This window comes from Pleionea sp. WD8-19, from assembly GCF_055326765.1.
Window position 1 is genome coordinate 230,067 of the sequence record NZ_JBUZOU010000006.1, and the last position, 57,671, is coordinate 287,737.

Below are 57,671 nucleotides of genomic sequence, written 5' to 3' on the forward strand. Positions count from 1 at the left end.
GCCATTGCGGTTGCCGAAGCAAATGCAAAACCCACATTGCGTCCCGCAAGCATGAAGTCATCAAGAGAGCGGTTCCTCCTGCCTAACCACCATCCAAAAAATACCCAGAACAATCCGAATATCACCAATACTGTTAATGCCCATTGAATGGGTATTACCTGGTAATCCATAACATCAGGACTCCGTGTGGTTTCGTTTGGTAAAGAAAATGAGAGTTGTGATTAAGAGTAAAAACAAAACCAGTCCAATAGTAAATAGGGCCAAGGCATCACCCAGATCGCGGTGCGCAACCGTAACTTGAGCTGAATTGCTGGAGAGTTTTTTTGTTCTATCAAGAAGACGGAAGTAATAGTCACCGTTGTCAAAGCCGCTAAGCGACAACTGATTAAGATCACTGACAAGATATTCCCGTTGTACGGGTTCAAATTGACGGTTTAATGACAATTGCAAAACATTTTTATGATTTGTGCTCAAATTATTAAAATGCAGGGTGAAGTAGCCTTCGTTCGACAACTGTGAAGCAGGTGAAAGCTCCAGCTCTGCGGCTGGAATTGGGCAAGTTGCGCTTAAAATGAGTATATATACGAGAAGTTTTGACGTTAATTGAGACTTCATTGAGTCTTGTCGATTGGTTTAAATAAACGGTTATCCTAATGAATAAATAGTTTGAGGTCAAATTATAGTTCTCTGAGATGAAATATTGAGGTCGAATTATTGTATAAATTACAGGAAGTTAGCTGCACATCTTGAGATTTTATTTAAGCGAATAATGATGCATTACCTTAAGTGTGTGTTAAGCGTTTTGCCCTTGTTTCGATTTTATTAAGCGTTGAGTTAAACAAGCAAAACACCCCTTTTTGCATTAAACTCCTCAAAACCGGTAAAAAGAAAAAATCGTAATTTAGGAAACTTAGAATGTTATTGGATATTTTGGGACTTATTCTCGCTTTTAGTACCGTTATGATGTTATTTGGATTAATCGTGACCATGATGGTTCATTTTATTCAGCATATTGGGAAATGGAGGTCGCAACTTATCGAGCAATCGTTAACCGGCCTAGCCGATCGATTGAGCAGTGAAGCTAAAAGACTAACGGATTATGTTGAACCATCAAATATTGGTGAGTTTGGTGAAAAGTTTCAGGCGCTCCTAAATCCGGTTTTTATTCACAACAAAAACTCTTATTGGTACAAAATATTTGGTGATTTTAAACACACCAATGTCTCGCAAAAACAACTTGCAAACAGCATCGATGATTTTTTCACCGAACAAAAAGACGATGTTAAAAAGCAGCTCAATCAATTGCTCGATCGTTACTTTACGCCGTTCGAAAATGAAATGACCATTCGTTTTGCAAGACGCACCCATTTTTGGTCGTTTGCGATCGCGACTGTCATCGTATTATTGTTTCAAATTAACAGCTTCGATTTATTGAAAAAAATCAATACAGACAAAGCGTATCAGCAGTCGTTAATTCAGTTTTCAGAGCAACTTCAAAAGTCCGGGAATGACTTTTGTCTGCAAGAAGACTTCTCTCGAGTGAAAGATAGGCAGCTAAAAGAATGGTCGGATTGCCAGCGTAAACTGCTAACCACCGCCGAGTCGTTTAACTTTAAAGTGTTACCTTACGGACTGCATTATTATGTTGTAGGAGAAGAAACCAAAAGTAATAACGCTTGGTCGTTTTGGTCGATGATCAGTGCTTGGATTGGGATGTTGATTTCGGCAATATTGATTTCTTTAGGTGGGCCTTTTTGGTTTAATCGCATTAAAGAACTGCTGGAGCTTAAAAAGCGGTTGAGCGGAAAGGGGAGCTCTGCAAATTAAAATTCATAGAGTTAATTAAATTTGAAAAGTTAATTGAGGGTTATTTCTCAAGAAATAATAAACAGATAATTGAGTTATTTGAAATCCGGCTGGTAAATTTAATGAACATCGCATTATATTGTATCAAATTGATAGTAGGGCTGTTAGCGTTATTAGGCGTGATTTTTATTTGGTATATTATTAGTCGTGATATGCACGGGAAGTGCGATAAAACGATGAAAGTTTCAATCGATTTTGAAGTGTTATCGAAATCATTAAAGCAGTATAAATCGGATACAGGCGTGTTTCCAACAATGGAACAAGGACTTGATATTCTCGTTAGAAACCAACCTCATCTTAGCTATCCAGATAATTACCCCGAAGATGGATACTTGATTAAGTCTTTAAAAGATCCTTTGGGTGAAGAATATACGTATTGGGTGTTGCCGAGCTCTGGTGATGAAGTATTGGTTTGTTCCCGTTTTGTTGAAGAGTTATTGGGTTTTATGCCTTGCCGAGTCATTACGGGTGACTAATCTTGATTTTAATTGGACGGACTGATTATTCATATTGAAGCGTTGAGTAGGTGCAAAATATCTCGCAAAGATGATGCGGTTTTATATATCACCTATCAGAATCAAAAAATCCACCAAAAGACTAAAAACTAATAAAAAGCCTTTTCTTCAATCCTTTCATTAATAATTCAAAACAATCACCAAAACTTTATCTATAATCATAAAGAATAAAATAGTGCCCAAAATTTGATCTATTAGGGCCATGTGATACTTTAAAAGTATGGCCTGTAAACTTTGCGGTTTCCAACCTGGAACAGTGAGTTAACGTTGTCGTATCCATCTTGGAAGCGAGTTTATAGAAACACGCAACTAGGAGAAAGAGAGATGAAATGCCTTTATTTTCTTTCACCAACGCTGGGTAGCTGCAAACAGGTGACCGATGACTTACACGATGTAGGTGTCGATGATTGGTATTTGCACGTCATCAGCAAAGATGAAGCCGGGCTTACGCAACAACACATTCACTCCAGCAATTACATCGAAACATTAGACTTAATGAGGTCGACCACAGCAGGTGGTTTAATTGGGTTTGGAATTTCTCTATTAATCGTCGCTTTTACCGCTTTCTTTGACACCTTTGGTACTAACCCGCCAACCGTTGTTTATCTGGTGATCATTGTTTTGACCACGCTGTTCGGGATTTGGGAAGGTGGGTTATACGGTGTTGATACTGAAAATAAAAAGCTAGAACCTTTTCATAAAGATATTGAAGCAGGTAAATACCTGATTTTGATCTACGCCGATAAGAATAAAACCGATGCCATTAAGAAAATGATGAAAGAGCGACACCCTGAGTCTGAGTTGGCCGGTGAAGATCGTCATTATATAAATCCGTTCTCAAAGGTGAATCGAATTCAACATCGGAAAAATGCATCGGCCTAGTCAGGTTTTTAAGCAGTACCATTAAGTTAAACGCTTTCATTAAGCAACAAGATTGTTGACAATAAAGGGATGCTTTTATCATGGCACTGGTCTATGTGTTATTTCTGCTAATACTGGTCACTGTTATTTTTCATTTGATCAGTCCATGGTGGTTTACACCCATTGCATCTAACTGGAGTACCATCGACGATACGGTTGACATCACTTTTTGGGTGACCGGCATTGTATTTGTTGCAGTCAACTTTTTCGTTGCATATTCGATTTATAAGTTTCGCTATAAAAAAGATCGTCGGGCTCAATATCAACCAGAAAACAAAAAGCTGGAATCTTGGTTAACCATTGTCACTACGTTAGGTGTTGCTGCGATGCTCGCACCAGGCTTATTTGTGTGGGCAAAATTCATAGAAGTTCCTGACAACGCAAGCGAATTTGAAGTGCTTGGCCAGCAGTGGCATTGGCGCTATCGATTTCCTGGAAAGGACGGTAAATTAGGCAAAGTGGAGGCTCAATTTATTGGACCGGATAATCCATTTGGTATTCATCCTAAAGACATTAATGGTCAAGATGACGTATTAATTTTCAGTAATGAACTTCACTTACCGATTAATCAACCTGTAAAGGCATTATTACGTTCTATCGATGTCTTACACAATTTCGCCGTACCGCAATTTCGAGTAAAAATGGATTTGGTTCCAGGAATGGTCACTTACGTTTGGTTCACACCAACGGAAATAGGCAGTTACGAAGTATTGTGTGAAGAGCTTTGCGGGTTGGCGCATCATACTATGCGCGGTAAAGTGATCGTTGAAGACGAAGAAAGCTTTAATAATTGGTTAGCATCTCAACCCACTTTGGCACAATTTCAATCAAAGGTAATAGGTGATCCCGAACGCGGTAAGGCTTTATATGCAGTGTGCGCTGCTTGTCATGGGGCTCAAGGTGAAGGCAATCGGGCGCTGAATGCACCGGGATTGTCTGGCTTTCATTCATCTTATTTACGTCGTCAAATTCATTACTTTAAAAATGGCGTTCGAGGCTCGAACGAAAATGATATTTATGGGCGACAAATGGCACCTATGGCTGCGGTAATTGCTAATGATGAAGCGTTAGAACATTTGTTGGCCTATATCAATACATTTCCAGATAATTTGTCTGAAAGTACTATCAAGGGAGATGTGGAACGCGGTAAACGTTTTTATCGCACTTGCGCAAGTTGCCATGGTAAACACGGCGAAGGTAATTTTGCGCTTAATGCTCCAATGTTAACTGGGCAAGCCGATTGGTATTTGAAACGACAAATCGAAAACTTTAAACAGGGTATTCGTGGCAGCCATAAGGACGACAAATACGGCACACAAATGATTTTGATGGCAAAAATATTAAAAGATGAGCAATCCGTTAATGACGTCGTTGCTTATATCAATGACTTAAACAGTGGTAAAAATCTAAAAGAAGAACAAAGTAAAGGGAGTGACTGAATGAACCATATTGCTATTGCCGATCAAACGCATGAATTACATGAACCAACGAGCTTCATAACGCGTTACATTTGGAGTCAGGACCATAAAGTCATAGCGGTTCAATATACAATTACGGCAATAGCAGTTGGGCTGGTTGCACTGGTACTTTCATTGCTAATGCGTTTACAACTGGGCTTTCCTGATAGCTTTTCTTTCATCGACCCTGAATCTTATTATCAATTCGTAACCATGCACGGAATGATTATGGTTATCTATTTGTTAACAGCATTGTTACTGGGTGGCTTTGGAAACTATCTCATTCCATTAATGGTGGGCGCGAGAGATATGGTTTTTCCCTACATGAATATGCTCAGCTATTGGGTGTATTTATTGTCGGTTTTGGTATTGCTCGCCAGCTTTTTTGTGTCAGGAGGGCCAACCGGTGCTGGTTGGACTTTGTATCCTCCACAGGCAATTTTGGAAGGCACACCGGGAGCGGATGGTGGCATTATTTTAATGTTGGTATCGTTAGCTATTTTTATTGTCGCTTTTACTATGGGGGGCCTAAATTACGTCACGACGGTATTACAAGCGCGAGCGCAAGGTATGACCTTAATGCGAATGCCGTTGTCGGTTTGGGGAATATTCATCGCAACCATTTTAGGACTTTTTGCTTTCCCAGCGTTATTTGTGAGCGCTGTCATGATGCTAATGGACAAATTACTCGGTACCAGCTTTTTTATGCCCGCTATTTTATCAATGGGTGAGCAATTAGACCATTCGGGTGGTAGTCCTATTTTATTTCAACATTTATTTTGGTTCTTTGGTCACCCCGAAGTCTATATTGTTGCATTACCCGCTTTTGGAATTGTATCCGACATATTAAGTACTCATGCCCGGAAAAACATTTTCGGGTATCGAATGATGGTTTGGGCCATTGTTATTATCGGCGGCCTGAGCTTCATTGTTTGGGCGCATCATATGTATGTCAGTGGAATGAATCCGTATTTTGGCTTTTTCTTTGCCACCACAACATTAATTATTGCGGTCCCAACCGCCATTAAAGTGTACAACTGGGTTTTAACGTTATGGCAAGGTAACATTCGATTAACGGTACCCATGCTTTTTGCAATCGGTTTTATATTTACGTTTACACACGGTGGACTCACTGGACTCTTCCTAGGAAATGTTGTCGTCGACTTACCGCTTTCCGATACTTACTTTGTTGTGGGGCACTTTCATATGGTGATGGGTGTTTCACCCATTATGGTAATTTTTGCGGCAGTGTATCACTGGTTTCCAAAAGTGACTGGAAGAATGTTAAACACTGCACTTGGTAAATTGCATTTTTGGGTAACTTTTTTAGGAACTTATGCGATTTATTTACCCATGCATTATCTAGGTTTTCTTGGCGTGCCACGTCGGTATTACGCAATGGGTGATACAGAGTTCATTCCTGAGTCGGCACAAGGACTGAATGCTGGCATTACGGTTTCAGCTATTATCGTTGGTTTTGCACAGTTGTTTTTTATTATTAACTTAATTTGGAGTTTACGAAAGGGCGAGAAGTCAGACGGCAATCCTTGGCAAGCCACTTCGCTAGAGTGGCAAACGCCACATAATCCACCGATACACGGAAATTGGGGACCTGAACTGCCTAAGGTTTATCGTTGGGCATACGATTACAGCGTACCAGGTGTAGAAACCGATTTTATTCCTCAAAATGTGCCAAACGATAAAGTAAAACGTATGGAAAAAGGTGCTGGATCATGACGCTGTTTAAAGCCCTCGGCGAAAAACCTTGGCTAACATCATTGAGCCCAGTGGACGAGACACCAAGCGATGTTTCTATGAAAATGAGCGCTGAACAGTTGGCGCTGCGTGTATTAATGGTCGTGATTACCATATTATTTTTCTTGTTTATCATTACCTTTATTTCAAGGACGCAACTGGGCGATTTTGAAGCCATGGCGGGCGAACCTTGGTTACCACTCGATAACCCACAGCTACTTTGGATAAATACGGGTATTCTAATGCTGAGTAGCATGAGTTTGCACTTGGCTATGCTCAGCAGCCGTAAGGTCAAAACGACGCAGACAATCGTGGGCATTGTATCGGGTGTTTTATTTTCACTGGTGTTTTTACTTGGGCAATATCAGGTTTGGCTCGATCTAATGACTCAAGGTTATTTTGTTTATTCCAATCCGGCGAATAGCTATTTTTATTTGTTCACAGCGGTGCATGGTTTTCATATTGTTGGCGGTTTAATTGCGATGTTTCTTGTGATTAAAAAACTATGGAAGAAGCAAGATGTTGTTTGCGTTATTCCCAGTTTACAACTCTGCACCCATTATTGGCATTTTCTGTTGTTAGTTTGGTTAGGTTTGTTTGCATTATTAACCAGCTCAGCAGAAACTTTTAATGTGATCGCAAAACTTTGTGGCTTTTGAGGCTGAATCATGAATTCTGACAATACCAGTCAAAGTGCTACTAAAACCGCTTCGCGGGGGTGGCAAAGTGTAAGTGACGACTGGGCCCAAGACAAACAAACCTTTGATATGCCTTGGGGTAAAATCATGATGTGGATATTTCTGTTAAGCGACACATTTGTTTTTAGTGTGTTTTTAACCGGATACATGAATGTGCGAATGTCGACAACGGAACCTTGGCCCAACACAAGCGAAGTGTTTGCTTTAACCATTGCAGGTGAGTCCATTCCACTCATTTTAATTGCAATTATGACCTTTGTATTAATTACGAGCAGCGGCACTATGGCAATGGGGGTGAATTACGCGTATCGAAAAAATAAACAACGAACGTTTCAATTTATGTTGGTTACGGCAATTTTAGGTGCCGTTTTTGTCGGTATGCAAGTATTTGAGTGGGCCAAATTGATTTCAGAAGGCTTTCGCCCTTGGGGCAATCCGGAAGGGGCTGCGCAATTTGGTTCCAGCTTTTTTATGATTACGGGTTTTCACGGTATGCATGTATCCATTGGTGTGATTTACCTGCTAATAGTAGCCAACCGCGTACGCAAAGGCTTATACGATGAAAAGGGTTTTGCCATTGTTGAGATTGCTGGTTTGTATTGGCACTTTGTCGATTTAGTTTGGGTGTTTATATTCGCACTGTTTTATCTTTGGTGAGGTGTTAGAAATGGCAACAAGTGACAAAATATCTGAACAAACTGTCAAAAGCGAATCGCATGGGCAACTGCATCCTATTTCCGTTTACTTAAAAATTTGGTTGCTATTATTCATTCTTTCAACCTTATCTTACATGGTTGATTACTTTCAGCTGGAAAGTTACTTGCGATGGTCGTTAATTTTGATTTTTATGATTTTAAAAGCTGGCTTAATTGTTGCAGTATTCATGCATTTAGTCTGGGAAAAGCTGGCGGTAATTTACACTATTCTGGTTCCTCCTTTGGCTATTTTAGTACTTATTGCCATTATGGCGGTAGAAGGAGGCTACGTTCATTTAGTCCGACAGATATTTTACTTTTTATAGGAAGCAGTCTGCCGCTTTTTAGAGCTGTATCGCGAACACGCTGCGGTTAATAAAACAAAAGAAAGTGGTGCTATTATGGGAATCTCTCAATCACAATCGGCTGCAGTTCGTCAACAATCTGTCTGGCTTGAATATTTTAATTTATGCAAACCAAAGGTGGTGTTGCTGCTTTTGATAACGGCGATGGTGGGTATGCATTTGGCTACGCCTGGCCTGGTAAAATTTCATGTTTTATTTTTTGCCACGCTCGGTATTGCATTTGGCGCTGCGTCCGCTGCGGTAGTCAATCATCTGGTCGATGAAAAAATTGACGCGCAAATGAACAGAACAAGATATCGGCCATTACAAAAAGGCACCGTGTCTCGAAGTCAGGCCATCGTTTTTGCCAGTATACTTGCGGCATTATCGATGTCGACGCTCTATTTTTTGATTAATCCATTAACCATGATCCTTACCCTAATTGGATTAGTGGGGTACGCATTTATTTATTCCATGTATTTGAAGCATGCGACGCCTCAAAATATTGTTATTGGCGGTATTTCTGGAGCATTACCACCTCTTTTGGGCTGGACCAGTGTTACCGGGAAAGTTGAAGTCGAAGCGCTTCTATTGGTTGCCATAATATTTATCTGGACACCCGCACATTTTTGGGCACTGGCGATTGACCGTTATAAAGATTATCAACAAGCCAAAGTACCCATGTTACCACTCACTCATGGCATCGAGTACACGAAAAGCTGCGTGGTGATTTATACCTACGCTGTTTTTATCAGTAGTCTGATGCCGTATCTCATTGGAATGAGCAGCTGGCTGTATCTCATCGGAGCCATTGGGCTTGGAGGTTGGTTTAACTATCATGCGATGCAGTTAAAATGGCGTTCCAAACCTTTGGCCGCGATTAAAACATTCCGTGTGTCTATTTTTTATTTGCTTTACCTTTTTACATTGCTGTTAATTGACCATTATTTATCCGTCTTTCAAATAATTTAACGATTGAATTTAAAGCATTGGTGCTGGTTAGTTTATGCGAAAAAAGTTAGTCATTAGTCTGTTTTTAGTTCTGCTGAGCGTAGGCGGTTTGATGACCTTTATGCTTCAAAGTCGGGTAGAGTTTGCACCTGTTATCCATGGTCATTTATTAATGGAAACGAAACCTATAGGTTCATTTTCACTGCTGAGTCACCATAATCAGCTCTTCACTAATAATGATTTACTCGGTAAATGGCACTTCGTTTCCTACGGTTATACGTATTGTCCCGATATCTGCCCAACGACGTTAGTGCAATTGAATCAAGCGGCTGAAATGATTAATCAGTTTGAAGCTTTCAGCAATACCGGTTATTTGTTTTATAGCATTGATAACCAGCGCGATACTACTGAGCGACTTGCTGAATACGTGCCATATTTTAATTCGGAATTTGTTGGTTTAACACACAGTGGTGAAGAAAAGTTTAAACCTTTCGAGCAAAGTCTTGGATTAAAGTATCAACTCAAACCAAACGATGAACCTCAACAAAGTGAATATATTGGAGAATATCAGGTGAGTCATGGTGTGTTGATCTATTTGCTCAATCCTTTTGGAGAGCTACAGGCAACATTTAAACCCTTAAAAGATGAGGATGGTGTTGAAAGCTTTTCTGCTGAACGCTTGGCATCGGATTATTTGAAAGTCAGAGGCTACTTTCAGAATGTTAAAAGGTGATTTTAAATTTTTGCAATCAATCTCTTGATTTACCATCGTATTCATTTTTTTGTCAATAGAATAGGAAAGTTTTTGTCGGGTGAGCACGACTATGAAAAGTATACGTATCTCAATATTTACATTCATTCTTATAACAAATGTACTGATGAATACCTTTGGTGAGCAATCGAATGTAAAGGCACTTCCTTCATTATTAAGCATAAAAGAATTTAAAGTAGAATGGGGTGGAAGGCCACGTGATCCTTATGTCGCGCCAGATGGTCAAGTCTGGTTTTGTGGGCAAGGAGGCAACTATATTGGTGTGCTTGATCCGATGAGTGGCAGTATGAGGCAATATTCGGTACCCAATGGCAGTCATCCACATAATTTAATCGTCGATAATAAAGGTAGGGTATGGTACGCCGGAAATCGTAACGCACACATGGGTATGCTCAACCCAGCAAATGGGAAAGTAATACGTTTTTCAATGCCAGAGCTCGTTAAAGATCCACATACTTTGATTTTTGACTCGAAAGAAAACATTTGGTTTACCGCACAAAATAGCAATGCCATCGGTCATTTAGACGTAAAAACTGGCAATGTTCGATTTGTAATGGCTACTGCAAAAGGTTCTCGACCGTATGGAATTAAACTGGATGGTAAAGGAAATGCCTGGGTCGTGTTTTTGGGTACTAATAAAATTGCGAAGGTTGAGCCAGAGACATTCAATATTGAGGAGTTTGAACTTCCGCGAAAGGAAGCTCGTCCACGCCGGCTTGAAATAACCATTGATAACAGTATTTGGTATGTCGATTATGCGGGTGGAGTGTTAGGGCATTATTTGCCTGAACAAAATTCATTTGAAGAGTGGATGATGCCGGTCGGAGAAAACAGTAAGCCTTATGGTACAGCTTTAGATGAGCGCCAAAATATTTGGGTTGCAGAAACAGGCGTTTACCCCAATCGAATGACTGGGTTTGATACCAAAACAAAAAAATTCATAAGTTCAACCGAAGTCGAAAGCGGTGGACATATACGTCACATGTATTTTGATAAGAAAACCAGAAGTTTTTGGTTTGGCGTTGATACCGGTTTTATTGCCCGGGCTAAATTAAAATAATCTCGAATTTAGTCATTGGGCTGGTTTTTGTATTGATTGTATAGCTTTCGAACTTTTTGAACATACAATTTTGTTTCTTGATAAGGTGGTACGCGATTACCAAATCGCTTTACCGCATTTTCACCAGCGTTATATGCGGCCAGTACAAGATCAAAGTCTCCATTAAACTCAATAATAAGGTACCTCAAGTACGCGGAACCGCCTTTTAAATTCTGTCTGGGATCTTGGCGATTATGTACTTTGAAACGTTGAGCCGTTGCTGGCATAAGTTGCATCAGCCCCACAGCTCCGGTTCGGGATGTTGCTTTGGGATCAAAATGGCTTTCTGCATGTACTACGGCCATAACGAGATCTTCTGGAACATTATATTGCTGTGCTATCTGACGGATCATCGCATGATATTGGCTTCGACGAGAACTAAACGTTCGGTGTTGGGCTTTTAAGCGCCACCCTGCCTTAGATCGAACCAGAGGTACATAGCCATCATGAAAAGGACGATCGCTGAACTTAACTTTACCGCTTCTATCAACAAATTTATAGATTTCTGAGTCCGCCTTGCAATGTTGTAAAGAGAAGCATAATAGTCCGAATAGTGATACCCAATATCTCATATTGATTTTTAAGATTGAAATGATTTAAGTGTAGTCGATGGTAGAAATCAATAGGTAAAGATTTGCCACTGAACGACTTAAATATTCCTATTTAAAAATAACCAATTATTTGTTTTTTATAAGAAAGTTTTGCTCTGAAGGCATTAGCTTCTATACTTAGTTCACTGCGCAAGGAAAGAATATAACCATGAGAAAATATATTTTATTGGTTTTATGTTTATCTGCACTTATTGCTTCTTCTAAAGAAAATTCGCGATTGTTGGTTGATATTAAAGGTACCAGTCTTACGGAATTAATGAATTTAAAAATTACCACGCTTTCGCGCAAGGAAGAGTCTATTACCCAATCTCCGGCGGCTGTTTATGTAATCTCTCACGATGAGATAAGGCGAATGGGTGCTACTCACATTGCAGAAGTATTGAGATATGTGCCTGGTGTAGAAGTCGCTCGACTTTCTGCAAGCACCTGGGCCATTTCCATTCGAGGTTTCAATTCAAGAACAGCAAATAAATTGTTAGTCATGATTGATGGTCGCAGTATTTACAGCACTTTTTTTTCTGGTGTTTTGTGGGAGGAAAAAGACGTATTGCTGGACAGCGTCGAACGAATCGAAGTCATTCGTGGGCCTGGTGGAACGATGTGGGGGGCGAATGCGGTTAACGGTGTAATTAACATCATTACTAAAGACACAAAAAACTCGCAAGGGCTCATGATAGAAGCTGCCGAAAGTGATCTGGGCCGGACTTTGATTCAAGGGCGCTTGGGTTGGCAATTAGGAGAAAGTACACAAATGCAAATGTCACTAAAGCATCGTAACAATGATGAGACGGGTGGCAGTTTCACAAATGATGATTATGAGCATACTCAGGTGGGATTTCGATTGGAACATCAATTGTCCAAGACGGACAATATCATGTTTGATTTTTCAGGTTATGAAGGAAGTTTAGGCTCATTAACAGACCCACAAACACCACAAGGTAAAGATCACGACGGTCATCACGCATTAATAAGTTGGCGGTTTTTAGATGATAGTCATCGAAGTCATAAACTGCATTTTATTTATGATGCTATGCGACTTGAAACACCTAGTATTACCGATGATCGAAGTATCACTGAACTCGACTATCAAGTCCAACAACAGCACTTAAGCCATGAATGGGTCGCTGGTATTAGTTATCGAAATACACATGACCATGTACCCACTCGGCCTTTTCAATATATATTTCCCACGAGTCGAACCGATGAAGTTTTAAGTGCCTTTATTCAGGATGATATTGCTTTCATGGACAGAAAATTTCATTTGATTATTGGAACGAAGTATGAAAACAACGATTATACGGGCAGTGAATGGCAACCCAGTGTTCGATTTTCCTACGAGTTGCAAGATTCCTTAATTTGGTCAGCTTGGTCTCGTGTGGTTCGAGTACCGACTCGATTGGAAGTGGACTTGACAACATTTCCAAGCGATAGCTTTGACTCGGAATTTGCCAATTATTATGAAATGGGATGGCGTAGTAATCTTAATAGCGATTGGTTTTTTGACGCAACCGTATACTACGCGGGTTATGACCGTCTACTATCTATAGAAGAAAACAACTCGATTGAAAATAAAATATCAGGAAGTGCAACGGGAATTGAACTTACTGCAAATTTTCAAGCCAGGAAGGATTGGTTAATTAAAATTAATGCTTCCCATATGGCGCTTAACTTTAAAGCAGATGCTGATAGTGAAGACGACAGTCGAGCGACAAGCATGGAAGGAACATCCCCTGAGAATATGTTGCAAGTGATTTCGATGTATGACATGTCAGATGAATTTCAAATTAATACTTTTTTGCGTTTTGTTGACAGGTTGTCAACCAACAATGTCGATAGCTATCTGTTGCTAGACTTTTCACTGATTTGGCAATTATCAAATAACTTATCCATGAGTTTATCTGGACGAAACCTTGGTGATAGCACTCATCCTGAATGGAATAGTGATGCTCTTGTGGAACAGGAAGTTTCTTTATACGTGAAGTGGGTAATCGATTGATGTTAAAACGCATAAGTTTGGTCCTTGTTTTCTGCTTTGGTATTGCTTCAGCGGAAGATGTGTCTTACCAGGTTAAGGCTTCTTACTTGTATAATTTTTTGCAATTTATAGAGTTTTCAGAACAGGACATTTCAGCCGACAATAAGCTTAGCGTTTGCATTATAGGAGAAAACCGTTTTGGTGATGCACTTTCTGAACTGCAAGGCGCTGAAACACCTCAGGCCAAAATCGAGATCATAAGTTTGGGTCCATACAACAATAAAAAAGCCGTTGATAATTGCACTGTGGTTTATATTGTGGGTTCCGAAGCAAGAGTTACGCCCGAAATTCTAGCTGCCATTGATGTTCATCGAACTTTGACGATTGGAGAGATTTCAACCTTTATACAATTTGGTGGGTTTATTGAGCTCTTTATGGAAGATGACAGTGTTCGTTTTCGTATAAACAAGAAGTTGGTAGGCAATACCGACTTCAAAGTAGCTTCTCAGTTGCTCTCTCTTGGTGTAGGTGGAGGGATCAATTGACAATGAAAGAGACATTCTCAAATAGCACTTCGTTGTCCATTAAGAAAAAACTGCAACTGAGTATTGTATTCTTCGTTATTTTGGTGGTTTTAGCATCGACAGTAACATTCTTCTGGACGGCCAGTAATCATTTTCATAGTAGTATTCAGCGCGAAATGACGCTTTTAGGAGAGGTATTGGCGTTTAATAGCCAAGCTGCCGTTACTTTTGATGATGCTAAAGCGGCGAAAAAGATTCTATCAGCAGCATCTGCCAATAAGCAGCTGGTTGTTGCAGCTATTATAAAAGAGAACGAAATTTTTGCGCAGTACCCAAATGAGGAACTAATCAATCTAGATGACTATCTTAGACAAGAATCATTATGGCTTGATAAAAACTTTTACTACTTGGTGACTCCAATAACAATTAACAATCGAAATGTCGGTAATTTATTGCTTAAGCTGAACACTCAGGCTTGGAATAACTTTCGACAGCGATTAATGTTGGTAATATTTGGACTGGTAGTGTTAATTGTTGGACTTACATCCATAATGTCTCGCTGGCTCAATAAAAATATTACCGTACCCATCAAAGGGCTTTCAGAATGGGCAACATCGGTATACAAAAATAAGAATTTTGATGCACGTGCACAGAAGCATAGTGAAGATGAAATCGGTACATTAACCGATAGTTTAAACGCGATGTTGTCCGAACTTTCTAAACAAGAATCCGTGATTTCGTTAAATAAGTCACTTTCCCGAGAAGTCGAGGAGAGAAAGAAGACCGAGGCTGAACTGATTAGCATGCGTGACAAAGCGGAACAAGCGAATCAAGCTAAAAGTGCTTTCTTGGCCAATATGAGCCACGAAATCCGAACACCTATGAATGCTATTATTGGATTTATTGATATTGTTTTAGAAGATAAGTTAAGCCAAGAACAGCGCAAACATTTGGAAACGGTGCGTCGTTCTGCAAAAGATTTACATAGCCTACTCAATGACATTTTAGATGTCGCAAAGCTTGAGGAAGGTAAGTTAAGCTTAGAGCAAGTGCCATTTTCTATCCGCGATATGTTAAGTCACGTACTTAAAACATTTGAGTTAAAGGCGAGAGAAAAGGATTTAAAGTTTATTCTTAGGATAGCGGAAGACGTTGGTGAGTATTATTTAGGAGATCCTTTACGAGTAAATCAAGTTTTAATTAATATCATTGGAAATGCAGTTAAGTTTACGCCCTCTGGTTCAATTACGGTAGGTTTAGATTTGGATGAAAGCAAGTACCTAAAGTTTGTTGTAAGAGACACTGGAATCGGTATTTCAAAAGAAAAACTATCATTGGTATTTGAGAATTTCAATCAAGCCGATACTTCGACCAGTCGCAAATATGGCGGCTCTGGATTAGGAACAACGATTTCCAAGCAACTGGTCGAATTAATGGGGGGGCATATTGGGGTCGAGAGCGAAGAAGGAATAGGGACCACATTTACTTTTACCTTGAGGTTGGCGGCAGCTAATAGGGTTGATAGTTTTAAGGAGAGTAAAGAAACACATCCAAAACTCAGCACATTGCATCCATTAACCATTCTAGTTGCAGAAGACATTCAGCAAAATGCCGATTTATTACGTAATCGATTAGAATCTCAAGGCCATACCATGGTGCACGCGACTAATGGCGCGCTTGCTGTTAAAGCGTTTGAAGCCCAAGTATTCGATATCATCTTAATGGATGTTCAAATGCCAGAAATGGACGGTTTACAAGCTTGTAGAGCGATAAGAAAACTATCTGGCGGGAAAGACATTCCCATTATTGCATTAACGGCAAGTGTCATGCGAGAAGATCAAGAAGCCTGTCACGTCGCGGGGATGAATGGTTTCGTAAAAAAACCGGTTGTGTTTAATGAACTTTATGAACAAATGTCTCGACTTTTAAAGGTTAATGTCGAAAATATCGAAAATGAAAACGATAGTAGTTCGTTTAATGCAAACGAACTTTACGGCATCGATATACAACAAGCGCTTGAACTGTGGGGCGATTTCAATAGTTATATTTCCGGACTCAATAGTTTTTTAACCGCTAACCATAATGACATAAGTCGATTGAAAGAAGCTGTTCGTCAAAAAGATTGGGAAACTTCTGCTCGAGTGTCCCATGCTTTAAAAGGGGTATCTGGCAACTTGGCTTTAATAAATATTTACCGATTGATGACAGAGTTTGGAGAAAACATTAAGGCCAACTCCTACGAAGTTTTAACGCCTTTGTGTAACGAGTTGGAAAAAGCCTATCAAAAAACCGAAAAATCCATACAGAGAATAATAGAAAGTCAATCGACGCAATCGCTACAAGAAAGTGGCGTGTCTGCCAAAAACTGAGAGTTGAGTGTTATTGAGATTGACATGTCGATCAGCTTATATGGAATGCTGACTCAAATTCAAATTGCGGTATGAACGATAGCGGGTTTTATCAAACAAATAACCACTTTGGATTGTTTTCTCATTAGTCATCGTGTTTGTCAAGGAATGATAGTTAGGTAACATACTGCCTATTTAAAAATATTCCTTAATGCACTGCAGCAAATTTTGTTGTTTTCTAGGTAGAGCAAGCTTCGACTAGTGGGGGAATGCTTAACTTTTTGAGTGTTTGTGCAATTTCCAATAAGACATTTTCTGTATGCGACTCAATAAAAAAGTGATTTCCTGGAAAAGTGACGACGTTAGTGTCTGATGTAAAAAACTGACTCCAAGCAGCTAAATCATCCAATGAGACATCGATATCATCGATACCACCAAACACAGAAGCACTTACATTAAGTTTTAAATTCCCTTTATATAAATAAGTATCGGCGATCTTAAAGTCAGCACGAAGTAGAGGCAAACAAATCGCCATTAGTTCTTCATTGTTTAGTATTTCATCAGGCGTACCTTGTAAGCTTTTGAGCGCTTCTATAAATTCCGAGTCGGGCAGGTCATAAAGTGCTCTGTCACCAATGGGAATATGCGGTGCTCGACTTCCTGATGCAAAAAAGTGGTTTGGCAGAGGAAAGTCTTTACAACTCAGTTGTACCATTAGCTCAAATGCGGCTCGACTTCCCATGCTGTGACCGAAAAAAGCAAATGGCTTGTCGACGTACTTATCAAAGTTGAAAAGAATCTCATCGATGATTGACTGCATCGTTGAGAAAGGTTCTTCAAGTATTCGAGAGGCTCTCCCGGGAGGCTGAATGACGACAACTTCTATAAACTCGGGGAGGAACTTGTTCCAGTTTAAAAACGTTGATGCGTTTCCTCCTGCATAAGGAAAGCAAAATAACCTCATGGTTGAATTTGGTTTTTTTTGAGGAAAAACAAAACAGCGATCTTGAACTTTCATTATTCTCTATTGAACCGTTGCTGTAGCCAGGATTAAAAAACACGGCGCAGTATGCTCATGTTATTAAAAAATATCAATGAATCTCAAAAAAATATTTTTTCCCGCCTTAGTAAATAAGGTTGCGTAAGAAGTCTGAGGGTTTGGAAGCGGGTGGTTGGACTTCTGATTTTACGTAAAAAGTATTATTCGATTGCTAATCTTAAAGTTAAAATGGTAATGTCATTGAGTTGTGGTTAATTATATTAAAAAATATATCTCCTTTGGGCGATATAATTTAGGCGTTCAATTAAAAATAAATTCACGAAATTGTGTTTGACTTTTATATTGCGATTCAAAATAATATCTCGAAATTAAAACCTACATGATGAATCTAATAATTTTAAAAGCATTAAGGAACGGTTTAGTTGGTCAAAAAATAACTCCAAAATACGTTTAGTATTACCGCACATTCAAAAAATAATCTCATAATATGATTTTTGTTAGGGAGCAATTGTGTTCAAAGCCTATCCATTACTCACACGAACAATAATATTCTTCGTCGTCCCACTCGTGATTGCTTTAACTTTTTTTTATCGAAGTTTAGTCGATGGTGCACTGCCGAAATTAGAAGATGAAGTATTTATTGATGGTGTATCTGAACAGGTTAACATCAGTCGAGATATTAATGGCGTTGTTAAAATAAAAGCAAAACAGGATGTTGATGTTTACTTTGCTATGGGGTGGGTACACGCACAAGACCGTTTATGGCAACTTGAACTCCAACGGCGTTTAAGTAAGGGGACAATGAGTGAGGTATTTGGGCGTCAATCGATCGAGCGTGATGTCTGGATGAGAACATTAGGCATAAGAGAGTCAGCTAAGGAAGCTGAACAGTACTTAAGTGAAGATGCAAGACAATCTTTGGAAGCTTATGCAAACGGAATCAATGCATGGATTTCCAGCAATAAAACGCTTCCTTTAGAATTTACCTTATTAGGTATCGAGCCTGAACCTTGGACAATTGAAGATTCCTTGGCTTGGATGAAAATGTTTGCTTTAAACTTATCGTCCAGTTATCAAATTGAGATGCAGCGCTTTATTGGTGTAAATTACTTAACAAGTGATCAATTTTTAACCTTTTATCCCTATCTTAAAAGTGAAGTTAATGAACCAAAGACGATTCTGAGCGCAAGTGATTCTTACACTTCGAATGCTCTGCTTAAATTGCATAATATTCAAACAGATTTTGAGGATCAGTTAAAAATAGGAGGGCGTTATGTAGGTAGTAACGCTTGGGTCGTTTCTGGTCGTCACACGAAATCGGGCAACGCGATAATTGCCAACGATCCACATTTGGGACTGCAAATTCCTTCACTCTGGTACGCCGTTATTCAAGAGGGAGAAAAATTAAATGCATCAGGAATGAGTATTGTAGGGGCACCCGTTATTGTTTTTGGAAAGAATGAATCGATTGCCTGGGCTGGAACCAGTATGCCTGCAGACGTTCAAGATCTTGTTTTTGAACAAGTCAATCCCTCTGAACCTAATAAATACCAAGTCGCTGGAGTTTGGCATACGTTTGACAGTCGAACAGAGGTTATTCAAGTTAAAGCTGACTTTCCATCCTCTTTAAGAGCTCCTCTAGAACCGGTGAAAATCAAAGTTAGAAACTCCATTCATGGACCAATCATTAGTGATGTTATAGACGGTTTCGAGCAGCCTGTTGCACTTCGTTGGACTGCACTAAGTATGGTTGATAAAACATATGAGTCTTTTTTTAAATTAAGTTACGCACAGGACTGGCCTAGCTTCAAAGACGCACTCAAAGATTATGTTGCGCCTACACTCAACTTACTTTATGCAGATATCAATAACAATATTGGCTTTCACGGTATTGGAAAGATACCGGTAAGAAAATTGGGAAGTGGATCTTTCCCTGTGTCCGGCTCTGACGATCAGTTTGGGTGGGCTGGTTTTATTAAGTTCGATGAGATGCCACAAAGTTTCAATCCCGAGTCAGGAATAATTGTTAGCGCTAATGATAATAATCTAGGTGAAAATTATGACCACTTTATCTCCTATGATTTTGCACCTCCATTTAGGGCGCAACGAATTCACGAGTTATTGACTCAAAAGGTTGAGCGAGCGGAAAAAATTACGATTGAAGAAATGGGTGAGATGCAAGGTGATTCGCTTGATTTATCTGTAAAACGTCTATTGGAAGAAATGAAGGGAATCAAGGGAAAAACCAAACTCGAGCAAAAAGCATTGTCGTTCTTAAATAAATGGGAGGGTCATGCATCTCAAAATAGTGTTGGAGCGTCTGTTTATTTTACATGGTTAAGACATATCAAAAACCTTATGTTTTCAGACGAATTGAGCTCATTTTGGAATAAAGAAAATCACGCTCGATATTTACAGTCCATCCGAGCCAATATTTCTTCGGACAAAATTGCCAGTTTATTGCAGACGAACAGTTATTGGTGTGATCTTATTTCGAGTGATGCCATTGAAAACTGCTCATACGTGCTTGAAGCTTCTTTGACTAGTGCGGTTCAAGAGCTTTCGAAATTTGCAGGAGAGGACTTAGATGATTGGCGATGGGGAGATATCCAAAAAACATTTTATGTTCATATTCCATTTAGTCAAATGAAGGTCGTTGATCAATTGTTTGAACGAAGAGTAGGTAACGGTGGCTCGGTTAACTCAATAAATGTAGCAACAAGTTACTTTGATGAAAACGAAGGTTATGTTCAGGTATTTGGTGCTGGTTTTCGACAATTAATTGAAATGAGTCGAGATGAGCCCAAACATATATTTATGAACTCAACCGGTCAGTCTGGCCAAGTCGCGAGTCCTTATTATGACAATATGATTAAGTCTTTTAGAGATATTAAGTTTACAGAATTTTTTAATGAACAGTCGGAAATAAAAACAACAACAATTGATGTAAAGCAACCAAAAGGTGAAGCGCTATGAAGCTATTTAATACCTTTGCCCAGAAAGCCCCCAATCGAGTTTTTTTATCAATTGTTGTTGGTGCATTCGCAGGCGTGTGTTATTCCGCATTAATTCCTTTGGTATTATCAAGCATAAGTCCAAAAGAAGATAATCTGTCATCAACTGGAAATAATATCGAAAGCGTACTTTCGTTCGATGTGATTGATTACAAAATTGCTCTGCTTTATTTTATAACGTGCTTATTAATATTTTTTATGAGGAGTTTGTCCGAAATCGCTTTGGTGAGAGTGGCCATTGAAGTGACCAAAGATTTAAGAACTCGTTTTTATAATCAAATATCGGAAGCTCCTTTAGCAGCAATCGAAAAAATAGGGTCCGCAAAATTAATTGCATCGATTAATATTGATGTGCCCCGTGTTATAGCGGGTGCTCGTGCACTACCAGCGTTAATCATTAACTGTATCACTCTTGTCGGCATGCTTGCATTTTTGATGTATCTGAATACAAGTGTCTTTAATTTAGTCATGATTGCTATTTTTATTGGAATTGTTTGCTATCAAATTCCTATGATTATTGGTCGAAGAATATTTCTACAGTCAAGAGAAATACAAGACCAACTACAAGAGTCAATTCGTGGATTAATCTACGGCGCAAAAGAGCTTAAATTAGATAGTATTAAGCGAAAATCCTACTTCGAGAAGATTCTATTACCTCGTGAAGAAGCAATCTTAGGTAAGGAAAAGTCTGCACAAACCATTGTGAGAACCACAATGAGCTTTGGTGATCTAATCAGCTTTTTTGTAATTGGTGTAATTAGCTTTGTCTTTATTAACTATTACTCAATAAGTTCTGAGGAACTGTTGGGTGTTGTCATGGCGTTGTTGTACGTCACTGGTCCTATTGCTGTGCTTCTTAATGCAATTCCTATGCTCACAATTGCTACAGTGTCTTTTAAGAAGCTCAATCGATTACTTGCAGAGATTCCAAAAGAAGAGTACTCAAAGCAATTAGTAGCGGTTCCAGAGTGGGATAAGTTGTCGTTTAAAGCTGTAGAATACGAGTACCCAAGCGTAGACAATGAAAAAGGATTTCATGTAGGACCCTTGGATCTTACAATTTCAAAAGGTGAAGTGACCTTTATTGTTGGAGCGAATGGTTCCGGTAAGTCAACTTTAAGTAAGTTATTAACTTTACATTACTCTCCAATGGCTGGCTCTATTGTATTTGGGGAGCACAACGTAAATAGCGAGAATCTTAATAGTTATAGGCAATCTATCAGTGCTATTTATTCAGACTACCATTTGTTCGATAGAATACTAATCGATGTGGATGAAGGTATCGCATCAATCGCTCAGCAATATCTAGAAAAGTTTCATTTGTCTGAAAAGGTAACCATTGAAAATGGAAAGTTTTCAACAACGTCCTTATCGGATGGACAACGTAAACGTTTAGCACTCTTAGTGTCATTTTTAGAAGATAAAGAGCTTTACTTATTCGATGAGTGGGCGGCAGATCAAGATCCAGAGTTTAAAAATATTTTTTACACAGAAATACTTCCTGAGCTAAAAGCTAGAGATAAAGCGGTTATCGTCATCAGTCATGATGATCGCTATTTTAATGTAGCGGACAAAGTTCTAATCATGGAGCAAGGAAAGCTCATCACTAACAAGCGCAACACTCATAATCATCGATCAGAAGGCTCAAACGTAGCCGATCTTAGTTAGATTGAAATTGAAGAGTATCTGTTATGACTAGGGATATTAATAGCAATATGATGTCGTTGACTTTGTCGCAACAAGATATCTACTTTGACCAACTTCGAAATGGAGATAGCCCTCTATATAACATAGGAGGATATATTCAATTTGACGACTTAGATATTGAGCGGATGAAACAGGCACACCGCGATGTTGTCATGTTTGAAGATGCGTTTGGTATTCGAATTGTTACTCATCAAGATAGAGTTCTACAAAAACTATCAAATGATAGAGATTTTAATCTTGAAGTGGTGGATTTTGAGAATGAAGAGAATGCTCAAAAATTAGCAGAGAACTGGTTAAGAGATCTCTTCGAAACGCCTATTTATCAAGATAATACCGCTTTGTATCGTGCTTATATTCTAAAAGTTTCTAGTAAAGACATACGATACGTAGGAATGGCGCATCACCTAATGATGGATGGATGGGGGTTTGCAAATTGGGCGAGTCTGCTTTGCTCCAATTATTCTAAAGGTGATGGGAAAGGTAATTCGAATGATTCATCAAAGATATCAGGCTCTTGGCATAAAATAGTAGAGCGTGATAGAGATTATCAAATTGGTAAAAGATACTTGAAGGATCAAGCGTTTTGGGAGAGTTATATTGATGAGTTACCTGAAAAACCACTGACTCCAAAATGGAAATCTCAAACTCAATATTTTGAGCAGCGTAAAAGTGGGCGACATACAGTATCCATTTCGAACGAGTTACATAAAAGGCTTTCCGGCTTAGCAAATAGAAATAAGTTAACTGCAGCTCAAATTTACTTGTCGATTATTACGTATTATTTTGCACGTGCTTATGATCAGAATAAGATCACCATTGGTCTTCCCGTACATAATCGACGAGGAGCTTTTGAAAAAGAAGTCATTGGTGTTTTTACAAGTGTAAGTTTACTTTCAATTCCAGTTGAATGGGAAAAAAGCCTTTTTGATTTATGTCAAAATATCGTTAAGCAACAAAAAAGAACCTATCGTCACCAAAGATATCCTCTTGGGCAAGTCATAAAAAATGCCAAAACGGTTGGAGATCACCGTGCGTTGTACGATATCGATTTTAATTATCTGAGTTTGGATGCGCTAATTAATACCGGTTCGTTAGATGCTAATTTGGTCTATCTGAGTCACAATCATGATCAAACACCTATTACCTTTACTTTTTGGGAAACTCACAAAAATAAGCCAATTGAATTATTGATCGACTATAACTTCTCATATTTTAATAAAAGCGAGATTGAACAAATTGTTGAACGTTTGATGGGCGTTATCAATCAGGTGGTCGATAGTTTAGATGTTTCTTTAGAAAAACTAGAAATTCTTAGTAATTATGAGAAAAATCGATTACTTGAGTTTTCATTACCGTTAGGTAATAAAGAGTTTTCAGATGGTTCATTGCATCAGCTATTTGAAGAACAGGTAGAGGCAACTCCTGATGCGGTAGCTTTAACGTTTAAAGATCAATCATTAACTTATAAGCAGTTAAATGATCGTTCAGAAGATCTAGTACATTATTTCTCCAGACAAGTAAATTACCAGCCTGGTCAGTTAGTCGGTATTTGCTTGGATCGCTCGGTCGATTTGATGACAAGTCTTCTTGCTGTTTTGAAATCAGGATGCGCCTACGTGCCGATTGATCCTGAGCTTCCAGATCACTATATAAGTCAGCTGATTAGCGACTCGAAAGTTCGCTTTTTAGTAACATCGCCGCAGTTTGAAAGCAAGTTTTCAATCCATGATCTTAATGTGTTATTGGTAGATAATGGTAATTTGAGTTCTAGCACTTCGAAGCCTAAGGAATTCAAGAGTGATTTAAAATGGCAATATGAAAGTAATGCGCTGGCTTATGTTATTTATACCTCAGGAACTACGGGTAAACCGAAAGGCGTAATGGTTGAGCACCAGGCGATAAGAAACCATATCCTAAGCGTTATTGATTACTTCGATATTCAATCAAAGGATATAGTTTTTCAGCTGAATAGTTTCAGTTTTGATACTTTTATCGAACAAACATTCGCTGCTCTGGCATCTGGTGCGAAGCTGATTATCTCTAACGATAAGCTTTTGGACGAAGCAAGCTTTTTTGATGTATTGAATCGTCATGCAGTAACAATAACGGATGTAACGCCCGCCTACTTGTCTCAACTGCTCATGTCAAAATGGAAACAAAACTGGCAAAAAAGCTGCTTGAGAAAGTTGGTTGTTGGTGGTGATGTACTGAATGAACAAATTGTTGAGCGTTGGTTTAGTTACAAACCTGACGGTTGCCAACTTTACAATGCGTACGGACCGACTGAAGCAGTTATTTCTACTAGCTACCATCCAATTTCGAATTCAGATCTTTCCAAGGTAAGTATCGGGAAGGTTGTTGGGCATCGAAATGTTTATATTTTGGATCGTAAAAAAAGAATTTGTCCCTTAGGTATAAAAGGAGAGCTGTACATAACAGGTCCTTGTTTAGCTAAAGGCTACCTCCATGATGAGCAATTAACCCGAGCTAAATTCATTGAGAGTCCATTTAATAATGAACGAATGTATTGTTCAGGTGATTTAGCGTATTGGTCAGCGGATGGAGAACTTTACTTTTCCGATCGAAAAGATAATCAAGTGAAAGTAAGGGGGTTTCGAGTTGAACCGGAAGCAATTGCTTTTCATATTTCATCGCTTCCTGAAGTAACTCAATGTGAAGTAGTGGCATATGATATAGAGTCACCGAATACGTATTTGGTTGCTTATATCATTAAATCGAATGAAAAGCCTTTAAGCGATGAATCTCGCACTTTGTCCATACGAGAATCGTTAAAAGCGCTATTGCCCACTTACATGATGCCGAGTGGCTTTATTTACCTAGAGCAGTTTCCCTTAACTTCTAATGGAAAAATCGACAAACAACGATTGCCAAAACTGACAAAAACTCAGTCGACTGTAAATGTTCGCACGCCTTCTAATGAATTGGAAAGAAATGTTGTTGAAATATGTGCGGAGCTATTAGGTTGCGAATCAACAGCAATCGATTTAAACGATACCTTTTTTAATCTAGGTGGACACTCTATATTGGCAATGCAACTGGTCGCAATAATTAATGAGCGACTTTTTTCGAGCATCACTCTAAGACATGTTTTTGAATCAAAGAGTTTGTTGCATTTAATTGATGAAATTCAAAAACATCAAACAAATGCTGTTTCTCCGCAGATTCCCAGAAACTTAGAAAGAGAACATTTACCACTTTCTTTCTCTCAGATGAGACTTTGGCTGATTGACCAGTTTAATGGGAGTCAATCATATAATATGCCGGGCGCATTTTACGTTGATGGCAACTTTAATGTAGAGATCGCAGAAAGTGCAATTCGGATAATCATAGAGCGGCATGATGTATTACGAACTTATTACGTTGCTCAAACTTCAGGCCCAGTGCAAGTTATTCGGGATTCATATGATTTTTCAATTGACCTTCAAACGGTAACATTAGGTGCTAATGCTGATATTCAAAAAGAATTTCGAACAATTGTAGCTGAAGAAAGTAAAAAACCGTTTAATTTATCAAAAGATTTAATGGTTCGCGCAACGCTGTTTCAAGCAGACAATAATGGTAATAAGGAAACAGCTCGAGATGTCTTCTTAATTTGTTTGCATCATATTGCCGCTGATGGGTGGTCGGTAAACTGTTTTATTCAAGAGTTTGTTACACTTTACCAAGCCATTGCAACTCGTAGCACTTATAAGCTACCCGATTTACCCATTCGATATTCTGACTATGCGATTTGGGAGAGAGAGCTATCCGTAAATAAATCGATTGAAAAATCGTTTCAATATTGGGAAAAAAAGCTTGAGGGTTCACCCAAAGTTCATCGTTTACCACTCGATTATCCGCGACATAATAACGAAGTTAAATGGGCTGAGTCACACGTCGTTACGATTTCCTCGACTTTGTCCAACAAGCTTAAATCACTCCTATCAGAGATAGGAAATGTTCACAATACAACGGTGACAATGTTTTCTCTATTGCACGCCGTTCTTGCATTGGTAGTCTCTCGGCATTCTAATGCAAACGATGTTGTTATAGGAACGCCTGTTGCGAATCGGTCAAAAGCCGAGTTGAGTTCGATGATCGGCTTTTTTGTGAATACGTTGGCGTTAAGAACCCATGTACAAAATCAAAAGTTCTTCGAATATTTACTTGATGTTCAGAAGGATGTTCGTGATGCATTAGCGCATCAAAATGTTCCATTTGAGCAATTAATTGAGCGATTAGGTATCCAGCCTTCGCAAACTGTAACGCCTTTGGTTCAAATATTATTTACGATGAATGATAAAGCGTTAAGTAAATTAAGTTTGCCCGAAGCCTCTTTAACGCTCATGAATGGCCTTCCTAGTGGTTTAAAGTTTGACTTAGAGATTACTGCCGAACCGGGTGCTACTAAAGCGGGTGATGAAGAAATCAGCTTGGTCTGGACTTATAATCCTTCACTGTTTAATAAAAAGACAATCAGTAGGCTTGCTCAGCACATGATCAATGGGTTAGAGGCTGTTTGTGAGTCGTCTGAAAAGCCAGTTTCTGAAATCAATATATTATCAGAAAGTGAGTTTCACTATTTATCACACTCATTGAATGATACCTATCAGGAGTTTCCTTCAAACGTTTTAATACATCAACTGTTTGAAGCTCAAGCTGAAAAACATTCTGATTGTATTGCGTTAGAGTGGCAAAACAAATCAGTGACTTATAGAGATCTGAACACACAAGCAAATCGATTGGCGCATTATTTAATTCACAAATATAAGGTTGTTTCGGGAGAGCTTGTAGGGATTTGTTTGGAGCGTTCAATTGATTCCGTAGTGAGTATATTAGCTGTTTTGAAAGCCGGTTGTGCTTATGTGCCACTCGATCCTGGATATCCAAAATCTCGATTAGAATTTATTGTTAAAAATGCTGATTTAAATTTGCTCATCACAAGTAACGATGTGATGGAACCTTTGAAGTTGAATTGCTGTGAACAATTAATATTGGATGATTCTAATACGATTGAATACGTGAAGAAAATGGATATTGGTAACGTACCAATCCGTGGCTCAGCAGATGATTTGGCATATGTAATTTACACCTCTGGCTCAACCGGAAAACCGAAAGGCGTTGCAATTCGACATAGAAATACTACGGCAATGCTTCACTGGGCACGAGCAACTTACTCGGATCAGGAGCTTGATCGAGTTTTAGCTTCTACATCATTTAACTTTGATTTATCAATATTCGAATTATTTGTACCACTGTGTTTTGGATTTCGCTGTGTTCTGGTAAGTAATGCGTTGGCACTGTTGGAGAAATCCTTTAATGTCAGTTTAATTAATACGGTCCCGTCTGCAATTCGGGTGCTAATTGATCAATGCGGCATACCAGATACGGTACAGGTCGTCAATTTAGCAGGAGAACCGCTGGCACAAAATATTGTTAACAACCTGTTGGAAAATAAACTTTGCCAAAAAGTGTTTAATCTTTATGGACCATCAGAAGACACGACGTATTCAACTTTTGCTTGCTTCGAAAAAGTCATAGAACAAGCTCCTACTATTGGAAAAGTGATTAGTAATACAAAAGCTTATTTACTTACGGCTGATCGTGCGTTGGTGCCATTTGGTTGTATTGGTGAGCTTTATTTAGGCGGTGAAGGCGTTTCAGCAGGTTATATTAACCAACCGAGTCTTACAAATGATCGGTTTATAAGTAACCCTTTTGGTTCGGGAACTCTTTATAAAACAGGAGACTTGGTTCGGTACACTGAGTCAGGTGAGCTTGAGTTTCATGGAAGAATAGATGATCAGGTAAAAATTCGCGGTTTTCGTATAGAGCCTGGTGAAATAGAGCAGTTTTTGAATCAGCAAAAGGGCGTTTTAGAAAGTAAAGTATTGGTTCATCAAGAGCGGCTATTGGGTTATGTTCGAGCTCAACACGCCTCAAACACTTTGATTGACGAGCTCCATACAGCATTAAGAAACCAATTTCCTGATTATATGCAGTTGCAATCTCTTGTTTGTCTAGACGAATGGCCGTTAACACCAAATGGGAAAATTGATAAAGCGGCGTTACCAGCCCTTACTCAAATTAAACCTGAACAAGTATTATTACCTAAAACGGAACTTGAAAACAAATTATGGACCATATGGAAAGACGTCCTAAGCCTTGAAACATTGTGTGTCAATGCGAATTTTTTTGAACTCGGTGGGCACTCTTTATCAATGGCTAAAATGATATTTAAACTTAAAGAATTGCACCGTATATCGGTAACTTTTGCCGATGTTTTTAATGCTCCGAGTGTAAGTGAGCTTGCTAAACTGATTTCCCAGAAGTCGTTGGATGAGTACATAGAGATTACAGCGATGCCGGAAGGAGTGAAAGCTGAACTATCGTACAGTCAGTATCGCTTTTGGTTTACAGAAAATTTAGAGCAACAGTCATACGAAAATAATATTCCAATTGGAATTAAGCTATTTGGAAAAGTTGATGAAAATGTATTAGAGCGAGCTATTAATCTATTAATTGAGCGTCATGCAATCTTGCGCACTCGTTTTCATATTGAGCAAGACATTCCAATTCAGCAGGTCTCGGCGTCATTTAAATTGAAGTTAAGCTACGTTGACTTGATTCATTTAGGAGAAGAAAAGAAAAATAATGAAGCAAAACTGTTAGCGGATAATCATGGAAAGATGCTGTTTGATATTACGCGACTGCCTTTGCTGGCTGCCATGCTTGTGCGTCATGATGATAATGCGTTCACACTTCACTTGAACTTTCATCACATTATTATTGATGGGTGGTCGATTGCACTTTTTGTTGATGAGTTATTCCGTACCTACGAAGGCCTATTGAATCAAAGAGTGTTTAAACCAGATGAATTGTCCTTAACGTTTAGCGATTTTTCACATTGGCAAAGGCAATTTGTCGGTTCCGCTAAAGCGAGATCTCATGAGTCATTTTGGAGAGAATATTTACAGGGTTGTTCCGAATCGCTTTTATTGCCATTCCAAAAAGCTCACGATTCCAGGCCCTCAGAAAAAGCGACAAGTGTTCAAGCGCAAATTGATAAACCGACAAGAGATGCACTGGTAGAACTTGCGCAACAGTCAAAAGGCAGTTTGTTTAATGTTATTCACAGTGCGTTAGTTTTATTACTTAGCCGATTAACTGGTGAAGAAGACTTTAATATTGGTATTCCAGTAGCGGGTAGAATATTTGCTGAAATGAAAAATGTTTTGGGACCTTTCCTGAACAATTTGCCCGTTCGTTCGGTAGTCGATTCTTCCGTTAACTTTTCTACTTTACTAGAAAATCAAATAAAGAATATTAGTTCAGTTTTATCACATCAGGAATTGCCATTCGAACGAATTTTAGAAGTATCAGGTGCGTCTCGCAGGCCTGGTACAACACCTTTATTCCAAGTATTTTTAAATATGCTGAACCTGCCTTCGGTTGACAACGTTCAAGGATCGTTGAAACTGGCAATGGATGATATCGTAGAAACTGGACATCATTTTAATCTATCGTTTTACGTCACCGATCAAGTAGAGAGGATTAGCATATCCTGTACCTATAATAATACGGTATTGACTCAAAGGGCCGTTGAATTAATGCTAGAGCAATTTATTCAATTGCTAAGTCAAATTTCAAAAGGTGATAAACCAGGGTTATCTTACTCGTTAAAAACTCCAAAAGCAGTTTTACCTGATTTAACAAAACCATTACAAAGGTACTGGCAAGGACCGGTCCATCAATTTGTTGAAAATAAATTAGTCAATAATCCGGAGAGTATAGCGTTAGTATATAAGGGATGCCATCGAACCTACTATGAATTAAATTTTGCAGCGAATAAAATCGCTTATCAGCTAAAGGAGCTCAATGTTGGTAAAGGCGATGTTGTTGCGATTGTTGCTCAACGGTCAGATACATTGGTTGCTGCAACGCTTGCGGTGTTAAAAGTGGGTGCCGCTTTTATGATGTTATCGAGTAAAGTGCCCACTGAACGAACATTAATGCAGCTAAAAGAAGTAACACCAGCGTGCGTCATCGAATTAGATAATAACTCATCTCTTGAGTCGGACATAAGTTCCTTTCTAGGACTGTCAAATGTTTCAATTTTAAACGTTGACTCTCATTGCTTTAGTATTAACGCCGAGTCAAACCTAGTATTAGAACCCTGTCTTGTAGGGCCAGATGATGTCGCTTGTATCACCTTTACTTCCGGCACTTCTGGTGTGCCTAAAGCGGTTATGGGACGTCATAGCTCATTAACTATTTTCCACGATTGGATGGCTGAAAGGTTTGGTTTATCTGACTGCGATCGATTTGGAATGTTGTCGGGATTAGTTCATGATCCTTTGCAGCGTGACATGTTCACGCCGCTTTGTTTAGGCGCTTGCTTGTGTATTCCGGAAGAAGATGTCTTGCACTCTGAACAAATTAGACCCTGGCTTCAGGAACATAAAGTGTCGATATTGCATTTAACTCCCAGTTTAGGGTCGATGTTGTCCAATATTGAAAGTGATGCTCTATCTTCATTGAAGATTGGTTTTTTCGTTGGTGAAGCACTCACAACTACGCATATTCAATCTTTTAAGTTGTTTGCTCCAAATATGAGCATAATTAATTTATATGGCTCAACCGAAACAAGTCGAGCAGTTAGTTATTATCCTGTCAGTTCAGAGTACAACATATTTGAGCACCGCATTGTACCTGTTGGTCAAGGTATCGACGGCGTTCAATTAATCATTTTAAATGATTATGGACTGGAGTGTGGTATTGGTGAAATAGGTCAAATAGGTATAAGAAGTCCATACTTATCGTTAGGGTATAAAAACTGCCAAACTTCAAATAAAAAGAGTTTTGTTCGTAATCAGTTGGCTAAAAGCGATGACGACATTATTTATTTAACAGGCGACCGTGGTCGTTATCGTTTAGATGGAAATGTGGAATGTTTAGGGCGACTTGATAACCAAGTTAAAATTCGAGGTTTTCGAGTAGAGTTATCTGAAATTGAGCTTGCTCTGGAGTCTATTGAAGATATATCGAAAGCCCTTGTTCAACTGCAAGTTATCGATGGGCATCCACAAGTTGTTGCGTATCTTGTATTGAGTGACGTTATCAACTCGACGTTGGACAAAAAATTAGTTAAAAAACATCTAAAGCAGATTTTGCCTGACTATATGGTTCCTACCTATTTCGTTACATTAGATAGTATTCCTCTTACCGAAAATGGAAAAGTAAATGTTAAAGCGTTATTGACACCCAATAACGAACATCGGCTTATTGAATTCGTTTCCGCTGAATTCGAAATTGAGCATCAGTTGACCCAGATTTGGGCTACCTTTTTAAATCTGAATCCAGAGTCTATTAGCGTTGAAGCGGACTTTTTCGAGTTAGGCGGTCATTCACTACTTACAACACCATTACTTCAAAAAATTAGAGAGCGATACGACGTATCTATTGATTACAAAACATTTTTTACTGACAGTAGTATTCGTAAAATATCAGAGATTATTGAAAGTTCTATGTTAGTAAAGAAAGTAGTCGTATCAAAGAAGAAAGCAAAAAAACAAATTGTTATTTAAATGGAGATTATTATGGGGTTTGACGATTTACTTAAGAATAATCAATACTATTCATCGACTTATGCCGAGCTCGCTAAGCTATTGGAGTTGCATAAAGATTACCGTCAACAGTCTCTTAATTGCCGTACAGATAATGTTGTTCCTTTTATGCATAACCATGACGAAGAACACCTTACGAGTCCATGGCCCTGTATTATTGATAAGAAGTGCTTAGCACAAATAGAAGCCTTTATTCAGTTCGTTCCAGATGTGATGTACAAAGCATTAAGGTTTTTACATGATCAAGGCGAAGAACCATTTTGTAACTATTTAAACGTCTCTCCACTCGTATATGAAATGTTTGCTCAATATCATTACGACAGAGAAGCATTACCTATTCGATATGATGCCATTGTCGAAAATGACTGTTTTAAAATGCTGGAAGTTAACTGTGGTGCATCTTTAGGTGGTTGGCAGTTCGATTGGCTTTATAAAGAATCGCTAGAAGCGGTTAACCAGTTAAATGGTAATGCTAATTGGAACCTAAAGCATCGTGATGTACTCACCTATACATTTAAGTCCATAAGTCGCGCTATTTCTTGTCTTAAATCGGATAACGTGAGAGGAAATGTTTTATTTGTTTTAACGGGCAGTCCAGAACCACTTCTTAGGAATATGGAAGAAGAGTTTCAAAAAGTATATGACAAAGTCCGACCGCATTATTTTTCACAAGGCAAGGTAACGTTTATATCAGACTACAACAAATTTGAAATTTCAAATGACGGTTTGGTTTTATGTAATGGAGCCGTGCAAGATGCAGTATTGCTCTTAGTCGAAGAGGGCGGTGAGATTCCTGAAAATGTCTATTGTCGTGTTCAGTCTGCATCTCTAAAAAAACAATTTTATTATGGGGATGATCTTAATTTTGGACTAATGGGGAATAAGCTGAATTTTGCTTTATTGCATAAAACAGAAGTACAAAAGATGCTTACGGATGACGAGAGAGAAAACGTTAATAGGTACATACCTTGGACTGCAAAACTTAACACGAAAGAAACATTGAATTGGAATGGCTCTGAATATGATGTACTTACATTATTAAGAGAGTTTCAAAATCAATTGGTACTTAAAAAATCGCACTCGATGCAAGGGAAAGATGTTGTTGTAGGTCGTTCATGTACTAGCGAAGAATGGATGGAAGAAATAGAGAACTACCAAAACGATAATGATTGGATGATTCAACAATACTGCACACCTGACTTGGTATTAGGAGCCGACCCCATCAATGGCTTCTCCAGTTACCGGATGGTATGGGGGATTTTTTCTCTAGCTGGGATATACGGAGGTGGTTTTTTGCGCGGTGTGTGTGCAGAAAGTAAGTCTACGGTAATTAACTCGGCGACTGGTGCGGTCGAGTTTTTCATCTTTGAAGAACAACAGCATAAAAACAAAATTACTCTTTAGTTGAGACAGATTCATGAATATTGAAACAATAATTAGAAAATGTGTAGAAGAAGGTGTCGAGTTAAATTCGCAGGAAGGTCAACTCGAAGTGTTATTTGATACGATGCCTGGGGATGAACTTCTTGGTTTGCTAAAGGCATATAAGCAGGAACTAATTCAATTTATAGAAAATCAACAACTTGAATTAGAAAGCAATAAGCCAATTCTTCGTCTTAATGCGAAAAATGCGCCACTTTCGTTTTCTCAAAAACGACTGTGGATTATTGATCAAATTCATGAAGGCAGTTCCGAATACAACATGCCATCAGTACTTAAAATTGAAGGAAGCTTTGCTCCAGCTTTGGCGGAGAAAGCTATATCGGAAATTATTCATCGTCATGAGGTATTAAGGACTGTTTATATTGAGTCGGGTGGTGAACCTAGACAAGTGATTTTAGAGGACTTTAACTTTTCCTTGGAGGAAAGAGACTTTTCACACTTCTCAAAAGAAGAGCAGCAACGAAAAGTAAGCCAGTTAATTAAAGCAGAACAACATCATGCTTTTAGTTTGTCAACTGATTTATTAATACGGGCGGTATATGTAGAAATTTCTAAACAATCAACGAAGCAACAAGGTATTCTATTATTTAATATGCATCATATTGCTTCGGACGGGTGGTCACTGCATATTTTAATAAAAGAGTTCGTGACAATCTACCAAGCCCTTTTAGAAAAAAGTGAGCACAATCTCGAAGCTTTAAATATTCAATATTCTGACTACGCGCAATGGCAGAACGAACGTGTCGAAAGTTCATTGGTTGAAAAGCAGTTTGAATTTTGGGATAAACAACTTGAGGATGTACCTACTTTACACAGTATTCCACTTGATTTCCCACGTGATAAAAATGCAAATAAAATTAGTGCTAGAGTAGAAAAGAACTTTTCTACAGCGATAAGTCAATCGATTAAAGCCGTAGCTCAAAATAATGATGTCAGTGTCTTTATGTTACTGCATGCCGTTTTAGGTCTGGTTATTTCACGCCACAGTAACAGCCAAGATATCGTTCTTGGTACACCAATCGCAAATCGAATACGGCCGGAAGTGGAGTCATTGATAGGGTTCTTTGTAAATACCTTGGTGCTACGGACGCAAACATCTTATTCGACTTTTAAAGAATATTTAAGTCATATAAAAACAGTTAATCTTGATGCGCAAGCAAACGCTGACGTTCCCTTTGAGCAGCTCGTAGTACGTAATAATATACCTAGGGATAATTTGTATTCGCCATTGTTTCAAATAATGCTTACATCGAATATAACGGATACTCGAGAGCTCAAGCTACCTAATATGACATTGACTCCTTTGGATGATTTCGAGAGAAAAGCGAAATGTGATTTAGAGGTTGTCGTTAAGGAAGGGGACGAAACACTTTCTGTTGACTGGATTTTTGACACGAGTTTATTCACTGAGTCCCACATTCGTCAAATGAGTGATCATTTTGAAAGGATCTTAGATGGAGTCATAAAAGATCCAAGTGCCTCTTTAAATTCATTGTCAATGCTTTCGAAAGAAGAAGAGCAGAGTTTGTTCAACTTAAACCATACTCAAGCGAGCTTTCCATCCGACCAATTCATACATCAATTTTTTGAGCAGCAGGTAAACCTCAATCCGAATGCTATCGCGGTATCTATTGAAGGTACTTCCTATACCTATGATGAGGTAAATACACGGGCTAATCGATTAGCTGGTTATCTTCGAGAATGTGGCGCAGTTAATAATAGTTTGGTTGGTTTATGCACAGAGCGTTCATTGGAAATGGTTGTGGGCATTTTGGGAATATTGAAAGCAGGTGCTGCTTATGTACCAATGGATCCTGACTACCCGCGAACTCGACTTGATTACATTGTCGAAGATACTCAATTAGAAATACTACTGATACAAAAGCATCTTCGAGACCGAGTACCGAGCAACAATTCTGTGAATATTATTGAGCTTAACGCTTCGAGCGACTGGCTTAATCAGTATAGCGAAGAGAATCCTGATTTACTTACAGAACAAAGTACAAACTCTTTGGCGTATGTTATTTACACATCCGGCTCTACGGGACAACCTAAAGGCGTAATGATTGAACATCAAGCATTGGTTAATCGTATTGATTGGATGCAAAAAAGCTATCAATTAAGTACAAACGATAAAGTCTTACAAAAAACACCTTACAGTTTCGATGTATCTGTTTGGGAGTTTTTATGGACCTTAAGTTACGGTGCACAGTTAGTGATGGCAAAACCAAATGGACATAAAGATCCTGAGTATCTTTATCATTTGATTGAGCAAGAAAAAATTACGGTAATGCATTTTGTACCTTCAATGCTCGCTGCTTACCTGTCACACCCCAATATTGGTTTTTCTGACTCGGTCAGATTAATTGTGTGCAGTGGAGAAGCGCTAGGGGTTTCAGAAGTTCAACGATTGAGTCAAATGGCTCCCCATGTTTCATTACAAAACTTATATGGGCCAACGGAAGCGGCTATCGATGTGAGTTATTACGATTGTGCGAAGCTTGGTGACTCTAAAACGGTACCAATTGGACGTCCTATTCAGAATATTCAGTTGTATGTGTTAGACAGCAACTTGAATCTTTGTCCTCAAGGTGTTGCCGGTGAATTGCATATAGGAGGCGTCGGATTAGCGCGTGGCTATCTAAACCGGAATGATTTAACCGCTGAAAAATTCATTTTAAACCCATTCAGTTCTTCACCAGAAGAACGATTATACAAAACGGGTGACCGAGTTCGATACCGAGCAGATGGTGAGTTGGAGTATCTCGAGCGACTCGATCATCAAGTTAAAATTCGAGGGTTTCGTATAGAGCTTGGTGAAATAGAGCAAAGTTTAAGGTCTATTGAAGGCATTGATGATGCTGTTGTTTTAGCCATCGGTGAGTCTAACCAAAAGAAGCTCATTGCTTATGTGTGCGGAAGTGGCCAACAAAACGATATTCTCGGAAAATTAAGAGAAACACTTCCCGAATTTATGGTACCCGCTGCCGTTCAGTTTTTAGAATCTTTTCCGCTAACAGCGAATGGAAAACTCAATAAAAGTGCGTTGCCTGCTGTTGATTTTAATGATCAAGCTAAAGAGAGTTACATTGCGCCTGTCACTCATGTTGAAAAAACGTTGGTTTCAATTTGGCAAGATTTGTTAGGTATAAATCGTATCGGGATAAACGATAACTTTTTTGCATTGGGTGGAGATTCTATTCTATCCATACAGGCGGTATCGAGGGCGGCTAAAGCGGGGCTTCACTTTAGTACTCGACAAATGTTTGAGTACCAAAGTATTTCAGAACTGTCGCGTCATGTGAGCGAATCTAAAGCAATAGAAATTGACCAATCCGCTAGTGAAGGCGAGCTTCCGCTTTTACCTATTCAACAAGCATTTTTGGATTCGGGACAAACTCGGCATCATTTTAATCAAGCGGTGATGCTCGATGTGCCCAATTCGATGACATTCGGAAAACTAAAACAAATGTTAATGCAAATTGTAACGCGACATGATGCATTGCGATTAAGTGTAAACAAAGACAACAAAGCGGTATTCGAGCCCTGTGATGAAGTAAGAATGGCGCAGTATTTAGTACATCATACCATTGAACAGTTAGACGAAGCTTTAATAACCTCATTTGCCAATGACGTTCAGAAAAGTTTGAATATCGATAATGGCTTGATTATGAAATTGGCCTTGATTGAGTCACCAGAAGGTAAGCGAGTACTATGGGTGATTCATCATCTTGCGGTTGATGGCGTTTCTTGGCGAGTCTTATTAGAAGACTTTATGATGTTATGGCAACAGTTGCACAGTGGAATTAATCTTTCTTTACCCCCCAAAACCACGTCACTGCAAACCTGGGGTAGGTTTTTACACGAGTACGCTAAAAGCAAAGATGTACGAAATGAGTTACCGTTCTGGCAGCAGCAAATAGAAAGTATTCAACCACTCTCAAATGATGGTCACTCAGAAAAGTCAGGTAAACGTGCGCATTATTTAATTGAGTGGTCTGAGTCGACGACTCAACAGTTTTTGATGGAAGCTGGAAAAACGTATCGACTACAAACGAATGAACTATTGTTAGCCATGCTCGTACTTGGGTTTAAGCAATGGCGAGGGTTAGAGCAAATCACATTATTAATGGAGAGCCATGGTCGAGAAGCTCTCAATGAACACTTTGACTTAAGTCAGACGGTGGGATGGTTCACCGCAACGTATCCATTAACATTGAGAGCTAGTGAAAGCTCACTGAACTCACTCATTAAATCAGTTAAAGAGCAATGTCGAAGTGTTCCTAAAGGTGGGATCAGCTTCGGGCTTTTGAAAGAGTTCGCGCAGGAAGCGTCTTTAATGCAAGCGCACCCAGAAATCATGTTTAATTACTTAGGGCAATTTGACCAGGTTGTTCAAGAGCAGCAAGAATTTGGATTTGCGAAAGAATCATCGGGATATGATATTGGTGCAGGTTATCAACCTAATGAGGCCGTTTTATTTAACGGCATGATCGTGAATGGTTGTTTAAAATTTGAATTAAATTATGACCAGGGTGTGTTATCAGAAGAGTCGGCAAAAGACTTAGCTTCATGCATTGAATCGTCGTTGAGTAGCATTATCAAGCATTGCTTAAGTGAAGAGGCAGGTGGCTTAACGCCAAGCGATGTTCCGTTGGCCGGTATTTCACAATCTTCTTTGGATGCTTTAGCGCTTCGCTTTACCATCGAAGATGTATACCCAGCCACTGGCATGCAAGTAGGTTTGTTGTATCACAGTGAACTGTCATCCTCCGCTTATGTTAATCAAATGCTCATCCAATTAAGCAATTTAAATACAGAGGCATTTAAAAAGGCTTGGCAAGCCGTTATAGAGCGTTACGACATATTAAAAACCGCATTTACTTTAATGGAGTCTCGTTATTACCAAGTTGTTACCGAAGCACACCTAGATTGGGCAGAATACGACTTGAGCGAAATGAGCGCAGAACTTCAATTGGAGTATATTCAACAAGCTCAAAATGAAGATAAAGCGCGTGGATTCGATATTCAACGAGCGCCTTTGATGCGTTTACAGTTATTTAAGCTAGGAAGTGCGTCCTACCAATTGCTTTGGTCCCATCATCATGCGTTATGGGATGGTTGGTGTAATGCCCTTTTATTTAAAGAAGTGATTCAACATTACCAGGGATTTGTATCGGATAAGGCATTGGCCTTACCTCCGGCGCCTCAGTTCAAACAATACATTGAGTGGTTACAAAAGCAAGATATTAGTGCGGCAGAATCCTATTGGGCTGAATATTTAAGTAGCGTTGAAAACGCGACCCAGTTTCCACGAGCGTCGTCGAATATCTTACCTGAAACAAATAAAACAACATTGACATTAGAAGCAAGTGTATCGAAACAGATCGCTGATTTAGCAACAACTCATCGATGTACATTAAATACTATTATGCAAGCGGCATGGGGCTTTTTGCTGTCTTGTTACACTGGCCAACAATCGGTAACATTTGGAACGGTAGTTTCTGGGCGACCTGCGGATTTGCCACAATCCGAAGAGATGGTCGGATTATTTATTAATACACTACCTGTCATCGTTTCTGTTTCCGAACAATGCACTCTTTCAGATTGGTTAACCGATATACATAAAAGACACGTTATTTCGGACAGTTACAACTATTTACCGTTTCACGATATTCAAAGTTGTGGACAATTTCGTGAAATGTTTGATTCGCTTGTTGTGTTCGAAAATTATCCCGTTGATAAAGCGATCAATCATCAATTGGATGACTCACAATTATCGGTGAATCATGCGGAGTACTTTGAAGAAACTAACTTTGGGTTAACGCTTCAAATTCATGCTGAAGAACTGATTCGTTTTGACTTAACGGCTAAAGGCGGACTTTATTCGAAAGAGTTAATCGACAGTCTTTTGCCCCATCTACAGCGCATTCTTGAGGCCATGCTTTCAATAAAGTGGATAAATGAGATTTCGATGCTGTCAGAAGACGAGCAACGTTATCAATTGGAAACGCTGAACGACACAGCGGCCGATTACCCATCGGAGCAATTGATCCACGAACTGTTTGAACAGCAAGTGAAGAAAACACCCGATGCGATTGCGGTTCGTTTTGATAATCAAACGCTCAGCTATGCGGAGTTGAATGCTGCGGCGAATCGAGTGGCGCATTACCTGCGCGAGCAAGGGATTGTTGCCGACCGTTTGGTGGGATTGTGCGTTGAGCGTTCCATGGAAATGGTGGTAGGGCTGTTGGGGATATTAAAAGCGGGCGGCGCTTACGTGCCACTGGATCCGAATTATCCTGCGGGACGATTGCAGTACTTGTTGGACGACACCGAGTTAACGGTGGTGTTAACACAATCTTCTTTGAAGTCACGATTTTCAGAACATTTATCGTTAACCCTTTGTGTATTAGACGATGAAACGTTTGCGCATGGCTCCGAACAAAACCCAGAACGTTTGCCTCAACAAAACGCGCGCAACTTGGCGTATGTGATTTACACCTCGGGCTCCACCGGCCAACCGAAAGGCGTGATGATTGAACATCGTAATACGGTGGCATTGCTGCACTGGAGTCACCACGCTTTTTCAAAAGAAGAGCTTTCACGTGTCTTGGCGAGTACGTCATTGAACTTTGACTTGTCGGTGTTTGAATTGCTCGCACCGCTCACCCAAGGTAGCGAATGCGTGGTGGTGAAAGACGCTTTGTCGCTGATAGAGCAGCCGGTTGATGTCACACTTATCAACACAGTTCCTTCGGCGATTTCTGCATTACTTCAACAGAATGCGATACCTCAGGGTGTCAAAGTGATTAACTTGGCGGGAGAGCCGTTGCCGGGAGCTTTGTTGAATCAACTATTAAACGACGGTGTGTGTGAGCGGGTGTGTAATTTGTACGGTCCATCGGAAGACACAACGTACTCGACCTGGCAATCGTTTGATGAAGCCATTGAAGGCGTACCGAGTATCGGTCGAGTGATAGCGAACAGCGAAGCTTATGTGTTGTCGGAGCAACGTGAGTTATTGCCGTTAGGTGCGGTGGGTGAATTGTATTTGGGTGGTGCCGGTTTAACACGAGGATATTGGAAACGGGATGAACTGACAGCAGAGCGTTATGTGTCGCACCCATTTAAAGCAGGCGAACGACTGTACAAAACCGGAGACCGAGTCCGTTATTTACCGAACGGAGAACTGGCGTTTTTAGGGCGAGCGGATGAACAGGTGAAGTTGCGAGGGTTTCGCATTGAGTTAGGCGAAATCGAACATCAATTAAGACGGCAAGCGGGAGTCGAACAAGCCGTGGTGATGGTCAAGGAAGAACGTCTGATAAGTTATGTGGTGTTGTCGGATGAAGGGCTAACGGTTGATGTTCTCAGCGATGCACTCAAAAACGAATTACCAGATTATATGGTGCCCACATTTATCAAAGTGTTGGACGCAATGCCGTTAACTCCCAATGGCAAAATAGATAAGCGTGCGTTACCGGAAATCGACGATGATTTATCGGCAGAATACGTTGCTCCGGAGAGTGACACGGAACACGCATTAGTGGCTATTTGGGCAAGTTTATTAAAAAGAAACCCCGATTCTTTAAGTGTTATGGCCAACTTTTTTGAGCTGGGCGGACATTCTATTTTGGGAATTCAGTTAGCCGGTAAAATAAACAGTTATTTTGAAATCGATATATCTGTAAAAGCCGTTTTTGAGCAAGCTAATTTGCAAACATTGGCTCAATACATTGATAAATTAATTCAGCCGGATGCCGAAGATATTCTTGCTGCTGAGCAGTTAGTTGAAGATATGTCTGACGAAGAAGTTGCGCAGTTGCTCGCTCAACTTTCTGATGGTGACTTACAGGCACTGGAAGATTAAAAAATAAAGTTAAGGTTTAGGTGATCATATGAACAGCTCGTTAAATAGGGAACAATTAGTTAAGCTTCTTGCCCAAAAAAACCGACAAAAGAAAACTGCAGATCGTGAAACCATAAAACCATTTGAGCGCAATGGTAAGGCTATACCATTGTCGTTTGCTCAGCAACGACTGTGGCTCATCGACAAAATGGAGGGCGGTAGTCCACAATACAACATGCCACTTGCATTGAGTATTGAGGGGGCTTTAGATATTCAAGTCGCTGAAAGCGTTATGATTCAACTTATTCAAAGACATGAACCATTAAGGACTGTATTTAAGGAAGATCAGGATGGTGCATTTCAACACATTAAAGAGTCGTTTGATTTTGAAATTCACATAGAAGACTTTCGAACGCTGCGTTCAAAAGATTGCGACAACCATATTCATTCACTCATTGAGAGCGAAGCAAAAAAGCCTTTTGACTTATCGTCTGACCTACTGGTTCGAGTGACCTATTTATGGCTATCAGGAGAAGGTGAGGATCAAAAAGGAGTGTTGCTCTTTAATACACATCACATTGTATCGGATGCATGGTCGTTGGATATAATGGTTAAAGAGTTTGCTGTACTTTACCAAGCTTTACGAAACGCCCAAAGTATCGAGCTAGAGCCTTTACCCATTCAGTATGCGGACTACGCTTATTGGCAGCGTGAAAAATTACAAGGAGAGCGTCTAGAACGTCAAAAGCAATACTGGCAACAACATCTCATTGATGTACCTGTGCAGCACAGTTTGCCGTTGGATTTTGTACGCCCAGAATCAAAACAACATCGAGGCGAAGCTGTTCATTTGGATTTATCAAAATCATTAAGTCAGACTTTGTTATCGATTGCGCGACAATATAAAGTTACACCTTTTATTTTGCTTCACGCGGCAATTAGTCTTGTAATTGCTCGTTTCAGTAATCAGCACGATATTGTATTAGGTACATCGGTCGCGAATCGTAAACAACCAGAACTTGAGTCGCTCATTGGTTTTTTTGTAAATACTTTAGTGTTGCGTGTTAATACCGAGTACGACAGCTTTGCTGATTATATTTCACATGTTAGACAAGTAAATCTGGATGCTCAAGCGAATCCGGATGTGCCATTCGAACAGTTAGTAGAAATGTGTAAAGTGCCAAGAAGCAATCAATACACACCGCTATTCCAGATAATGTTTTTTATGAACACGACTGAAATGAGCGAACTTAATTTACCCGGCCTTTCAATTAACCAATACGGTAACACTCAAGTCAGCGCGCGTTTTGACTTAACATTAACTGGACAGTTGGAAGAGACGGGGGGGCGTATCACCTGGATTTTTGATACCTCATTGTTCAAACGTGAACGTATTTCAGCAATGAGCCAGAGCTTATTGCGTTTACTTGAGGGAATTGCTGATAACCCCGAAAGTCGACTAGAGCAATTGAGCATGTTGTCGAAGCAAGAACAACATTATTTGTTAGATCAATTGAATGAGACAACTGCTGAATTTCCAAAGGAAATGTTAATTCACGAGGTTTTTGAAGAACAAGTAAAAGCGAATCCCGATGCATTAGCTGTTCTTTGTGGCGATCAAAAAATAACCTACCAGGCGTTAAATACTGCATCAAATCGATTGGCCCATTATTTAAGAGAGCAAGGTGTCGGTGCTGAAACCATTGTTGGACTTAGCATTGAGCGTTCTCTGGAAATGATCGTTGGTATTTTGGGAATATTAAAGGCGGGAGGTGCCTATGTTCCTCTTGATCCTAGCTATCCTGAAGATCGTCTTAATTATATGCTTTCGGATACAAATGTACGACATATTATTACTCATTCTTCCGTTGCCGACTCACTTAAAATATCCAAAAAAGTAAATAAAATCGTAGTTGATGATCCACTCTTTATAGAAAGTTTAAGTCATTATGCTAACGGCGATTTAAATCGATTGAATGAACAGAATACTTCAAATTTAGCGTATGTCATTTATACATCGGGTTCAACCGGAAAACCGAAAGGCGTCATGGTTGAACACGAAAATGTTGTTAACTTTGTTCATTTTGCACAAAAAGCATTTATGCCCAATGGTGTTGAAGGTGGAGTTGTCAGTTCTACACTTGCTTTTGATGCTACGGTAGGTTCGCTATTCCCGCCATTATTTTGCGGAAAGTATATCGAATTATTGCCTGATGATCGGTCGCTGCTTAATCATTTGGAACGATGTTTATTTGATAACAGCCGTCAATTACTCTTTAAAATTACACCTGCTCACCTTGAAGCGATCGCGAGTAATCGCTCTTTAGATAAAAGTTGTACTTCTCGTCATGTATTGGTGATAGCAGGCGAAGCGTTAACTGAAGCACATCTTTATCCCTGGCGTAATCATTTGTTACCGAATGGTTACTACATCAACGAATACGGGCCAACCGAAGCCACAGTAGGCTCTACAACGTATCATAATATCGATCAGCTTGATAAAAATGCGAACAGTTCTCGAGGCATAAGCATTGGACGTCCACTTGATAATGCAAAATTGTATATTTTGGATGCTAAAAAACAATTGTTGCCGTATGGTGTGGCCGGTGAATTATATATTGGTGGTGTAGGGATCGCGCGCGGTTACTTAAATCGAGAAGAGCTGACCAAAGAGCGTTTTGTTAGAAATCCATTCAGCAAAGATCCGAAGTCACGTTTATATAAAACAGGTGATCTAGTTCGGTATGGGGAAGGTGGAAATGTTGAATTTTTGGGGCGGTTTGATGACCAAATAAAACTGCATGGGTTTCGAATTGAGCTTGGTGAAATTGAGACGGAAATTCTTAAGTGTAACGGAATTCGATCGAGCTTGGTTTTATTAAGAGAGGAGGACAACGTTAAGCGCTTAGTGGCCTATATCATTCCGGACAAATCGCTTGATGAAAGCCTTTTGATCGCGAAGATTCGCGAGTCTCTCAAGGCAAAATTACCGGAATATATGGTACCTGCAGCGTTTGTGCTATTGGAGGAATGGCCATTAAGTCCTAATGGAAAAGTTGACAAGAAAGCTTTGCCAAATTCTGAAGGAGCATTATTTCAAAATGATTTTATACCGCCGGAAACGGATATTGAAAAAGCACTTTCGATTATATGGGCAAAATTATTAAAGTTGGAACCGTCAACGATTGGTGTAACGTCTAGCTTCTTTGAATTGGGCGGTCATTCGTTATTGGCTGTTCGGTTAATCGCAGAAATTCGTAAAACCTTGAGTGAAGAGTTACCCATTAAAGCTGCTTTTGATTATCCTGACATTCGCAGTATGGCTCAAATCATTGAGCAGTCGAGTGGTAATAAAGCATCGCAGTCGGTTTCGCCTATCGTAAGAACGACCAATCGATTACCGTTGTCTTTTGCACAACAACGTTTGTGGTTTATCGATCAGCTCCAAGGGGGGAGTGCCGAGTACAACATGCCAGCAGTACTCGAAGTTGACTCAACGTTTGATGTGGATGCTGCCGAGCAAGCTATTATTCGTATTATTGAAAGACATGAAAGCTTACGAACCGTTTTTGAAGCCGAACAAGACAGTGCGGTTCAGGTCATTCGTGATGCATTTGAGTTTACAATAAATCGCATTGATATTCGCCATATTGAAAGTGAGGCACGTGCTGCTCAAGCCAAAGCGTTGGTTTCTGAAGATTGTTTAAAACCTTTCGACTTAGCTCATGACTTAATGGTACGAGTCACTTTTATTCAATTGTCGGATTCTGATACCGATACTCCCAACTTGTTATTATTCAACATGCATCACATTGCATCCGATGGTTGGTCAAGAGGTATTTTGCTTAAAGAGTTTATTGCACAGTACCGTTCGATAGTAGAAGGAGTGCCAGCGGAACTGCCCACTTTATCAGTGCAGTACGCTGACTATGCACATTGGCAGCGAAATTACTTAAGTGGTGAAGTATTAGAGGAGCAATTAAGTTACTGGCAAAATCAGTTGGATGATGTACCAGTCGTTCACAGTGTGCCATTAGATTTTTCGCGACCGGATATTAAAAGTCATCAAGGTGCCATTGTTTCCAGTAAGTTGTCGGGAGAAGTGGTGAAACAATTAGCATTGGTCGCGCAGCATCATCAATTGACACCGTTTATGTTGTTGCACGCGGCCTTTTCACTGGTATTATCGCGTCACAGTAATCACTCGGATATCGTTGTTGGTACACCGGTCGCTAATCGTATGCAGTCAGAGCTGGAGTCTTTAATTGGCTTTTTCGTGAATACATTAGTGCTGCGAGTGAATACGGATCATTGCACAATCAGTGATTACTTATCGCATGTTCGTGCAGTGAACTTAGAGGCTCAGTCTCATCAGGACATTCCTTTTGAACAGTTGGTTGAACATTGTAAAGTACCACGCAGTACTCAGCATACCCCGTTATTTCAAATCTTGTTTACCATGAACACCAACGAAGATGTTGAGTTATCATTGCCGGGCGTTCGTTTTAGTGCATTAAACCAGGAAGAAGTTGTTTCTAAATTTGACTTGGAAGTGAATGCTCAATGGCAGGACGATACCATTGCGCTGAGTTGGAATTACGATACAACGCTTTTCACGCGAGAACATATTGAACAGCTGAATAAGCATTTTATGCATTTGCTGGAGTCTATGGTTCGCCAAAGCGAAAACCAACTTAGCTCGCTTTCCATGCTTTCCGAATCTGAAAAAGTGAAAAGCTTAGAGTTATTAAAAGGACCCGTCAAAGAGTACCCGCTTGACCAATGTATACATGAAGAATTTGAAAAGCTCGTTACAAAAATTCCTGATGCCATCGCCCTTGAGTATGAAAATAGATCAATAACGTATGCTCAATTGAATGCATCATCGAACCGATTGGCTCATCATTTAAGAGCACAAGGTGTGGGTGTTGAGAGTCTAGTGGGTATTTGTTTAGACCGCTCAATTGATATGGTAATTGCTATATTCGGTATTTTAAAATCAGGAGCAGCCTATGTTCCTATGGATCCTGATTATCCAACTGAGCGGCTGACGTTTTTACAACAAGACACGGGCTTAAAGTGGCTTATAACACACAATAAAATTACTGAAGCACTCGCCTTAAGGGAAGACGTTTGTTTGATTGAACTCGATACGGAAACATCGATGTTCGATAACTATCCATCTGAAAATCCAACTCGTTTACCAGGGCAAAGTTCAAGTAATTTGGCCTATGTGATTTATACATCGGGCTCAACTGGACAGCCCAAAGGCGTTATGATTGAGCACTCAGCTTTCGTTAACTTCTCTCATGCAATGCGTGAGCAATTGGGCGATTGCTTTGGAGAGTCATGCCGCTTATTAGCCGTAACAACCATTGCTTTTGATATTGCGGGATTAGAATTAATCACTGCTTTATTACAAGGTGCGCGAATTACAATCGCTGCTAAACAAGACGCAATGGAACCAACGAAATTAGTTCAACTTTTGGAACAAAAGTCGATCACTTTGATGCAAGCTACACCGGCGACTTGGCAACTGCTCAAATCTCACAACTGGGCTGGAAAAGCGGACCTGACAGTATTGTCGGGTGGTGAAGTGTTACCTGTATCGTTAGCACGTTATCTTGTTCAATCGTGTCATCAGCTATGGAATTGTTATGGCCCTACTGAAGCGACCGTTTGGTCCATGATTGGTAAAGTTGATAAGGAGCAGATCACCCAGCATGAAATACTGTTAGGGAATTCGTTGCCTAATTATCAGCACTACTTATTGGATGAATTAGGCAACCTCGCACCTACTGGAGCTATAGGTGAACTTTATATAGGTGGTGCGAGTATTGCTAGGGGATATTGGAATAATTACGAATTATCTACTGAGCGTTTTAAACTGCATTCGATCAATGGCGTTGAGTGTAGACTTTACCGTACGGGTGATAGAGTTCGTGATAAAGGTGAAGGCCGATTAGAGTTTCTTGGGCGTGTGGACCATCAAGTCAAAGTGCGAGGTTACAGAATTGAACTCGCAGAAATTGAACACCAGTTATCTTTGTGCAGTGATGTTCAAAAAGCAGTAATTTTAGTAAAAGGTCAAGTCGGTGAAGAGTATCTCGCGGCTTATCTTGAGCTCAAAGATAAGTTAAATGCTCAAGATGGGGAATTGGATTCGGCACTAGAAGTCGTTAAGTCGAAACTTGCTAGCTCGTTGCCGTCGTATATGATGCCTACCGCTTGGGTTATTCTCGACGAATTACCACTGACACCTAATGGTAAAATTGACCGAAATGCACTACCAGAACCCAATGAGGCGTTTCGTTTTGGAAAGTATCAACCTGCAGAAACAGAAACGGAGCATGCGTTAGTCAACATTTGGTCAGACTTGTTGAATCGAGACGTTGAGTCAATCAGTGTAAATGCCAATTTCTTTGAATTAGGAGGGCATTCACTATTGGCCGTTCGCTTAGCCACAGAGATTCGAACACAAATAAAGAAAGAGCTATCAATAAAGTCTATCTTTGAAGCGCCAACCATTCGCACTATGGCTCAAAAACTAACAACGATCTCTAACAATGCAGTAAGAGCGCCTGTTGTCTCTACTCATAGGCAGAACGAGCCTCAACCGCTTTCTTACGCACAACAACGTTTGTGGTTTATCGATCAGCTCCAAGGGGGAAGTGCCGAGTACAACATGCCAGCAGTACTTGATGTTGACTCAACGTTTGATGTGGATGCTGCCGAGCAAGCTATTGTTCGTATTATTGAAAGACATGAAAGCTTACGAACCGTTTTTGAAGCCGAACAAGACAGTGCAGTTCAGGTCATTCGTGATGCATTTGAGTTTACAATAAATCGCATTGATATTCGCCATATTGAAAGTGAGGCACGTGCTGCTCAAGCCAAAACGTTGGTTTCTGAAGATTGTTTAAAACCTTTCGACTTAGCTCATGACTTAATGGTACGAGTCACTTTTATTCAACTGTCGGATTCTGATACCGATACTCCCAACTTGTTATTATTCAACATGCATCACATTGCATCCGATGGATGGTCAATGAGCATATTACTTAAGGAGTTTATTGCGCAGTACCGTTCGATAGTAGAAGGAGTGCCAGCGGAACTGCCCACTTTATCAGTGCAGTATGCTGACTATGCACATTGGCAGCGAAATTACTTAAGTGGTGAGGTATTAGAGGAGCAATTAAGTTACTGGCAAAATCAGTTGGATGATGTGCCAGTTGTTCACAGTGTGCCATTAGATTTTTCGCGACCGGATATTAAAAGTCATCAAGGTGCCATTGTTTCCAGTAAGTTGTCGGGAGAAGTGGTGAAACAATTAGCATTGGTCGCGCAGCATCATCAATTGACACCGTTTATGTTGTTGCACGCGGCCTTTTCACTGGTATTATCGCGTCACAGTAATCACTCGGATATCGTTGTTGGTACACCGGTCGCTAATCGTATGCAGTCAGAGCTGGAGTCTTTAATTGGCTTTTTCGTGAATACATTAGTGCTGCGAGTGAATACGGATCATTGCACAATCAGTGATTACTTATCGCATGTTCGTGCAGTGAACTTAGAGGCTCAGTCTCATCAGGACATTCCTTTTGAACAGTTGGTTGAACATTGTAAAGTACCACGCAGTACTCAGCATACCCCGTTATTTCAAATCTTGTTTACCATGAACACCAACGAAGATGTTGAGTTATCATTGCCGGGCGTTCGTTTTAGTGCATTAAACCAGGAAGAAGTTGTTTCTAAATTTGACTTGGAAGTGAATGCTCAATGGCAGGACGATACCATTGCGCTGAGTTGGAATTACGATACAACGCTTTTTACGCGAGAACATATCGAACAATTGGATGATCACTTCAGTCGATTATTGTCTGAGTTTAGCAGTCAATCAGCTTCGCTTTTGAATGATTTAAACATGTTGTCGCCAAAAGAGCATCACTATCTTGAACACACGTTGAATGATACTCAAGTGGATTACCCTATTGAGCAGCGATTGCACGAGCTTTTTTTCGCACAAGTATTAAAAAATCCTCAAGCGATTGCATTACAGGATGTGGACGGTGAAATGACTTACGGTGAGTTGTTTTGTTCGTCTTATGCTGTATATCGTGTGCTCAAAGAAAAGAACGTTGCTGTTGAGGAATTAGTTGCGGTTCGATTGCCTAAAGGACGGTGGCAGCTTGTTGCGACATTGGCAATTATGATGTCGGGTGGGGCCTATCTACCTGTCGAAACAAAATGGCCTGATGAACGTTGTGAAAATATTGTCAACAAGGCTGGTTGTCGATTTGTGCTGTTAAATGATGAACAATATTCTATAAAAGGTGCAGAAAGTATAGCTATTGAAGCAATTCAAGTGGTGTCGCTGGAGCTCGAAAAAGTTATTCCGAATTTTGAGTTTTTGCAGTCTCCAAACAATTTGGCTTACGTAATATTCACGTCGGGGTCAACCGGACAACCAAAAGGTGTTGCAATAGAGCATCGTTCAGCCGTCAATACAATTCTAGATATTAATGCTCAGTACAATGTTAATTCGGATGATAAAGTGCTGGCAGTTTCCGCTCTCAGTTTTGATTTGTCTGTTTATGATTTGTTTGGTCTGTTGGCTACAGGTGGAACAATTGTATTCCCAGATGATGATAAGGCAATGGATCCTGCGCATTGGTTAGAGATGGTTGAAAAGTATAACGTGACTTTCTGGGATACGGTGCCTGTTTCAGCAGGATTACTCGCAGAGCAACTTGAAGCAGAAAATAGAACATGCACTGCACCTATGAAAAACATACTTATGAGTGGCGATTGGATCGATCCTTTATTGCCTAAACGACTGTGGAATGTCTTTCCCGGCGTTCATACTTACAGTTTAGGTGGAGCGACTGAAGGATCAATATGGTCAATTCATTATCCAATTAAAGAAGATACCAGCGGGAAAAAATCGGTTCCCTACGGTAAACCGCTTTCGAATCAACGCTTTTATATTCTCGACCAAAAACAGCAGTTGTTGCCTCCTGGCATTGTTGGAGAACTTTGTATCGGTGGAGAAGGTGTTGCTCGTTGTTATTATGGTGCAGAGGAACTTACTCAAGAAAGATTTATTTTTCATAAAGGTCTTAATCAGCGGTTATATCGCACCGGTGATTTAGGGCGATATATGTCAGACGGGAATATCGAATTTATCGGTCGAGTAGACCACCAGATAAAAATTCGTGGTTTTCGTGTAGAACTGGGTGAAATTGAGCAACATATTAACAATTGCGAACAAGTAGATTCCTGTTTGGTAACCGTTCGGGAGATTTCCGAAAATAACAAACAACTGGTTGCCTACATTCTTTCTGAAAGTACCTCTGAGAATGAACATAAGGCATTAACTTCGGACCTTAAGCAGGAGTTGAAAAAGCATCTGCCTGAGTACATGGTTCCATCTTATTTTATGTTTATTGAATCTTTGCCAATTACTGCAAATGGAAAGGTTGATAAAAACGCACTACCGATTCCTGATGCTATAGCACTCCAAAATGAGTATTTACCACCTGAAACTGAAACTGAAATTAAGTTAACAAAAATTTGGAGTCAGTTATTCAATTTGGATGACAAGAAAATCAGTCGAACGGCTAACTTTTTTGAGCTAGGTGGGTATTCACTTTTGCTTATTCAGTTGGTCAATAAATTAAAGCTAAATTTTTCAATTAGTTTAACAATGCGCGATGTTTTTGAGAATTCCACGCTCTCCAGCCTAGCATCAACCATAGATAAAGCGAGTGCTAAACAACAGTTAACGCAGGAGCGCTTTAGTAAAATTACTCAGGCTGACGATAATCAAACTGAAGAGTTAGAGTTATGATGATAGAAGAATTTATTGACGATTGTATTGATCGTTCCATCAGCTTTTACTTGGAAGGCGATAAGCTTAAAGTAAAGGCGGCTCCTGGTGTATTAACTGGTGAGGTAGTTTCTAAAATAAAAGAACGAAAGCCTGAACTGATTCGTTGGTTAAAGGAGCAAGAAAACAACGAAATTAAAGTAGTCAATAAATCCAATATTCGAATTCCGTTGTCGTTTTCACAACAGCGCGTTTGGATGATAGATAAAATTGAAGGAAGCTCTGTCCATTACAATATACCCTTGATGTTTGAGGTGATGGGGCAACTGAATCTTGAAGCGGTAGAAAAATCCGTTTCGAGCATCATAGAACGGCATGCAATATTAAGAACAGTTTATAAAGATGATGAAGGTAAACCACAGCAGGTTATTCAGGATAGCTTTTCATTTCGTTTGAAAAAACACGACCTGAGTCAATGTGAAGAGCAATCACGTAAAAAGTATATTGAACGATTAACGCAAGAGGAACTCTTTAAGCCTTTTGATTTGAAAAATGACCAAATGGTAAGAGTAACGTGTTTGTCATTGGGTGGGAAAGGAAAAGATGCACGTTATTTGTTGATTTTTAATATGCACCATATCGCCTCTGACGGCTGGTCGGTGGGTATTATGATTAACGAATTTGTAGAGTATTACAGAGCGTTTTCCAATGGCGATGCAGTGGAGCTGGATCCGCTTTCGATACAGTACGCTGATTATGCGATATGGCAACGAAACGAAGCAGAAAGGCAATATTATCATGAGCAGCTAGAGTATTGGGCAAAGCAGCTGAAAGATGCTCCAACCGTACACAGCTTACCTATAAGTCGACATCGAACAAAAAGTCAAATGCGATATGGCTCTGTCGTTAGCCGTTGTTTAAATAAAAATATTACCAATGATTTAACGAAATTTGCCAAAGAAATGCAAATGACTCCGTTTATGGTATTGCATTCTGCTTTGGCGTTGGTTTTATGTCGACATAGTAATCAAAGTGAAATCATTATAGGAACGCCTGTGGCCAATAGGGCACGAGAGGAACTTCAATCACTTATTGGATTTTTTGTAAATACCGTTGCCCTTAGAACGAACATTCAGCATAGTGATTTAAAGGATTACTTGAATCATGTTCGAGAACAGCATGTTAACGCTCAGAATAACAGTGAAGTTCCATTTGAGAGAGTACTCGATAAATGTAATATTTCTAGAGACAACACGCATTCACCATTGTTTCAAATAATGTTAAGTATGAACAATGAGAGTGATGGTCAAGTTTTATTGCCTGGGTTGACTTTTTCGCCAATATCAAGTTCCGAGACAGTAGCGAAATTTGACTTAGAGTTAAGCTTTAAAGTAAGTCGTTCAGAAATAAATGTGAGTTGGATTTACGATACGTCTCTTTTTGACCAGGAAACGATTGAGCGATTTTGCGAACATTTTGAAACGATTTTATCGAAAATGGTGAAGGGGAAGCAATCAAAGCTTGCCGAGCTTCAAATGATATCTGAACAGGAAGTTCATAAAATATTCAATACATTTAATGAAACGAATAAAGGATTTCCAGAGCATTTATTAATTCATGAATTGTTTGAAGAACAGGTGAAATTACAGCCAAACAATATAGCGCTTGTTTTTAACGATCGACACGTAAGCTATCGTGAACTGAATGAATCAGCAAATCAGCTCGCTCATTTTCTTAGGGAAAAGGGTGTACAACCTAACACTTTGGTAGGAATTTGCTTTGAACGCAGTGTCGAAATGGTGGTTTCTATTTTAGCGGTTTTAAAATCGGGTGGAGCCTATGTACCGTTAGAGCCAAGTTATCCCACTGAACGGTTAGTTTTTCTTATCGAGAATTCAAATATAAATCTGGTGTTAACGTTATCTTCGTTGGTCGAGAAAATCAATATTGATCAAGTGGTGGAGTTAGTTCGTATTGATAAGCTAGACGAACGAGGCATTCAAAATCATTCAAAGAGTAATCTGATAAAAACTACGGACCAAAACGCATCAAACTTAGCTTATGTTATTTATACATCGGGCTCTACAGGGCAACCCAAAGGGGTAATGATTGAGCATCAAGCGTTGGTTAATCGTATTGACTGGATGCAAAATGCTTATCAGCTTGATAGTCAAGATCGAGTGTTACAAAAAACACCCTACAGTTTTGATGTGTCCGTTTGGGAGTTTTTATGGACATTAGGATACGGAGCCTGTTTAGTTGTTGCGAAACCAGAAGGGCATAAGGATCCAGAGTATTTACACAAACTTATTCATCGTCAAAATATCAGTGTGTTGCATTTTGTACCTTCAATGCTGAGTGCGTATTTGACTTATCCCGATTCCAGCTTTTCTGATGCAACACGTTTAGTGATTTGCAGTGGTGAGGCGCTTAGAGTTAAAGAGGTCAAAGCACTATTCGAGAAAGCACCGCATGTAAAGCTTCATAATCTCTATGGGCCAACGGAAGCAGCGATTGATGTTTCGAGCTTTGACTGTAGTACATTAGATGACCGAATGAGTGTGCCGATTGGAAAACCGATCCAAAATATTCAACTTTATGTATTAGATACACATTTAAATTTATGTCCAATTGGTGTTCCTGGTGAATTACATATTGGTGGAGCAGGACTTGCTCGGGGGTATTTAAACAATACCAAACTAACAAAAGAACGATTTATTCCGAGCCCTTTTCATACCGGTAAGCGTTTATACAAAACTGGCGATCGTGTCGTTTTAAAACCGGATGGGAATATTGACTACCTGGAACGATTGGATAATCAAGTTAAAATTCGCGGATTTCGTATTGAGTTAGGTGAAATTGAACAGCAAATTTTGCGCGTTGCAAATGTTAAGGATGCCGCTGTGATTGCCACCGGTAATTCTGAGCACCAAATGTTGGTAGCTTATGTTTGTGGTCAATTTGATCAGCAAGAATTGATGAGTAAGCTAAAGGCGACATTACCCGAATACATGGTGCCATCTTTCATTAAAACACTCGAAAAACTACCACTCAGCGCTAACGGAAAACTAGATAGAAAAGCACTGCCTAAAATTGAAATGCAAGAAAGTAACTCAATTAGTTATGTTGCCCCAAGAAATGATCGTGAGAAAATTTTGGTAACAATCTGGCAAGAGTTGTTAGGGTTGGAATGTGTTGGCATAAATGATAACTTTTTTGCGCTAGGTGGTGACTCCATATTATCTATTCAAGCGGTTGCGCGCTCTGCTAAGCAAGGTCTTTATTATTCAACACAACAGCTTTTTGAACATCAGAGCATTTCTGAACTTGCTCCATTGATTAGCGAAAAGAAAAAAATCGTTGCTGATCAATTCCCAAGTCATGGTGCTTTACCTCTCATTCCCATTCATAAAGCGTTTTTACGAAACGGTACGGCAAAGCATCATTTTAATCAATCGATTATGCTAAAAGTACCCAACGCTTTAACGCTCTTAAAACTGGAGGTTTTGTTAACTCACCTGGTTCAAAGGCATGATGTACTGAGGTTGAGGTTTTCACCAAATAATGAAGGTTACTTTTTAAATCTTGACGAGTATTCAATTAAGGAGTGCATTGAACAGTTCACAATTAATTCATACGATGAACAAGAAATTACCAAGGAAGCTGAGCGAGTTCAGAGTAGCTTGAATATCGAAACAGGGCCATTAATGAAGTGTGTGTTGATCGAGTCAGGTGAAGAAAAGCGATTGCTTTGGGTCATTCATCACTTATTGGTTGATGGGGTTTCGTGGCGTATTCTTTTAGAAGACTTAATGACTTTATGGAAGCAGTTAAGTGAAGAACAGCCATTGCTTTTACCTCCAAAGACAACTTCGATACAGCAATTTTCACAATTTTTATACGAATTTTCGAAAGATGAATCGTTAAAATGCGAGTATGCTTACTGGCAAGATCAAGTTGACTCGATTCGTTTATTGCCACGGGATGGCGATCCTACATTGTCTGGTTCTAAGGCACACTGTTTTGTTACTTGGACGGAAGAAATTACACGTCAACTATTAAGTGAAGCCGGTCAGCCGTATCGATTACATATTAACGAATTACTGATGGCGTCACTTTTACTGGCTTATCGTCGGTGGCAAGGTGTCGACAACATGTCATTGTTAATGGAAGGTCACGGTCGGGATGTTCCTGATGAGCAGTACGACCTCAGTCAGACTGTCGGATGGTTTACCTGTACTTATCCACTGACTTTAAAAGCAAATAGCAATTCGTTAAAAAGTTTGATTATGGGCGTTAAAGAGCAATATCGTGCAGTGCCTAATGGTGGTTTAGGTTTCGGTGTACTTACCGAATTGTCAAACGAATTAACATTTGACCAGCAATCTCCTGAAATCGTATTTAATTATTTGGGACAGTTCGATCAGGTAATTGCTAACTTATCGGATTTTAGTTTTGCTGAGGAGTCCACGGGAACCAATATCAGTCCTCTATATCGATCATCAGAAGCATTGGTACTCAATGGTATGGTCGTAAATGGGTGTTTGAAGTTTGATATACACTACGATCAAGGCGTTATTTCAAAGGATTCTGCTGACCAGTTTGTTAATGCAATAAAATCGTCATTAGAAGAGGTTGTATACCACTGTATCAGCAAAGAGGCGGGAGGATTAACACCAAGTGATGTCTTGCTATCTGGACTAAGTCAGGCTTCCTTAACAGAGCTCGAGTCACATTACAACGTTCATGATATTTATCCTGCTACGGGTATGCAATTAGGATTGTTATACCATAGCGAAATTTCACCGGATGCGTACGTAAACCAAATGTTGCTGAGCGTTGACGGGATAAATACCGAGCTTTTTCAACAAGCCTGGCAAAAGGTAGTCGATCGATACGATATATTGAAAACAGCGTTCGTTCTTTCTGAAAATCAATATTATCAAGTTGTCACTCAAGCCAAATTAAATTGGTATCAATTCGATTTGCGTGAGAAAGATGAAGCGGAGCAAAAAAAATACATCCAGCTCGCGAGAGAAGATGATAAGTCGCAAGGATTTGACATGCAACGTGCGCCTCTAATGCGACTGACACTTTTTCGATTAGCAGACAATAGCTATCAATTGCTTTGGTCTCATCATCATGCGTTGTGGGATGGATGGTGTAATGCCTTGTTGTTTAAAGAGGTTATGCAATTTTATTACGCGTTGTTGAATAACGAACAGCTTGTACTTCCTTCTCCACCTCAATATCGTAATTATATTGAGTGGCTTGTTAATGCAGATCGTTCTAAAGCGGAAGCCTATTGGAAAAAGTATTTGTCTCAAGTGGATGGTTTTGAATCATTCCCACAGTCGACAACCGATGTTATAGACCACTTTCAGAATCGTTCTTTAATATTGGATGCTCCATTCACAGAAAAACTAAAATCGTTTGCGAAGGATAATCGGTGTACTTTAAACACGCTATTGCAAGGTGCTTGGGCTCTGTTATTAGCGAGGTACACGAATCAATTAAAAGTTGTTTTTGGTACGGTTGTTTCGGGACGTCCTGCTGAACTGCCTGGCGTTGAAGAAATGATAGGCTTGTTTATCAATACCCTTCCTGTTGTAGTCGATTTTTCAAGTAATTCAGGTCTATCAATTAACTCGTGGCTTTCCCATTTACAGCAACAACATATTTCGTCTGATGGTTACAGTTATTTGCCATTACACGAAATATTGGAGTGTTCTAATCAGAGGCAACTCTTTGATACGTTATTGGTTTTTGAAAATTATCCAGTTGATAAAGCAATTGGTGAGCAGCTAAACAACTCAAAGCTTTCTGTCAATGAAGTAGAAATATTTGAAGAAACTAACTTTGGCATTACTTTGTTAGTACAAGCGGATGAGCAAGTTCATTTACAGTTGCAAGCTAAACCAGGATTGTACTCTGAGAGAGTCATAACCAATGTATTACCTCATCTTAAGACTATACTTGAAAGCTTTTTAGTGGCAGAGCACGTTCACAATTTAAAAATGCTGTCAGAAGACGAGCAGCGTTATCAATTGGAAACGCTGAATGATACAGCGGCCGATTACCCATCGGAGCAATTGATCCACGAACTGTTTGAGCAGCAAGTGAAGAAAACACCCGATGCGATTGCGGTTCGTTTTGACGATCAAACGCTCAGCTATGCGGAATTGAATGCTGCGGCGAATCGAGTGGCGCATTACCTGCGCGAGCAAGGGATTGTTGCCGACCGTTTGGTGGGATTGTGCGTTGAACGTTCCATGGAAATGGTGATTGGACTGTTGGGAATATTAAAAGCGGGCGGGGCTTATGTGCCACTGGATCCGAGCTACCCCGATGCACGATTGCACTATGTATTGGACGACACCGGTTTAACGCAGGTGTTGACACAGTCGGCATTGGCGTCTCGTTTTCCTGCTGCATTATCGGTAGTGTCACTGGACAGTGACGACTGGTTAAAAACAGCCCACGATTATTCCGAGAAAAACCCTGAGCATTTAGCAGAGCAAAATGCGCGTAACTTGGCGTATGTGATTTACACATCGGGCTCCACCGGTCAGCCGAAAGGCGTGATGATTGAACATCAGGCTTTAAGTAACCGATTGGATTGGATGCAGAAGGCGTACGGGCTGAGTGGTGAAGATAAAGTCCTGCAAA

Annotated in this window: 25 protein-coding genes (2 of these 25 cut by a window edge); 21 read left to right on the forward strand and 4 right to left on the reverse strand. The window is 39.7% G+C overall.

What is annotated here, in order from left to right:
* Together ACTUJY_RS09875 and ACTUJY_RS09880 are read right to left on the reverse strand one after the other, a co-directional pair.
* Positions 1–170: the 5' end (the start) of a sodium:solute symporter family protein gene (locus ACTUJY_RS09875; RefSeq protein ID WP_463615918.1), read on the reverse strand. It extends 1,252 nt beyond the left edge of the window; only the first 170 of its 1,422 coding nucleotides appear in the window; it begins with the start codon at positions 168–170; its stop codon lies beyond the left edge, outside the window.
* 4 nt (positions 171–174) lie between these two features.
* Positions 175–615, reverse strand: coding sequence for a hypothetical protein (locus ACTUJY_RS09880; RefSeq protein WP_463615919.1), 441 nt, complete (start codon positions 613–615; stop codon positions 175–177).
* A gap of 300 nt (positions 616–915) precedes the next feature.
* Between ACTUJY_RS09880 and ACTUJY_RS09885 the strand changes: the two genes are divergently transcribed.
* The 11 genes from ACTUJY_RS09885 to ACTUJY_RS09935 all read left to right on the forward strand — a co-directional run bounded on the left by ACTUJY_RS09885 (position 916) and on the right by ACTUJY_RS09935 (position 11,034).
* Entirely contained in the window at positions 916–1,827 is a 912-nt protein-coding gene (locus tag ACTUJY_RS09885; protein WP_463615920.1) for a hypothetical protein, read from the forward strand.
* A 101-nt stretch (positions 1,828–1,928) separates the two neighbouring features.
* Complete coding sequence (locus ACTUJY_RS09890; protein WP_463615921.1) at positions 1,929–2,342, forward strand: type II secretion system protein GspG; 414 nt, start codon at positions 1,929–1,931, stop codon at positions 2,340–2,342.
* 363 nt (positions 2,343–2,705) lie between these two features.
* Complete coding sequence (locus ACTUJY_RS09895; RefSeq protein ID WP_463615922.1) at positions 2,706–3,263, forward strand: hypothetical protein; 558 nt, start codon at positions 2,706–2,708, stop codon at positions 3,261–3,263.
* 80 nt (positions 3,264–3,343) lie between these two features.
* Positions 3,344–4,741 carry a c-type cytochrome gene (locus ACTUJY_RS09900; protein WP_463615923.1) on the forward strand — a complete coding sequence of 466 codons (1,398 nt, stop codon included), beginning with the start codon at positions 3,344–3,346 and terminating at the stop codon, positions 4,739–4,741.
* The gene (gene ctaD, locus ACTUJY_RS09905) at positions 4,742–6,496 is read left to right on the forward strand and encodes a cytochrome c oxidase subunit I (RefSeq protein WP_463615924.1); all 1,755 of its coding nucleotides are present in this window, start codon (positions 4,742–4,744) and stop codon (positions 6,494–6,496) included.
* Entirely contained in the window at positions 6,493–7,173 is a 681-nt protein-coding gene (locus tag ACTUJY_RS09910) for a cytochrome c oxidase subunit 3 (RefSeq protein ID WP_463615925.1), read from the forward strand. The genes ctaD and ACTUJY_RS09910 overlap by 4 nt, the downstream gene beginning before the upstream one ends.
* Positions 7,174–7,182: 9 nt before the next feature.
* Entirely contained in the window at positions 7,183–7,869 is a 687-nt protein-coding gene (locus ACTUJY_RS09915) for a heme-copper oxidase subunit III family protein (protein WP_463615926.1), read from the forward strand.
* Positions 7,870–7,879: 10 nt separating this feature from the next.
* The gene (locus tag ACTUJY_RS09920) at positions 7,880–8,233 is read left to right on the forward strand and encodes a cytochrome C oxidase subunit IV family protein (protein WP_463615927.1); all 354 of its coding nucleotides are present in this window, start codon (positions 7,880–7,882) and stop codon (positions 8,231–8,233) included.
* A 75-nt stretch (positions 8,234–8,308) separates the two neighbouring features.
* A complete protein-coding gene (cyoE, locus tag ACTUJY_RS09925) occupies positions 8,309–9,223 on the forward strand; it encodes a heme o synthase (RefSeq protein WP_463615928.1) in 915 nt (304 codons plus the stop codon).
* Between the two features lie 34 nt (positions 9,224–9,257).
* The gene (locus ACTUJY_RS09930; protein WP_463615929.1) at positions 9,258–9,935 is read left to right on the forward strand and encodes an SCO family protein; all 678 of its coding nucleotides are present in this window, start codon (positions 9,258–9,260) and stop codon (positions 9,933–9,935) included.
* Positions 9,936–10,026: 91 nt separating this feature from the next.
* Positions 10,027–11,034 (forward strand): Vgb family protein, encoded by a 1,008-nt coding sequence (locus tag ACTUJY_RS09935; RefSeq protein ID WP_463615930.1) that lies wholly within the window; start codon positions 10,027–10,029, stop codon positions 11,032–11,034.
* A gap of 8 nt (positions 11,035–11,042) precedes the next feature.
* Here the strand turns inward: ACTUJY_RS09935 and ACTUJY_RS09940 are convergent, their stop codons facing one another.
* Positions 11,043–11,645 (reverse strand): lytic transglycosylase domain-containing protein, encoded by a 603-nt coding sequence (locus tag ACTUJY_RS09940; protein WP_463615931.1) that lies wholly within the window; start codon positions 11,643–11,645, stop codon positions 11,043–11,045.
* A gap of 187 nt (positions 11,646–11,832) precedes the next feature.
* Between ACTUJY_RS09940 and ACTUJY_RS09945 the strand changes: the two genes are divergently transcribed.
* Genes ACTUJY_RS09945 through ACTUJY_RS09955 form a run of 3 tightly spaced genes read left to right on the forward strand, consistent with a single transcriptional unit; the run spans position 11,833 to position 16,552 of the window.
* Positions 11,833–13,680, forward strand: coding sequence for a TonB-dependent receptor plug domain-containing protein (locus ACTUJY_RS09945; protein ID WP_463615932.1), 1,848 nt, complete (start codon positions 11,833–11,835; stop codon positions 13,678–13,680).
* Positions 13,680–14,204: a YfiR family protein gene (locus tag ACTUJY_RS09950; RefSeq protein WP_463615933.1), complete on the forward strand. Its 525-nt coding sequence runs from the start codon at positions 13,680–13,682 to the stop codon at positions 14,202–14,204. Before ACTUJY_RS09945 ends, ACTUJY_RS09950 begins: the two co-directional genes overlap by 1 nt.
* 2 nt (positions 14,205–14,206) lie before the next feature.
* Complete coding sequence (locus ACTUJY_RS09955; RefSeq protein ID WP_463615934.1) at positions 14,207–16,552, forward strand: ATP-binding protein; 2,346 nt, start codon at positions 14,207–14,209, stop codon at positions 16,550–16,552.
* Positions 16,553–16,769: 217 nt separating this feature from the next.
* Here ACTUJY_RS09955 and ACTUJY_RS09960 read toward each other — a convergent pair whose 3' ends face one another.
* A complete protein-coding gene (locus ACTUJY_RS09960; protein ID WP_463615935.1) occupies positions 16,770–17,549 on the reverse strand; it encodes a thioesterase II family protein in 780 nt (259 codons plus the stop codon).
* 492 nt (positions 17,550–18,041) lie between these two features.
* Between ACTUJY_RS09960 and ACTUJY_RS09965 the strand changes: the two genes are divergently transcribed.
* The 7 genes from ACTUJY_RS09965 to ACTUJY_RS09995 form a co-directional block, all read left to right on the forward strand.
* Entirely contained in the window at positions 18,042–20,507 is a 2,466-nt protein-coding gene (locus tag ACTUJY_RS09965) for a penicillin acylase family protein (protein ID WP_463615936.1), read from the forward strand.
* Positions 20,504–22,213 carry a cyclic peptide export ABC transporter gene (locus ACTUJY_RS09970; RefSeq protein ID WP_463615937.1) on the forward strand — a complete coding sequence of 570 codons (1,710 nt, stop codon included), beginning with the start codon at positions 20,504–20,506 and terminating at the stop codon, positions 22,211–22,213. The genes ACTUJY_RS09965 and ACTUJY_RS09970 overlap by 4 nt, the downstream gene beginning before the upstream one ends.
* A gap of 23 nt (positions 22,214–22,236) precedes the next feature.
* Complete coding sequence (locus ACTUJY_RS09975) at positions 22,237–31,839, forward strand: non-ribosomal peptide synthetase (RefSeq protein ID WP_463615938.1); 9,603 nt, start codon at positions 22,237–22,239, stop codon at positions 31,837–31,839.
* Positions 31,840–31,851: 12 nt separating this feature from the next.
* On the forward strand, positions 31,852–33,282 hold the full coding sequence (locus tag ACTUJY_RS09980) for a hypothetical protein (protein WP_463615939.1): 1,431 nt from the start codon (positions 31,852–31,854) through the stop codon (positions 33,280–33,282).
* A gap of 13 nt (positions 33,283–33,295) precedes the next feature.
* Positions 33,296–41,194, forward strand: coding sequence for an amino acid adenylation domain-containing protein (locus ACTUJY_RS09985; RefSeq protein WP_463615940.1), 7,899 nt, complete (start codon positions 33,296–33,298; stop codon positions 41,192–41,194).
* A gap of 28 nt (positions 41,195–41,222) precedes the next feature.
* Positions 41,223–51,023 (forward strand): non-ribosomal peptide synthetase, encoded by a 9,801-nt coding sequence (locus tag ACTUJY_RS09990; protein ID WP_463615941.1) that lies wholly within the window; start codon positions 41,223–41,225, stop codon positions 51,021–51,023.
* Positions 51,020–57,671: part of an amino acid adenylation domain-containing protein coding region (locus ACTUJY_RS09995; protein WP_463615942.1), annotated on the forward strand (this coding region is incomplete at its 3' end). Its footprint extends 116 nt past the window's final position; the window shows 6,652 of its 6,768 annotated nt. The genes ACTUJY_RS09990 and ACTUJY_RS09995, both read left to right, overlap by 4 nt.

Coding starts and splice junctions, on each gene's coding strand:
- ACTUJY_RS09920 (WP_463615927.1), top strand. CDS start 7,880: ATGGCAACAAGTGACAAAATATCTGAACAAACTGTCAAAAGCGAATCG.
- ACTUJY_RS09950 (WP_463615933.1), top strand. CDS start 13,680: ATGTTAAAACGCATAAGTTTGGTCCTTGTTTTCTGCTTTGGTATTGCT.
- ACTUJY_RS09885 (WP_463615920.1), top strand. CDS start 916: ATGTTATTGGATATTTTGGGACTTATTCTCGCTTTTAGTACCGTTATG.
- ACTUJY_RS09970 (WP_463615937.1), top strand. CDS start 20,504: ATGAAGCTATTTAATACCTTTGCCCAGAAAGCCCCCAATCGAGTTTTT.
- ACTUJY_RS09940 (WP_463615931.1), bottom strand. CDS start 11,645: ATGAGATATTGGGTATCACTATTCGGACTATTATGCTTCTCTTTACAA.
- ACTUJY_RS09915 (WP_463615926.1), top strand. CDS start 7,183: ATGAATTCTGACAATACCAGTCAAAGTGCTACTAAAACCGCTTCGCGG.
- ACTUJY_RS09890 (WP_463615921.1), top strand. CDS start 1,929: ATGAACATCGCATTATATTGTATCAAATTGATAGTAGGGCTGTTAGCG.
- cyoE (WP_463615928.1), top strand. CDS start 8,309: ATGGGAATCTCTCAATCACAATCGGCTGCAGTTCGTCAACAATCTGTC.
- ACTUJY_RS09985 (WP_463615940.1), top strand. CDS start 33,296: ATGAATATTGAAACAATAATTAGAAAATGTGTAGAAGAAGGTGTCGAG.
- ACTUJY_RS09900 (WP_463615923.1), top strand. CDS start 3,344: ATGGCACTGGTCTATGTGTTATTTCTGCTAATACTGGTCACTGTTATT.
- ACTUJY_RS09980 (WP_463615939.1), top strand. CDS start 31,852: ATGGGGTTTGACGATTTACTTAAGAATAATCAATACTATTCATCGACT.
- ACTUJY_RS09990 (WP_463615941.1), top strand. CDS start 41,223: ATGAACAGCTCGTTAAATAGGGAACAATTAGTTAAGCTTCTTGCCCAA.
- ACTUJY_RS09960 (WP_463615935.1), bottom strand. CDS start 17,549: ATGAAAGTTCAAGATCGCTGTTTTGTTTTTCCTCAAAAAAAACCAAAT.
- ACTUJY_RS09930 (WP_463615929.1), top strand. CDS start 9,258: ATGCGAAAAAAGTTAGTCATTAGTCTGTTTTTAGTTCTGCTGAGCGTA.
- ACTUJY_RS09895 (WP_463615922.1), top strand. CDS start 2,706: ATGAAATGCCTTTATTTTCTTTCACCAACGCTGGGTAGCTGCAAACAG.
- ACTUJY_RS09945 (WP_463615932.1), top strand. CDS start 11,833: ATGAGAAAATATATTTTATTGGTTTTATGTTTATCTGCACTTATTGCT.
- ACTUJY_RS09975 (WP_463615938.1), top strand. CDS start 22,237: ATGACTAGGGATATTAATAGCAATATGATGTCGTTGACTTTGTCGCAA.
- ACTUJY_RS09935 (WP_463615930.1), top strand. CDS start 10,027: ATGAAAAGTATACGTATCTCAATATTTACATTCATTCTTATAACAAAT.
- ctaD (WP_463615924.1), top strand. CDS start 4,742: ATGAACCATATTGCTATTGCCGATCAAACGCATGAATTACATGAACCA.
- ACTUJY_RS09880 (WP_463615919.1), bottom strand. CDS start 615: ATGAAGTCTCAATTAACGTCAAAACTTCTCGTATATATACTCATTTTA.
- ACTUJY_RS09955 (WP_463615934.1), top strand. CDS start 14,207: ATGAAAGAGACATTCTCAAATAGCACTTCGTTGTCCATTAAGAAAAAA.
- ACTUJY_RS09910 (WP_463615925.1), top strand. CDS start 6,493: ATGACGCTGTTTAAAGCCCTCGGCGAAAAACCTTGGCTAACATCATTG.